This window comes from Pseudomonas sp. GD03858 (assembly GCF_029840925.1).
Lineage (GTDB): Bacteria > Pseudomonadota > Gammaproteobacteria > Pseudomonadales > Pseudomonadaceae > Aquipseudomonas.
Window position 1 is genome coordinate 57,672 of sequence record NZ_JAOCDM010000002.1, and the last position, 57,671, is coordinate 115,342.

The 57,671-nt window shown below is 65.7% G+C and carries 47 protein-coding genes (1 of these 47 only partly in view); 35 read left to right on the plus strand and 12 right to left on the minus strand.

What is annotated here, in order from left to right; genetic code table 11:
• Positions 1-676 carry the 3' end of a nitrogen regulation protein NR(I) gene (ntrC, locus tag N5D48_RS01275; RefSeq protein WP_279880231.1) on the plus strand. It extends 761 nt beyond the left edge of the window, so only the last 676 of its 1,437 coding nucleotides appear in the window; its start codon lies beyond the left edge, outside the window; the stop codon is at positions 674-676.
• A 290-nt stretch (positions 677-966) separates the two neighbouring features.
• On the opposite strand, the gene N5D48_RS01280 is transcribed toward ntrC, so the two are convergent.
• Positions 967-1,404 (minus strand): hypothetical protein, encoded by a 438-nt coding sequence (locus N5D48_RS01280; RefSeq protein ID WP_279880235.1) that lies wholly within the window; start codon positions 1,402-1,404, stop codon positions 967-969.
• Between N5D48_RS01280 and trmL the strand changes: the two genes are divergently transcribed.
• Complete coding sequence (gene trmL, locus N5D48_RS01285; RefSeq protein WP_279880238.1) at positions 1,403-1,864, plus strand: tRNA (uridine(34)/cytosine(34)/5-carboxymethylaminomethyluridine(34)-2'-O)-methyltransferase TrmL; 462 nt, start codon at positions 1,403-1,405, stop codon at positions 1,862-1,864. The genes N5D48_RS01280 and trmL overlap by 2 nt on opposite strands.
• A gap of 171 nt (positions 1,865-2,035) precedes the next feature.
• Here trmL and secB read toward each other — a convergent pair whose 3' ends face one another.
• From secB to N5D48_RS01300, 3 genes are read right to left on the minus strand one after another with little or no spacing between them, the layout of a single operon-like run.
• Positions 2,036-2,518, minus strand: a complete 483-nt coding sequence (gene secB / locus N5D48_RS01290) for a protein-export chaperone SecB (RefSeq protein WP_279880240.1) — start codon at positions 2,516-2,518, stop codon at positions 2,036-2,038.
• Between the two features lie 39 nt (positions 2,519-2,557).
• Positions 2,558-2,812 (minus strand): glutaredoxin 3, encoded by a 255-nt coding sequence (grxC, locus tag N5D48_RS01295; protein ID WP_258703394.1) that lies wholly within the window; start codon positions 2,810-2,812, stop codon positions 2,558-2,560.
• 1 nt (position 2,813) lies between these two features.
• Positions 2,814-3,227 (minus strand): rhodanese-like domain-containing protein, encoded by a 414-nt coding sequence (locus tag N5D48_RS01300; RefSeq protein ID WP_279880247.1) that lies wholly within the window; start codon positions 3,225-3,227, stop codon positions 2,814-2,816.
• Positions 3,228-3,433: 206 nt separating this feature from the next.
• Between N5D48_RS01300 and gpmI the strand changes: the two genes are divergently transcribed.
• From gpmI to N5D48_RS01320, 4 genes are all read left to right on the plus strand, one after another.
• Positions 3,434-4,969: a 2,3-bisphosphoglycerate-independent phosphoglycerate mutase gene (gene gpmI / locus N5D48_RS01305; RefSeq protein WP_279880249.1), complete on the plus strand. Its 1,536-nt coding sequence runs from the start codon at positions 3,434-3,436 to the stop codon at positions 4,967-4,969.
• A gap of 176 nt (positions 4,970-5,145) precedes the next feature.
• A complete protein-coding gene (locus tag N5D48_RS01310; protein ID WP_279880251.1) occupies positions 5,146-6,441 on the plus strand; it encodes a murein hydrolase activator EnvC in 1,296 nt (431 codons plus the stop codon).
• A gap of 88 nt (positions 6,442-6,529) precedes the next feature.
• Entirely contained in the window at positions 6,530-7,849 is a 1,320-nt protein-coding gene (locus tag N5D48_RS01315) for a S41 family peptidase (protein ID WP_279880253.1), read from the plus strand.
• Between the two features lie 9 nt (positions 7,850-7,858).
• Entirely contained in the window at positions 7,859-8,623 is a 765-nt protein-coding gene (locus tag N5D48_RS01320) for a divergent polysaccharide deacetylase family protein (RefSeq protein ID WP_279880255.1), read from the plus strand.
• Between the two features lie 46 nt (positions 8,624-8,669).
• On the opposite strand, the gene N5D48_RS01325 is transcribed toward N5D48_RS01320, so the two are convergent.
• The 3 genes from N5D48_RS01325 to N5D48_RS01335 form a co-directional block, all read right to left on the minus strand.
• Positions 8,670-13,199: a DUF6543 domain-containing protein gene (locus N5D48_RS01325; protein WP_279880258.1), complete on the minus strand. Its 4,530-nt coding sequence runs from the start codon at positions 13,197-13,199 to the stop codon at positions 8,670-8,672.
• A 250-nt stretch (positions 13,200-13,449) separates the two neighbouring features.
• On the minus strand, positions 13,450-18,294 hold the full coding sequence (locus N5D48_RS01330; protein WP_279880260.1) for a DUF6543 domain-containing protein: 4,845 nt from the start codon (positions 18,292-18,294) through the stop codon (positions 13,450-13,452).
• A gap of 141 nt (positions 18,295-18,435) precedes the next feature.
• A complete protein-coding gene (locus N5D48_RS01335) occupies positions 18,436-20,382 on the minus strand; it encodes a BCCT family transporter (RefSeq protein WP_279880366.1) in 1,947 nt (648 codons plus the stop codon).
• 536 nt (positions 20,383-20,918) lie between these two features.
• Here N5D48_RS01335 and betI point away from each other — a divergent pair.
• From betI to trxC, 7 genes are all read left to right on the plus strand, one after another.
• Positions 20,919-21,575, plus strand: a complete 657-nt coding sequence (betI, locus tag N5D48_RS01340; protein ID WP_279808280.1) for a transcriptional regulator BetI — start codon at positions 20,919-20,921, stop codon at positions 21,573-21,575.
• A 38-nt stretch (positions 21,576-21,613) separates the two neighbouring features.
• Positions 21,614-23,086 carry a betaine-aldehyde dehydrogenase gene (gene betB, locus N5D48_RS01345; RefSeq protein WP_279880263.1) on the plus strand — a complete coding sequence of 491 codons (1,473 nt, stop codon included), beginning with the start codon at positions 21,614-21,616 and terminating at the stop codon, positions 23,084-23,086.
• Between the two features lie 147 nt (positions 23,087-23,233).
• Positions 23,234-24,925: a choline dehydrogenase gene (gene betA / locus N5D48_RS01350; protein ID WP_279880266.1), complete on the plus strand. Its 1,692-nt coding sequence runs from the start codon at positions 23,234-23,236 to the stop codon at positions 24,923-24,925.
• A 261-nt stretch (positions 24,926-25,186) separates the two neighbouring features.
• Entirely contained in the window at positions 25,187-26,929 is a 1,743-nt protein-coding gene (locus N5D48_RS01355) for a potassium/proton antiporter (RefSeq protein ID WP_279880269.1), read from the plus strand.
• A gap of 35 nt (positions 26,930-26,964) precedes the next feature.
• Positions 26,965-30,270, plus strand: coding sequence for a mechanosensitive channel MscK (mscK, locus tag N5D48_RS01360; protein WP_279880272.1), 3,306 nt, complete (start codon positions 26,965-26,967; stop codon positions 30,268-30,270).
• A gap of 162 nt (positions 30,271-30,432) precedes the next feature.
• Complete coding sequence (gene selO, locus N5D48_RS01365; RefSeq protein ID WP_279880275.1) at positions 30,433-31,893, plus strand: protein adenylyltransferase SelO; 1,461 nt, start codon at positions 30,433-30,435, stop codon at positions 31,891-31,893.
• A 59-nt stretch (positions 31,894-31,952) separates the two neighbouring features.
• Positions 31,953-32,387 (plus strand): thioredoxin TrxC, encoded by a 435-nt coding sequence (trxC, locus tag N5D48_RS01370; RefSeq protein WP_279880278.1) that lies wholly within the window; start codon positions 31,953-31,955, stop codon positions 32,385-32,387.
• 345 nt (positions 32,388-32,732) lie between these two features.
• Here the strand turns inward: trxC and N5D48_RS01375 are convergent, their stop codons facing one another.
• The gene (locus N5D48_RS01375; RefSeq protein ID WP_028688427.1) at positions 32,733-33,506 is read right to left on the minus strand and encodes a ParA family protein; all 774 of its coding nucleotides are present in this window, start codon (positions 33,504-33,506) and stop codon (positions 32,733-32,735) included.
• A gap of 325 nt (positions 33,507-33,831) precedes the next feature.
• Between N5D48_RS01375 and N5D48_RS01380 the strand changes: the two genes are divergently transcribed.
• The 21 genes from N5D48_RS01380 to N5D48_RS01480 all read left to right on the plus strand — a co-directional run bounded on the left by N5D48_RS01380 (position 33,832) and on the right by N5D48_RS01480 (position 52,323).
• Positions 33,832-34,548 carry a beta-ketoacyl synthase chain length factor gene (locus N5D48_RS01380; RefSeq protein WP_279880283.1) on the plus strand — a complete coding sequence of 239 codons (717 nt, stop codon included), beginning with the start codon at positions 33,832-33,834 and terminating at the stop codon, positions 34,546-34,548.
• Positions 34,524-35,342: a lysophospholipid acyltransferase family protein gene (locus N5D48_RS01385; protein ID WP_279880286.1), complete on the plus strand. Its 819-nt coding sequence runs from the start codon at positions 34,524-34,526 to the stop codon at positions 35,340-35,342. Before N5D48_RS01380 ends, N5D48_RS01385 begins: the two co-directional genes overlap by 25 nt.
• Positions 35,311-35,583 carry a phosphopantetheine-binding protein gene (locus N5D48_RS01390; RefSeq protein WP_279880289.1) on the plus strand — a complete coding sequence of 91 codons (273 nt, stop codon included), beginning with the start codon at positions 35,311-35,313 and terminating at the stop codon, positions 35,581-35,583. The genes N5D48_RS01385 and N5D48_RS01390 overlap by 32 nt, the downstream gene beginning before the upstream one ends.
• A gap of 9 nt (positions 35,584-35,592) precedes the next feature.
• Positions 35,593-35,847: an acyl carrier protein gene (locus N5D48_RS01395; protein ID WP_279880292.1), complete on the plus strand. Its 255-nt coding sequence runs from the start codon at positions 35,593-35,595 to the stop codon at positions 35,845-35,847.
• Entirely contained in the window at positions 35,844-36,389 is a 546-nt protein-coding gene (locus N5D48_RS01400) for a hypothetical protein (protein ID WP_279880295.1), read from the plus strand. Before N5D48_RS01395 ends, N5D48_RS01400 begins: the two co-directional genes overlap by 4 nt.
• Entirely contained in the window at positions 36,386-38,065 is a 1,680-nt protein-coding gene (locus N5D48_RS01405; protein ID WP_279880297.1) for an AMP-binding protein, read from the plus strand. The genes N5D48_RS01400 and N5D48_RS01405 overlap by 4 nt, the downstream gene beginning before the upstream one ends.
• Positions 38,058-38,792 carry a glycosyltransferase family 2 protein gene (locus tag N5D48_RS01410; RefSeq protein WP_279880299.1) on the plus strand — a complete coding sequence of 245 codons (735 nt, stop codon included), beginning with the start codon at positions 38,058-38,060 and terminating at the stop codon, positions 38,790-38,792. The genes N5D48_RS01405 and N5D48_RS01410 overlap by 8 nt, the downstream gene beginning before the upstream one ends.
• A complete protein-coding gene (locus tag N5D48_RS01415) occupies positions 38,789-39,727 on the plus strand; it encodes a glycosyl transferase (protein ID WP_279880302.1) in 939 nt (312 codons plus the stop codon). The genes N5D48_RS01410 and N5D48_RS01415 overlap by 4 nt, the downstream gene beginning before the upstream one ends.
• Complete coding sequence (locus tag N5D48_RS01420; RefSeq protein WP_279880305.1) at positions 39,708-41,252, plus strand: aromatic amino acid ammonia-lyase; 1,545 nt, start codon at positions 39,708-39,710, stop codon at positions 41,250-41,252. The genes N5D48_RS01415 and N5D48_RS01420 overlap by 20 nt, the downstream gene beginning before the upstream one ends.
• Positions 41,245-41,670, plus strand: a complete 426-nt coding sequence (locus N5D48_RS01425) for an acyl-CoA thioesterase (protein ID WP_279880307.1) — start codon at positions 41,245-41,247, stop codon at positions 41,668-41,670. Before N5D48_RS01420 ends, N5D48_RS01425 begins: the two co-directional genes overlap by 8 nt.
• 104 nt (positions 41,671-41,774) lie before the next feature.
• Complete coding sequence (locus N5D48_RS01430) at positions 41,775-42,356, plus strand: outer membrane lipoprotein carrier protein LolA (protein WP_347881604.1); 582 nt, start codon at positions 41,775-41,777, stop codon at positions 42,354-42,356.
• Positions 42,328-44,667, plus strand: coding sequence for a hypothetical protein (locus N5D48_RS01435; RefSeq protein ID WP_279880309.1), 2,340 nt, complete (start codon positions 42,328-42,330; stop codon positions 44,665-44,667). Before N5D48_RS01430 ends, N5D48_RS01435 begins: the two co-directional genes overlap by 29 nt.
• Positions 44,664-45,821, plus strand: coding sequence for a sodium:proton antiporter (locus N5D48_RS01440; protein ID WP_279880311.1), 1,158 nt, complete (start codon positions 44,664-44,666; stop codon positions 45,819-45,821). Before N5D48_RS01435 ends, N5D48_RS01440 begins: the two co-directional genes overlap by 4 nt.
• On the plus strand, positions 45,808-47,055 hold the full coding sequence (locus tag N5D48_RS01445; protein WP_279880314.1) for an NAD(P)/FAD-dependent oxidoreductase: 1,248 nt from the start codon (positions 45,808-45,810) through the stop codon (positions 47,053-47,055). The genes N5D48_RS01440 and N5D48_RS01445 overlap by 14 nt, the downstream gene beginning before the upstream one ends.
• Positions 47,052-47,783: a class I SAM-dependent methyltransferase gene (locus N5D48_RS01450; RefSeq protein WP_279880317.1), complete on the plus strand. Its 732-nt coding sequence runs from the start codon at positions 47,052-47,054 to the stop codon at positions 47,781-47,783. Before N5D48_RS01445 ends, N5D48_RS01450 begins: the two co-directional genes overlap by 4 nt.
• On the plus strand, positions 47,780-48,265 hold the full coding sequence (locus tag N5D48_RS01455; protein WP_279880319.1) for a hypothetical protein: 486 nt from the start codon (positions 47,780-47,782) through the stop codon (positions 48,263-48,265). Before N5D48_RS01450 ends, N5D48_RS01455 begins: the two co-directional genes overlap by 4 nt.
• On the plus strand, positions 48,262-49,455 hold the full coding sequence (locus tag N5D48_RS01460; RefSeq protein ID WP_279880322.1) for a beta-ketoacyl-[acyl-carrier-protein] synthase family protein: 1,194 nt from the start codon (positions 48,262-48,264) through the stop codon (positions 49,453-49,455). Before N5D48_RS01455 ends, N5D48_RS01460 begins: the two co-directional genes overlap by 4 nt.
• Positions 49,452-49,922 (plus strand): hotdog family protein, encoded by a 471-nt coding sequence (locus N5D48_RS01465; protein ID WP_279880324.1) that lies wholly within the window; start codon positions 49,452-49,454, stop codon positions 49,920-49,922. The genes N5D48_RS01460 and N5D48_RS01465 overlap by 4 nt, the downstream gene beginning before the upstream one ends.
• Positions 49,915-50,643 (plus strand): 3-oxoacyl-ACP reductase FabG, encoded by a 729-nt coding sequence (gene fabG, locus N5D48_RS01470; protein ID WP_279880325.1) that lies wholly within the window; start codon positions 49,915-49,917, stop codon positions 50,641-50,643. Before N5D48_RS01465 ends, fabG begins: the two co-directional genes overlap by 8 nt.
• On the plus strand, positions 50,643-51,869 hold the full coding sequence (locus tag N5D48_RS01475; RefSeq protein WP_279880328.1) for a beta-ketoacyl-ACP synthase: 1,227 nt from the start codon (positions 50,643-50,645) through the stop codon (positions 51,867-51,869). The genes fabG and N5D48_RS01475 overlap by 1 nt, the downstream gene beginning before the upstream one ends.
• A gap of 28 nt (positions 51,870-51,897) precedes the next feature.
• A complete protein-coding gene (locus N5D48_RS01480) occupies positions 51,898-52,323 on the plus strand; it encodes a hypothetical protein (RefSeq protein WP_279880330.1) in 426 nt (141 codons plus the stop codon).
• 154 nt (positions 52,324-52,477) lie between these two features.
• On the opposite strand, the gene N5D48_RS01485 is transcribed toward N5D48_RS01480, so the two are convergent.
• Positions 52,478-53,377: a LysR family transcriptional regulator gene (locus N5D48_RS01485; protein WP_279880332.1), complete on the minus strand. Its 900-nt coding sequence runs from the start codon at positions 53,375-53,377 to the stop codon at positions 52,478-52,480.
• Positions 53,378-53,500: 123 nt separating this feature from the next.
• On the opposite strand from N5D48_RS01485, the gene N5D48_RS01490 reads away from it, so the two are divergent.
• A complete protein-coding gene (locus N5D48_RS01490) occupies positions 53,501-54,742 on the plus strand; it encodes an MFS transporter (RefSeq protein ID WP_279880334.1) in 1,242 nt (413 codons plus the stop codon).
• Between the two features lie 4 nt (positions 54,743-54,746).
• Here N5D48_RS01490 and creC read toward each other — a convergent pair whose 3' ends face one another.
• The 3 genes from creC to N5D48_RS01505 all read right to left on the minus strand — a co-directional run bounded on the left by creC (position 54,747) and on the right by N5D48_RS01505 (position 57,515).
• Positions 54,747-56,180, minus strand: coding sequence for a two-component system sensor histidine kinase CreC (gene creC, locus N5D48_RS01495; protein ID WP_279880336.1), 1,434 nt, complete (start codon positions 56,178-56,180; stop codon positions 54,747-54,749).
• Positions 56,180-56,857: a two-component system response regulator CreB gene (gene creB, locus N5D48_RS01500; RefSeq protein ID WP_279880338.1), complete on the minus strand. Its 678-nt coding sequence runs from the start codon at positions 56,855-56,857 to the stop codon at positions 56,180-56,182. The genes creC and creB overlap by 1 nt, the downstream gene beginning before the upstream one ends.
• Positions 56,858-57,014: 157 nt before the next feature.
• Positions 57,015-57,515: an ATP-dependent zinc protease gene (locus N5D48_RS01505; protein WP_279880340.1), complete on the minus strand. Its 501-nt coding sequence runs from the start codon at positions 57,513-57,515 to the stop codon at positions 57,015-57,017.
• Between the last annotated feature and the right edge of the window lie 156 nt (positions 57,516-57,671).

Here is a 57,671-nt window from a genome sequence, read left to right on the forward strand (position 1 = left end):
GCGGGTGCTGGCCGACGGCGAGTTCTACCGGGTCGGTGGCCATGTGCCGGTCAAGGTGGACGTGCGCATCATCGCCGCCACCCACCAGAACCTCGAATCACTGGTGCAGGCCGGCAAGTTCCGCGAAGACCTGTTCCACCGCCTCAATGTGATCCGCATCCACATCCCGCGCCTGGCGGATCGACGCGAGGACATCCCGGCCCTGGCCCGTCACTTCCTGGGCCGCGCCGCCCAGGAGCTGGCGGTCGAGCCCAAGCTGCTCAAGCCGGAGACCGAAGAGTTCATGCGCAACCTGCCCTGGCCGGGCAACGTGCGCCAGCTGGAGAACACCTGCCGCTGGATCACCGTGATGGCGTCCAGCCGCGAGGTGCTGATCGGCGACCTGCCGCCGGAGCTGCTCAACCTGCCCCAGGATGCCGCGCCGGTGACCAACTGGGAGCAGGCCCTGCGCCAATGGGCCGACCAGGCCCTGGCCCGTGGCCAGTCGAGCCTGCTCGACAGCGCCGTGCCGAGTTTCGAACGCATCATGATCGAGACCGCGCTCAAGCACACCGCCGGTCGCCGCCGTGACGCGGCAGTGCTGCTGGGCTGGGGGCGCAATACCCTGACGCGCAAGATCAAAGAGCTGGGGATGAAGGTCGATGGCGGGGATGAGGATGATGGTGAGGAACACTGACGCCTGACCACCTGTACCGACGCATTCGCGGGCAAGCCCGCTCCCACAGGATCATCTAGGCCCTGTGGGAGCGGGCTTGCCCACGAATGCGTTTGCGACATCTCCAGCTTGCCCTGCACCGAAGCTGTGCCACTTGCACCGTATGAAGGCAAAAATCCCATCAAATTCTGACCAGGAAGCCCTCAACACTAGTATTTCCGGGCATCTAAAACCTGGCACGCCACCTGCAATAGCCAGCGTACCCACAGTTTCGGGGACCCTGGTACAGGCAGGCCGGGATATCCCCTCTTTTATTCGTGCAGCCTGACCTGCACCCGCCAACGCCCATCGTCCTCTGCGCCGGTCCACTCGCCGCGCAGGGGACGAGCGGCCACCACGGTCAGCAGCAACCCCTGATCGCTCTTCTGCAGGCGCCAGCCCACCGGCTTGCCCTGCAGCATCAGCTGGCCACGCTGGACCTTGCCTTGGGCCTCGAACACCACGGCCACGGTGCCCTCGACATTCTCACCATGCAGCTGGGGCTCTTCGTTGAACCACAGGTCGAGCCCATCCTGCACCACCGCCACCTGTTCCAGCACCCGCTCCTCGGGCGCGGTAAGGCGGCCGATCATCATGCCCACCATCAGTCCGACGATGGCCAGCGACAGGATCACTCGCGGGAAGGCCTTCGAACGCAGGTCCGGTTCGAGGGTAGAATGCTCGTCATCTTCACGCCTGGAGCCGTGCATGTTTCACGTCATCCTTTTTCAACCAGAAATTCCGCCGAATACCGGCAATATCATCCGCCTGTGCGCCAACAGCGGCTGCGACCTGCATCTGATCGAGCCGATAAGCTTCGAACTCGATGACAAGCGCCTGCGCCGGGCCGGGCTGGATTACCACGAGTATGCCACGCTAAAGCGCCATGCCAGCTTGGCCGCGTGCCTGGAGAGCCTGGGCAATCCGCGGCTGTTCGCCTTCACCACCAAGGGCTCGCATCCGTTCCACGAGGTCGAGTACCAGCCGGGTGACGCCTTCCTGTTCGGCCCAGAAAGCCGTGGCCTGCCAGCGGACGTGCTGGACAGCTTGCCGGCGGAGCAACGCCTGCGTCTGCCGATGCGGCCAGGGTGCCGGAGCCTGAACCTGTCCAATACCGTGGCGGTGACGGTATATGAGGCGTGGCGGCAACAGGGGTTCGCCGGGAGCTGATGTGTTGAATGCACCGGCCTCTTCGCGGGCAAGCCCGCTCCCACAGGGACTGTGCTGCGTTCAGGGCCCACACAATACCTGTGGGAGCGGGCTTGCCCGCGAAGAGGCCGGCACAGATGACACATGAAAAAGGCGACCACGAAGGTCGCCTTTTTCATTACCGGCAAAAAATCACTGCACGGTCGGCACTTCACCGGCTTCCTGCATGCGCTGCATCTCTTGCGCGTACAGGGCGTCGAAGTTGACCGGCGACAGCATCAGGGCCGGGAACGAGCCACGGGTCACCAGGCTGTCCAGGGTCTCGCGAGCGTACGGGAACAGGATGTTCGGGCAGAACGCGCCGAGGGTGTGGCTCATCGAGGCCGCATCGAGGCCCGCGATCAGGAAGATGCCGGCCTGCTGCACTTCAGCGATGAAGGCGACTTCGTCACCGTTCTTGACGGTCACCGACAGGGTCAGCACCACCTCGTGGAAGTCACCTTCCAGGGCCTTCTGGCGGGTGTTCAGGTCCAGCCCGACACTCGGCTCCCACTGCTGGCGGAAGATCTGCGGGCTTTTCGGCGCCTCGAACGACAGATCGCGCACGTAGATGCGCTGCAGGGAGAATTGCGGGGCGTTGGCTTCGGCAGCGCCGTTGTTCTGTTGGTCAGTCATTGCAGATCCTTTTCCTAATGTTCTTGAATGCAGTGCGAATCAGGCCGCCAGCAGCGCGTCGAGCTTGCCCGCGCGCTCCAGGGCGTAGAGGTCATCGCATCCACCGACGTGCGTGCCGCCGATCCAGATCTGCGGCACCGAGGTACGGCCGGCCTTCTGGCTCATTTCGGCGCGAACCTGGGGCTTGCCGTCGACCTTGATCTCCTCGAACGCCACGCCCTTGCTCTCGAGCAGGTACTTGGCGCGCATGCAGTAGGGGCAGTAGTCGCTGGAGTAGACGATGACGGGCTTCATATCACTTCACCAGGGGCAGGTTATCGGCTTTCCAGCTGGAAACGCCACCGCTGAGCTTGGCAGCGGTGTAGCCAGCCTTGAGCAGTTCGCGGCAGATGGTGCCGGACTGCTGGCCCATCGCGTCGACGACGATCAGGGTCTTCTCTTTGTGTTTTTCCAGCTCGGTCATGCGGCCGGCCACCTTGTCCTGCGGGATGTTCAGCGCGCCGACGATGTGGCCCGCGGAGTATTCCTTGGCCGGACGGATGTCGATCACCAGCGCCTTCTCGGCGTTGACCAGCGCGGTCAGCTGGCCATTGCTCAGGCTCTGGCCGCCGCGACGGACTTCGTTGACCAGCAGCAGGACCAGCAGTACAACGAAGATCGCTACCAGGATGAAGTGGTTTGTCGCAAATTGGATCAGGTTAGCAACCATCAGGGGTGTTCCAGGCGATTGAAAATGGCGGCCAGTATACACAGCCCCCCATGACCGCCAAAGCCCACCGGGCCGGCAAGGAAACAGCCTTCATGTTGCATATCCGACCGCGCTTGTCGGGCACGGGGAGGAATATTCGCCGTCGCTGGCGGATTTGCCCTAAAATGCGTGTCTTTATCATCTTTGAACAACCGTGAGTTTGATTGATGACGAGCACGCCTAAACCCCTGGTCCTGATCATCCTGGATGGCTTCGGTCACAGCGAAAGCCCCGAATACAACGCCATCTTCGCTGCTAACACGCCGGTCTACGACCGCCTGCGCGCCACCCAGCCGCATGGTCTGATCTCCGGTTCCGGCATGGACGTGGGGCTGCCCGACGGGCAGATGGGCAACTCCGAAGTCGGTCACATGAACCTCGGCGCCGGCCGCGTGGTGTACCAGGACTTCACCCGCGTCACCAAGGCCATCCGTGACGGCGAGTTCTTCGAGAACCCGGTACTCGGTGGCGCGGTGGACAAGGCGGTCGGCGCCGGCAAGGCGGTGCATATCCTCGGCCTGCTCTCCGACGGCGGCGTGCACAGCCACCAGGACCACCTGATCGCCATGGCCGAACTGGCCGCGCAGCGTGGCGCCGAGAAGATCTACCTGCACGCCTTCCTCGATGGCCGCGACACCCCGCCGCGCAGCGCCCAGTCGTCCATCGAGCTGCTCGACGCAACCTTCGCCCGCCTGGGCAAGGGCCGCATCGCCAGCCTGATCGGCCGCTACTACGCCATGGACCGCGACAACCGCTGGGACCGTGTCAGCGCCGCCTACAACCTGATCGTCGACAGCGCCGCCGAATACAGCGCGCCGACCGCCGTGGCCGGCCTCGAGGCCGCCTACGCCCGCGATGAGAGCGACGAGTTCGTCAAGGCCACGCGCATCGGCGAAGCGGTCAAGGTCGAGGACGGCGACGCCGTGATCTTCATGAACTTCCGCGCCGACCGCGCCCGCGAGCTGTCGCGCGTGTTCGTCGAACCGGACTTCAACGAATTCCCCCGCGCCCGCCTGCCAAAACTGGCGGCTTACATCGGCCTGACCCAGTACTCGGCGAAGATCCCGGCTCCCGCGGCGTTCGCCCCGGCCAGCCTGAACAACGTGCTGGGCGAGTACCTGGCGAAGAACGGCAAGACCCAGCTGCGCATCGCCGAGACCGAGAAGTACGCCCACGTCACCTTCTTCTTCTCCGGTGGCCGCGAAGAGCCGTTCGAGGGCGAAGAGCGCATCCTTATCCCGTCGCCGAAGGTCGCCACCTACGACCTGCAGCCGGAAATGAGCGCCCCCGAGGTCACCGACCGCATCGTCGAGGCCATCGAGCAGCAGCGCTATGACGTGATCGTGGTCAACTACGCCAACGGCGACATGGTCGGCCACACCGGCGTGTTCGACGCTGCGGTCAAGGCCGTCGAGGCCCTGGATGGCTGCGTCGGGCGGATCGTCGAGGCCCTGGACAAGGTCGGCGGCGAAGCGCTGATCACCGCCGACCACGGTAACGTCGAGCAGATGGAGGACGAGTGCACCGGCCAGGCGCACACCGCCCACACCACCGAGCCGGTGCCGTTCATCTATGTCGGCAAGCGCAGCGTCAAGGTTCGCGAAGGCGGCGTGCTGGCCGACGTGGCGCCGACCATGCTCAAGCTGCTGGGGCTGGAAAAGCCGGCCGAGATGACCGGCACCTCGATCCTGGTCGACGCTTAAAGCTCCAAGCTTCAAGCTTCAAGCTTCAAGCTTCAAGCGACAAGAAAAAGCAGCCCCGTACGCGCTTATTCTTGCCGCTTGTAGCTTGAAGCTTGCCGCTGATACCGCGAGGCGTTTTTTTTGCAGCCCCACGCGGGCATACTAGGCCAGTCTCCATCCCTGGTACGCCCAACCTCATGCTCCGCGCCCTCTTCCTACTAGCCCTGTCATGCCTGCTCACCCCGGCCTTCGCCGACGAGCGCGCACAGACCCAGCAACAGCTGGACGCCACCCGCCAGGACATCGCCGAGCTGAAGAAAATGCTGGGCAAGCTCCAGGAGGAAAAAGCCGGCGTGCAGAAAGACCTCAAAGCCACCGAGACCGATATCGGCAAGCTCGAAAAACAGGTGGAGGCACTGCAGCAAGAACTAAAAAAGACCGAGGGCGAGCTGGAGCGCCTTGATCACGAGAAAAAAAAACTCCAGAGCGCCCGCGTTGAACAGCAACGCCTGATCGCCATCCAGGCCCGTTCGGCCTACCAGAACAATGGCCGCGAGGAATATCTCAAGCTGCTGCTCAACCAGCAGAACCCGGAGAAGTTCGCCCGCACCCTGGCCTACTACGACTACCTGAGCAAGGCGCGCATGGAGCAACTGCGCGCCTTCAACGAAACCCTGCGCCAGCTGGCTGGCGTCGAGCAGGACATCGCCCGCCAACAGGAACAGCTGCTGACCCAGCGCGCCGACCTCGACAGCCGCCGTCAGGCCCTGGTCGCCGAGCGCGACAAGCGCCAGCAGGTGCTGGCCAAGCTCAACGGCGACCTCAAGGCCCGCGACCAGAAGCTGCAAAGCCGTGAACAGGACCAGGCCGACCTGAGCAAGGTGCTCAAGACCATCGAGGAAACCCTCGCCCGCCAGGCGCGCGAGGCCGAAGAGGCACGCCAGCGCGCCCTGCTGGCCAAGCAGGAAGAAGAAAAACGCCGCAAGGAGCAGGCCCTGGCCGCCGCCCGCGCGCCGGAGCCGGAGGAAGCGCCGAAAAAGGCCCGCACCACCCTCGGCCCGGTGGTTTCCAGCGACGGCGCCAACTACGGCGGCGCATTTTCCGCGGCCCGGGGAAAACTTCCATGGCCGGTCAATGGTCGATTGCTGGCGCGCTTCGGCGATACCCGAGGCGGCGACGTTCGGGCCAAGTGGGATGGCGTGATGATCGGCGCCAACGCCGGCACCCAGGTGCGCGCCGTACACGGCGGGCGCGTGGTGTTCGCCGACTGGTTGCGCGGCGCCGGACTTCTGGTCATCCTCGACCACGGAAACGGTTACCTGAGCCTGTACGGCCACAACCAGAGCCTGCTCAAGCGCGCCGGCGACATCGTCAAGGCCGGCGAAGCCATCTCCACCGTCGGCGACAGTGGCGGCCAGGACAGCGCCGGGCTGTACTTCGCGATTCGCCAGCAGGGCCGCCCGACCGACCCTGCGCAATGGTGCCGCGGCTAGGCACCGACTACTTTTACGGCGCAGCCCTTGAAACGGCCGCACCGATGCTCCCGCCGGGAGCGCCAACAGGATCAGGAGTTCGTTCGACATGCTGCACTCGCCTCGTCTCACCCAGCTGGCCCTGACCATCGCCCTGGTCATTGGCGCGCCCTTGGCCCAAGCCGCCGAGCCGGCCAAGCCCGTCGCCGCCAAGCCAGTCACCGAGGTGACCGCCAAGGCGCCGCTGCCGCTGGAAGAGCTGCGCACCTTCGCCGAGGTCATGGACCGCATCAAGGCCGCCTATGTCGAGCCGGTGGATGACAAGACCCTGCTGGAGAACGCCATCAAGGGCATGCTCAGCAACCTCGACCCGCATTCGGCCTACCTTGGCCCCGAGGACTTCCAGGAGCTGCAGGAAAGCACCAGCGGCGAGTTCGGCGGCCTGGGCATCGAAGTGGGCATGGAAGACGGCTTCGTCAAGGTGGTCTCGCCCATCGACGATACCCCGGCCTCGCGCGCCGGCATCGAGGCGGGCGATCTGATCGTCAAGATCAATGGCGCGCCGACCCGTGGCCAGACCATGACCGAGGCCGTGGACAAGATGCGCGGCAAGATCGGCGAGAAAATTACCCTGACCCTGGTGCGCGATGGTGGCACGCCGTTCGACGTGACGCTGGCCCGCGCGGTGATCCAGGTCAAGAGCGTCAAGAGCCAGTTGCTGGAGAACGACTACGGCTACATCCGTATCACCCAGTTCCAGGTCAAGACCGGCGAAGAAGTGGGCAAGGCCCTGGCCAAACTGCGCAAGGACAACGGCAAGAAGCTGCGCGGCGTGGTCCTCGACCTGCGCAACAACCCCGGCGGCGTGCTGCAATCGGCGGTGGAAGTGGCCGATCACTTCCTCACCAAGGGCCTGATCGTCTACACCAAGGGCCGCATCGCCAACTCCGAGCTGCGCTACTCCGCCGACCCGGCCGACGCCAGCGAAGGCGTGCCGCTGGTGGTGCTGATCAACGGCGGCAGCGCCTCGGCCTCGGAAATCGTCGCCGGCGCCCTGCAGGACCAGAAACGCGCCGTGCTGATGGGCACCGACAGCTTCGGCAAGGGCTCGGTGCAGACCGTGCTGCCGCTGGCCAACGACCGTGCGCTGAAGCTCACCACCGCGCTGTACTTCACCCCCAACGGCCGCTCGATCCAGGCACAGGGCATCGTCCCGGACATCGAGGTACGTCCGGCCAAGCTTACCGCCGAGGCCGACAACGACAACTTCAAGGAAGCCGACCTGCAGGGTCACCTGGGCAATGGCAACGGTGGTGCCGACCGCCCGAGCGGCAGCAGCAAGCGCAAGGATCGCCCGCAGGACAACGACTTCCAGCTCAGCCAGGCCCTCAGCCTGCTCAAGGGTCTGAATATCACCAAGGGCGACTGACCGCTTCCCATGCGTTATCTGCTATTCACGCTGTTCTGGCTCCTGGCTGGCGTTGCCCAGGCGGCGCCGGTCAAGGCCTACATGGCCATCATCATCGACGACCTGGGCCAGAGCGCCGAGCGCGACAGCCGTACCCTCGCTCTGCCCGGGCCGGTGACGATGGCGATCATGCCCGACACCCCGCATGCCAACGACTTCGCCCGCCAAGCGCACAAGGCGGGCAAGACGGTGATCCTGCACATGCCCATGGATCCGGCCACCGGCCCCTACGCCTGGCACCCCGGCACACCGATCGAAGAGCTGGCCCGACGCCTGAACGCGGCGTTGGCCAAGGTGCCCTACGCCGCCGGCCTCAACAACCACATGGGCAGCCGCATGACCGCCCAGCGCGAGCCGATGCACTGGTTGATGGAGGAACTGCAGCGCCGCCACCTGTTCTTCGTCGACAGCCGCACCAGCGCCGCCACGGTAGCCGCCGCCGAGGCGCAGGCCGTCGGTCTGGCCCATGTCTCGCGCGATGTGTTTCTTGACGACGAGCGCACCGTGCAAGCGATCAGCGCACAGCTGCAACAGGGTGTCACCTTGGCACGCAAGCAAGGCTCGGCGGTGCTGATCGGCCACCCCTACCCGCAGACACTCGAGGTGCTGGAAAAACAAATGCCCCGGCTCAAGAGCCAGGGCATCGAACTGGTCGGCCTGCGCCAGATGATCGCCGAACGCGGCAACCAGGCCATGCCAGGCCACGGCCACCAAGGGCGCTACAACAATCGCTGAACATCACCTCGATGGGCTGATGTCGACGATTGCGCCCCCCAGCCCGCTAGGCCTTCGTGCTTTCTGCCCAGCCGATGATCGTTTTCCCTTGCTCGGCCGTCAGCAGCTCACGGTGAATCCGATCGCCTTGGGCAGCCAGGCGCTTGGCGTCCTTGCTACCGTACAAGCGCTGCTCCCAGGTTTTGATGTGAGCCTGGAAGAATTCGTTCGCCGGATCGGCCTGCCCGACATAGTGGTAGTGCACCGCCCAGAGGTTTTTCCCAGGCTTTCCGTCCTTGCCCTGACGCAGCCGGACAGCGTACTCGTCCAGTGCCCCTCCATCGCTGAGCACCTTGCGATTGCGCTGGTACTGCACTTGAATGAGGTTGTGCTTCTGGAGAAAGCGCATGCCTGCAAAATCAGGGAAGCGCGTTGTCTTGTACAGCTCCGTCAACAAGAACTCCCGCCTGGCCGGCCATTGGGCAAGCTGTTCCTTGACCTGCAATGCGACGGTTCCCGAGTTGTCGCCAAACGCATCAGCCAGATGCTGCAGCTCGCTAATTTGCTCATCTATCGCCCGTACCAGCAGACCGGGTTTGAGCTTCTGGTCGACAGGCGTTCGAAACAATTGGTCTCTGGCAAGTACCTCTGAGCCCTGCGCAAGCAGCTCGCTCTCGCTCACCGTCGGCGAAGGCGCAGGGGGCTCCACCACCTCGACCCACTCCTGCCCCTTGAGCTCGAAGTGGGCGATCACCTGATTGCTCCCCGGGTCGCGGACTTCCAGCACCGGCTTACCATCCACCTCGATCCGCTCGCCCACCATGATCTGACCATCGGCTCTGTGCGCCACCGCGCGAACGCGCCCACTCGGATCGTATGCGCCAACAGCCGGGACTGAATCGCCATCCGAGGCACTGATCGCCTCGACCAGACGATCGCCCGCATCCTTCTTGAGCAACTCGATCACCTCGATATATTGATCGAGCCTGCTCATGTCCAACAACGCACTACCCTCACGCCTGATGTCCATCGCACCGACGATCGCCGAGGTGTATTCGTCCCAGGCGCTTTGCAGGGCCTCGACCTGATCGGAGGCTGTCAGGCTGCCGAACTGCGCCTCGCCATGGGCATAGGCCGCGGCGCGCAAATGCAAGCTCATCAATGTCTGGCGATAGCGCATGAGCTTGCGCGTCGGATCCGCCATTTCATAGTGGATCGTCAGTTCGCAATAGTGCACCGCTTGCTGGAACTGGATGTCCACGGTCGTCAGGGTACGCTGCTTCATCAGCTCACCGACCCGCAGCACAACACGGTCTTCGGCATCCCTGACCAGCTCTCCCTGCGGATCGAGGTAAGGCAATTGCTGGTCGAGCTGGCTGCTAAGCTTGATCTGGCGCTCTTGCAACAGCGTCGTTTCGCTTATGCGCTGGCGGAACGTCTGGTAAAGCTCGGGGACCTCGGTGACGATTCGGCCATGCAACATACTCCCCAATTTGCTGAGACCGGGGTAGTCGATCATGTCACTCAGGCGCGGCGTAGCCCCCCAAATGCTTCTCACGATGGTCTCGCGGGAGAAGATGATCTGCGCCTCAAGAGTGATACGGTCGAGTACTTTGGCGATGCCGGGACGCCGCTGCATGTCGATCAGTTTCTCTGCACCGGAGATGACCTGGAGATCGTTTTCGACCATTTTCTCCATATGAACGACATAATCGCTGCGCGCTTTTTCGAACGCGGCTTTCGTATCGCTTAGTTTCTTCTCGCTCAGAGACAGCAATAGATCGCGCTTGTCTTTTTCGAGCCCGCTGCTGCTTTGCTCGATATTGCTCTTGAAGGTTTGAGCTTTATCCCAGTCGACTCGACAGCCCGTTTCGATTTCGCTCAACTTGAACGCATCAGCCTTGAACGTGTCGTAGTTATTGATCAGCGTCTTGAGTGCGCTCGCCTGGCTCTTGACCTGTGCTTGAGTGACCCGCGCGCCTCCTGTGCGCTTCGGGGCACCACCCAAGGCAAAACCATCGATTCGTACCCGCCAGCCACCGTCGTGAAACAGCCAAGGGCCAGGCTCACCGGCCGGGCCAACGATGCGCCGCCCCTCCCCCTCGAGCACCACCTGGTATTTGTCACCCAGCACAGCGACATAGGAGCGCCCGTCATGCTGGTAAACATCGTTGTGGGGCACCACGCCCGCCAGATCGACGACAGCCTTGAAAGGCTTGAGAATCTCACGCTGCGCATAGGGACCAACGCCCCAGCCGTGCCCCAGCGAGACATGCCCGGTCCAATCCTGCAATGCCAGATCCTCCGGTTCATGCCTGACCTGCTGCGCTACCTGCGCCACACGGAACGGTTCACGTAGCGCCGGTCCGGCCAGCCTGGACGGCTCCGACTCAGGTCCGTAGGTTTTTGGCCTGGTTTCAGGAAGGCGTTCATGCAGCAGCGCCATGGACAGGTTGGCCGCCAGGTCGACAGCGAGAATCGTGTCGGCACCTTCGGGCCTTGTACCTTTTTCCGTTTCCAGCAAGGGCGCCAGCAAGCCGGCGACCCAGGCCACCTTGCCCAGCGCCCCCGGCAGCACGGGAGCGACGAGATCGAACAGCAACCACCCAAAGCGCTTGATCGTGGCCCACCTCTGCTGGGTGTTGGAAATGGCGCCACGTCCTGCCAGCAGGATCAACGCTCGGCGCTTGTCGTCATACATCCATGTATCGATGTCCACCAGGAACGGACTCAGGGCCAGCCTCACAGGCTTGACCGGTTCCGGCCAGATCGAGGTATCGAAGATGACTCGCCGCAGGTGCGGCTCCAGGAAACCACCTCGTGCATAAACGTTGAAAACCGTTTCAGGCAGCCATTGCAGAACACTGTCCTGAAGCTCGCCCGCCGCGCTGATCGCGTCCATCAAGGCGGCCTCGTCGGCGTAGCTGAGCAAAGACTGTTGCTGGTAAAGCGGACGATACAGCAATACCGCCGCGGGCTCGCGCAGGCGAATGACGTACATGTACATGGCGGCATCCCGCCGCTGACTGTCCGCATCGGCCTTGAACGCCAGGGGCGCGATATCGATGTTGCCCTTCAGATCCCTTTCGCTGCGGCAGAACTCGGCCAATGCTCGCCAGCACGCGGCGTCCAGCTTACCCTCGACCTTGGCGCGCAAGGCATCGAACAGCAATGCGCAGCGCCACTCGCGACCGAACCGTTCGATCCGAGCGGCCTGCTGGACCGAATCGTCGAGCAGAGTAGCGACGTATGCCGGATAGGTGCCACCGATATCGACCCTCTCGACCAGCTCGACCACCTGAACAGGCGTCATCCAGGCGGCCAGCGGTTTTCCATCGCGATGGCTGATCGAGGAAATCAGCGCGTCCTCCTGGCCGTCCAGACGAGCAATGGAAAACTCGGCCAAGGTCTTGCTGCCCACGGGCTTGAGTTTCACCGGCAGCTCCACGTCGACGATAGGGTCCGGTACCGAGACATGGACCAATACCTCATCTGGCGCCGGGCCTGGCTCATCCGGATGATCCAGAGCCATCTGCTCCTTCAGGCGCCGCACCGCGAAAGCGTGCAGGTCCTCCACCCCGTCGAGCGAGGTCTTTCCTCGGGAAAGCCCCTGGGCAGCGGCCAGGTCCAGCATGGCGACCTGGTATTCGAAACGGTCCGGCTCCGACGCCGCAATCAAGCGCTCGACATCCGCCAGCAGGCTGTCCAGCAATAAGCCCGACTGCTGCAGGAAAGGATCGGCAGTGAACGTACGCCGCTGCCAGGTCAGCTCATCGAAATCCAAGCGCTGCGCCAGCTCGTCGCGCAGGTTGTCGGTGAAGTCCGCCAGTGATTCGAAGCGCTGGATACGCCCACCGGGCTCGCAACGCACGATGAGCGTGCTCGTCTCGCGCTCGGCTTCGATCAGCAGGTCTGGCAGCAACTGTTTGAACGAAGCACCATCAACCGTGAAAGTCAGTTCGATAGCCGAAACCGAGGCACTACTCTTGAGTCCCAGCATCACCGCATAGAGACAGTCCTTCTCCTCATCGCCCCAGTCGGAGCGCACCACGTGGTTCAACTGGATCGATCTCAGCACTTCGCGCATCCAGCCATGCCGGCTGATGTGTGCAATGCTCGCGGTAGCACCGTTGTCCTGATCCCAGAAGTTCGCCTGCGCTTGCTGGAACTTGGCGACCAGAGACTCCAGCAGCTCGTTGAAAGCGTCGTTGAGAGGGGCGAGTGGCAGTTCGATCGAGTCGTCGTCACTGTCGACGCCGGTCACCTGCTCGAAGAAGTCTTCCAGGTAGGAAAACCCAAAAGCCTTCAGGCGTAGCGTATCGCGCACACCAAAGGCGACCCTCTGGCCTTGCACGAACACACCCAGCAACAACGACAGCAACCTTTCAGGTCGCAGCTTGCCGTCCAGGCCGGGACGAACCAGCGTGTAGGGCTCTTCAGAGTGATGGTCGATCGTGGCCGTGACCTTGTCAGGATCATGCTTGAGCAGGAGCTCATGGATTGCCTTGCTCAGGACGTAACGCAGCGAGGGGCGCTGGGCAAACTGAAGCACGACGGCTTCTCTGATGGTAACCGGGGGTGTCGCAGGGGTAGCCATGGGTAGATTCTCCGCTTGGTGATTACGGGCCTACGCTAAGCCGCTGCGGCCATCGCCACGCGCTACTCATGCACTACCATCGATCTTTGCTCGCATGAGCCTGGACAACCGGCCTGCACCGGCGCTCGATCAGTGAAGAAAGATGCCCCGGTTGAAAAACCGGGGCATTGGTTGAGGCGGCTACATCCGCATGGCGATGCTCATGACGGACCAATCCCGCCGCTGCATGGCCAGTTACCGTCGCAGGGCATCACCGGTTGAATGGAATGATGTCCTTGACCTGCTCGTAGGTAATCCGACCGTAGTTGACGCCAGGGCCTTTCTTCATGCGCTGGCTCGCGATCTTGAGATGGCCGCGCGTAAACGCGGTGGCGACATCCCCTTGATGATCGAAATGGAAATGCGCGACCCAAAGCTCGGTGCCTTTCCCCGAACCGTGGGGAGTGTTCAACCAGTGGATCATGTACTCGTCCATGGCCGAGCCATTGGCGATGACCGAGCGCGACCTGTAGGTGATTCTCAACCGGCCATGCTCGAACAGGAATCGCAGGGCCTCGAGGTCTGGATAGGCGGTGCCCTTGTACAACTGGGTCAACCAGTTCTCTTTGTTGGTTTGCCATTGCGCGATACGCGCCTCGATACGTTCTGTCTGCTCTCCCGCACGCTGCAGGGCGCTCCTGGCGTCCTCGAGTTGTTGCAGATGCCCGTTGACCAGTTCGATCAGCGCCTCGGACCCCGCATCGCCATCGAGGTAACCCCGCGCGATCGTCTCCACCCTCGCGCTATCGGCCAGCGCCTGGGTTTCCAGATGCCTGGCGATGTCGATCAGCTGCGCGCCTTTGCCGCCGCCAGCCGCAGCAGAGGCTGTGTCCGAGCTCGAGCTGGATTCAGTGTCCGACTCCGATTCAGCCTCACTCTCGGACACCGGTCTGGAGACGGCCTCCGTTCTGGAAACCGACCCCGATTCGGACCCGGATTCATCGCCAAGCGCGAGATCGGCAGCTCCTCCGGTCTGGACCCAATCCCCGTGTTCATTGGCTTCGAACTGCAACAGCACCCTGTTGCTCAACGGCTCGATCACCTGCAAGACCGTCGTACCGTCCTCTTGAACGACCTCGCTGGCGATGACCAGCATCTGTGCTCGGGTCCGCACGGCGCGGTAGCCGGTTTTCACTGGATAGGGCGAAATCTCGACCGCTACCGGCTCGCCCTCGGCTTGCGCCTGCGCCCGGAGCAAGTCCGCCGCCATGGCGTCCTTGAGCTCGTTCATGCGCGCCTTGTAGCGCCTGATCATTTCCGGGTCGTAGGTCTCGGTGTCTCTGTGCAGGAGTACATCGGCCTTCACGATTGCGTTGCCATATCGACGCCAGGCAGTCTGCAGGATCTCCAGGCGATCATCGATGCTCACATCGCTCATCAGCACATTGCGATGCGCGGCACTGACGACACGCAAGGAGAGACCCGCCAGCTGTCTCGAGACACGTGCAAGCCTATGGACATCGGTGACCCTGGTGACATCGAGCGCCAGGTTGGCGTAGCCCAATGCAGCATGGAAGCGATAGTCGACATAGGTTTGCTGGCGTTGCTCGATCAGTTGCTCCCGGCTGAATGAGTTCTCCAGATAGCTGACCTGCGCCTCCGGCGGCAGCTCGACGACCCGTTTGTCGATGAGCGCCAACGCACGGATCATGAGCTCTTCGTTTTCGACAGCTTCACGCAAAGCGCGTTGGTAGATTGGCCATTCGACCGCCAAGTCACTGTTCTCGGCAAATGCTCGCTCTCGCGCTTCACGCAACTCCGGAGACCTGTTGGCTTTGGTCAGAACGCTCAGCAACGTGAAACCTTCCCCCACCAGCAGCCTGAGAGAAACACCATACCGTTCGTCATGGTTGAGGAAGGGGACTTTTCCCTTCTTGGCTTTATCGAGCAGTGCCAGAAGATCGTCGTTGTGAACCATCATGGAATATCGAATGCCCTCCCGCTTCTGGGCGGTCTCGCGAATCGTCACAAGCTGACTTTTGACACTCGCTTCCAGCACCGCCATTCTCTTGTATGCGGTGCTGCCAGGCACATGCACTGCGGCCCTCTGGAGCTTGAGGTCGGCATTGTCTTTGTTCAGCGTCTCCTGCATCTTGGAGATGTTGTCGTTCATCCCCCGGATCGTAGTGTTGCAAGCACTGATCTTCTTCAGGATCTCTTGCCCTTTGGCCTGATTTCTGCGCGTAGAGCTGGCAGCTCCCGCTGCGCGCCCCCGGCCCGAGCCCCCTCTGAGCCCCAGGTCGAGCTCCCAACCTTCACCGCCTGGACGCAACCAGGGGCCTTCCCGGCCATCGGACGTCACGATTCGCGCGCTGCCCCAATCCACGCGCACTTCGTAGGGCCGTCCGTCGAGCGCCAGGTACAGGTGCCCATCCACCTTCACCAGTCCGCGCATCGGCCATTGCCGCTCGACCAATCGACCACTCAAGGAGATCGACGCCTCGTACGTCGCCAGCTGTGCCCGCAATGACGGTGTCAGAACGTTGAAGCGCTGCTCGTTCCAATCGCAGGCCTGCAAGGCCGCGCGGTCCTCCATCGCCTGCTCGGGGGCAGGCGCCTCTACGACGCGCACTGGCCGCGATGCCTGGACGTCAACGTCTTCACCGGACAAACCGGCCTGCTCCCCAAACACGGAGGCTGGAGCCTCCCAAGGCACCATACGCCGGGGCGGACCTTGCAGGGTGACGGAGTTGTCGTTGACGGCAAGCGTTGCCTGGCCATCCTTGGCCCCCTGCCCGTGAACCAGCAGCATGGCCAGGTTGTTGAGCACGTCGACCAGCGCGAGCGACTTCTGCGCATCGTCGCCGCTGGCCAACGCACGAAAATCATCCGGCAGGCTATGCACCAGCGCCGCCAGCCACGTCACGGCGGCCAGGGGACCTGGCAGCATGGGCGTGACCAGGTTGAACAACAGCCACCCCATCTGGTTGGCGATTGCCCAACGGCGCTGTGCGTTCGACACGGTCTGCCGCGAAGCCAACATCAGCAGCATTTGACCCCGGGCCTGGTACATCCGCGCATCGAGATCGGCCAACCAGAATTTCGGCGTGGCCTTCGCCGGCTCACGCAGGCTCTCCAGATAGGTTGCCACGTTATCGGTTTCCAAGGTCAGCAAGTGCATGATCGACTTCAGCGCATCATGCAGGTGCGGTCGGCTGAAACCACCGTTGTCATAGACCGAACGCACATCGTCAGGCAGCCAGTCCAAGACATTCTGCTGCAGTTCACCCGTCTCGCGCAGCTTCACCATCAAGGCATCCAGGCCGGCAAAGGGCAGGATCGCCTGGGTTTCGTACATGGGGCGGTACAGTATCCATTTGTCCAGCAGATTGAAGCGAATCACGAACATGCCCAAGACCTTGTCCGCTGACTTGGCGCCCGGTGCGCACTTGAAGGCCAATGGCGCGATGCTCAAGTACTCGGCGAAATCCCGGGTACTGCGACAGAAAGCCGCTACGACCTGCCAGCATTCCTCATCCAGGTGCCCTTCGATCTTCGCCCGCAGTGCCTGGAACAACAATGCGCTGCGCCATTCGGTGGCAAACCGAGCGATTCGATCAGCCTGGCCGGCACTGTCATCGAGCAGGCGTCCGGCATAGGCCGGGTAGGTACCGCCGATGTCCGCGCCTGCCACCAATTGGTTCACGTAGGCTGGATTCATCCAACCATTGACGGCTTGGCCATCGGCCCGGCTTACGCCCGTCACCACTTCCAGCGCTTCGACCGACGGCTGGGTATACGCCAGTTCCGTCAGACTGAGGCGCCTTGCAGGCTTCAGGGCTGCTGGCAACTCGACGTCCACCGCCGGATCGGGAACCGCCAGGGTGATCAGCAACTGGTCAGGGTCGTAAGGCGCCCGCTGGGGATGGTCGGCCTGCATCCGCTCGCTCAAGCGGCGCACGGTGTAGGCATGCAAAGTCTCTATACCGTCCAGCGAGGTGACGCCCTTGGAGAGCGCTTGGCGGGCGCCCTGCTCTTGCAACGCCATCTGGTATTCGAAGCGATCGGCACTGCTGGCCTGGCTTAGCCAGGCGGGTAGCTCGACCGTGGGCAGGTCAAGACTCGGCCCCACGGTTTCGGGAAGATCGCGCGATGGATCACTCCATATTTCGAAGCAGGCCTCTAGCGCGTGAATCGTGTCGGCCTGCCACAGCTTCAGCCGCTCGACGCGCTCCAGCGTGCACTGCAGCAACAGCCTCGCCTGCCCGGAAAAGGGGTCTCCCTGCAGCAGGCTGCGCGACCATGACAGCGTGTCGAACCGGTAGCGGGCGGCGAGCGAGTTCCTCAAAGCCTCGGCGAACCCCAGGATATCGTCGAAGACTTGCACGCTTGCGGAAGGCTCGCACCACACCAGCAGACTGCCCTCTTCGGCCTCGCCGCTGATCAGCAGGTTCGGCAACAGCTCCCGGTACTCGCTGCCATCGACCGTCATGCAGCACTCGACAGCATGCACCTGCACCGTGCCGCTGTTCCCCATCAACACCCCATACAGCAACGTCTTGATCGGCTCGCTCAAGCCTTGGTGCTCGACATTGCGTGCCAGGGCTGCCTTGAGCATCTGCATCATCCAGTCGACACGCACGACGCCCACGTCTGCCTCGCTGCCGTTCCAGAAACTGACCTGGGCCTGCTGGAACCGATCGACCAGGCCTGACAGCAGTTGGTCGAGGTCATCATTCAACTGGCTCAGGTGAAGATTGACCGCCGATGGCGACATGTCCCGGGTGATCACCTCGGCAGCACGAAAACGGTGTGGTGGATCGAGGCTCAGGTGATCATCGTCAGTCAGTGCAACCTGGCCCCCCACCAGAAACACCTCGAGCAAGTAATCGAGCAAGGGGGTGTAGCGGACCCATCCGGTCGCATCCCGCGCACGCATCAGGGTAAACCCTGCCAGGCTGTCGAGGTGCGGGTAGCTGCTGATGACCAGCGGATAGTGCCGGACAAGGATCTTGAAACACTCCCTGCCCAGTACCTGGCGCAGCGTGGGTCGATGGGCGAACTGTCGTGCGACAGCGTCCTTGAGGGTGAGTGAAGGTACCGTGATTGTAGCCATGAGAGTACTCCGGTCGAGGATTCGGAGGACCACGCTAAGCCACGGCCAGCACAGCCAGGCGCTACTCTTGCAACACCATCGCCCACAACGACGAAGGGCCCGACGCTTGCGCGCCGGGCCCCTCGCTCATATCAGCCGTGATCAGCTGTACACACGCCCCAGCAGCTGGCGGTGGCTTTCGAACTGATCGAGCACGTCACGCACGATCTGCTCGCGGGTGAAGCCCATCAGGTCGTATTCCTGGCTGCCATCGTGCAGGTACACCTCGGCACGGTAGAAGCGCTGGCGCACTTCCGGCTCGCCTTCGACCGGCGCCTCGCTCGGCGCGGCCAGGTAGCCGTCCAGGCTGGCTTCGTAGACGAACGGGTTGCCCTCTTCCATCATCACCCGCAGGCCCATCATGTTGCGCGACTGGCCGACGCGGGTCTCGACCTCGAAGCCCAGGGTACGCAGCTGCTCGGCGGCCTCTTTCAGCGCCGGGCTGACCTGCTTGTCCATGAAGCGCTGGACCACGGCCTGGGTCGGTTGCAGCTCCAGCTGGCTCAGGCGCTCGCTGAAGCCACGACGACCACGGGCGGCCAGTTCGGCGCGCTCGCTCTCGACCGCGACGTCTTGCTTCATGGCTTTCATCAGGCCGAACATGAACAGCACCAGGACCACCGAGAACGGCAGGCCGGCCAGTACCACCATGGTCTGCATGGCTTCGAAGTTACCGGCGAACAGCAGGCCGATGGTGACCAGGGTGATGACCACCGACCAGAACACCACCATCCAGTGCGGGGCATCCTCGTCGACCTTGCCGCCTTTGCACGACAGGTTGGCCATCATCACCGCGCCGGAGTCGGCCGGGGTCAGGAACAGCACGAAGCCGACGAACACCGCCACACCGATGACGATCTTGGCGGCCGGGAAGAATTCCAGCAGCTGGTAGATCGACATCGACGGCTGTTCGAGCGCGGTCTTGCCCAACTCCACGGCGCCCTGGTTGATCACCAGGTCCAGCGCAGTGTTGCCGAAGATCGACAGCCAGGCCAGGGTGAAGCCCAGCGGGATCAGCAACACGCCGCTGACCAGCTGGCGCACGGTACGGCCCTTGGAGATACGGGCGATGAACATGCCGACGAACGGGCCCCAGGAGATCCACCAGGCCCAGTAGAACACGGTCCACAGGCCCAGCCAGCGCTCGGACTTGTCGCTGTCGCCTTCATAGACGTAGAGGTCGAAGGTCTTGAGCACGACACCGTTGAGGTAGTCGCCGACGTTCTGCACGAAGCCATTGAGCAGGTGCAGGGTGTTGCCGGCCAGCAGCACGAAGATCAGCAGGCCGCTGAACAGCAGGATGTTCAGGTTGGACAGGCGGCGGATGCCGTTCTCCACGCCGGACACGGCCGCCACGGTGGCCACGCCGGCCATGACCAGGATCACCACCAGCAGGTTGGTCTTGCTGTGATCCATGCCGAACAGGTATTCCAGACCGGACGCCACCTGCATCGAGCCGATGCCGAGGTTGGTCACCAGGCCCAGCAGGGTGACGAACATGCCGAAGATGTCCACGGCATGGCCGGCGCCGCCCTTGACCCAACGCTCACCGACCAGCGGGTACAGCGCCGAGCGCAGTGCCAGCGGCTGGTTGTGACGGTAGGCGAAGTAACCCACGGCAAGACCCACCAGGGCGTAGATCGCCCAGCCGTGCAGGCCCCAGTGCAGGAAGGTCAGCTGCAGGCCCTGGCGCGCGGCCTCGAGGCTGGCAGGCGTGCCTTCCGGCGGGTTGAAGTAATGGTCCAGCGGCTCGGAGGCGCCGAAGTACAACAGCGAGATACCGATGCCCGAGGAGAACAGCATGCCGGCCCAGGCGCCGTAGCTGAAATCGGGGGTGTCGTCCTTGCCGCCAAGCTTGAGCTTGCCGAAGTCGGAGAAGGCCAGGTAGACGACGAACAGCAGGTAACCGCAGATGACCAGCATGTAATACCAGCCGAAGGTACGGGTCAGCCATTTCTGGGCGACGCCCAGCACCTGGCCGGCGGTTTCGGGGACAGCGATCAGCAAGGCAGTCAGAACGAGGATCATCATCGCCGAGGTGAAGAACACCACGCGATTGACCCGTACCCGCTCGGCGGGAGGCTTTGTCAGGGAGGCAGAACTCATTGCACGAATGCTCCGGGCAGTGCGGCAGTGGAGGCTATACAGTTATTTCCCGCGCAATTGGTGCAATAGCCCTACTGCGCAAGGTGTTATAAAAGGCACCTGGAAACCGTGATCCCGAATCGAAACGCTGCAAAAAAAACAGACCGGCCGCCTGTCGCCTTGCCACGCACTCAGCAGAAGGTGCGCGCATTCGCCACAGACCACCTGGCCCGCTCCAAGGGCCGCCCGCGCAGTCCATGACCGCTCGGCAGAATCTGTCCTTTGCATCGCTCATGCCCGTCAACGCCTTGTATTCCGGGGGTTACACGATTTCCTGGGGTGTCGATTCGTGCCCTCTTGACCGCCTGAAAAACTGTCAATGGCACAAATTGTCGCAGAGCTTATTCTTTATTGATTGAACGTTCAATCAAAACAAAATAGACTGGCCTTCGCCGAGGCAGCCGCTCGTCGTCTGTCCGCAGGCCTGAGGAGATAGCAAGATGCCCAAGGTCGGTATGCAACCCATCCGCCGCCAGCAGTTGATCGAAGCCACGTTGCAGGCGGTCGATCAGGTCGGACTGGGAGATGCCAGCATTGCGCTGATTGCCCGTTTGGCCGGCGTGTCGAACGGCATCATCAGTCACTACTTTCAGGACAAGAACGGCCTGATCGCAGCGACGATGCGCTACATCATGAACATGCTCAACGAGGGTGTGATCGCGCGTCGTCAGGCACTCACGGACGACAGCCCGCGTGCCCACCTGAAGGTGATCATCGAAGGCAACTTCGATGCGAGCCAGGTGAATGGCCCGGCAATGAAAACCTGGCTGGCCTTCTGGGCCTCCAGCATGCACCAGCCGTCTTTGCACAGGTTGCAGCGGATCAACGATCACCGCCTGTATTCCAACCTGTGCTGCCAGTTCCGCCGCGTCCTGCCGCTCTACCATGCGCGCAAGGCCGCCCGCGGGCTGGCGGCCCTGATCGACGGCCTGTGGCTGCGTGGCGCCCTGTCGGGAGATGCATTCGACACCGACCAGGCGATACGAATTGCTTACGAATACATGGATCTACAACTGGCTAAACAGCAGTCCCTGGGCACAACCGACCAGGCCTCTGAACAGCCGCGCGCAGCGACCAGCCAATCGGCAGGAGCGTGACGCGGCAGCCAACCACACACTGCACTTGCGAGGACACTATGGCCCGTTTCGGAACGCAAAAACTCTACATTGATGGCGCTTACGTCGACGCTGGCAGCGACGCCACCTTCGAAGCCATCAACCCGGCCACCGGCGAAGTCCTCGCCCACGTGCAGCGCGCCACCCAGGCTGACGTCGAGAAGGCTGTCGAGAGCGCCGAGCGCGGCCAGAAAATCTGGGCCGCGATGACCGCCATGCAGCGTTCGCGCATCCTGCGCCGCGCAGTCGACATCCTGCGCGAGCGCAACGACGAGCTGGCCATGCTGGAAACCCTGGACACCGGCAAGTCCTACTCCGAAACCCGTTACGTCGACATCGTCACCGGCGCCGACGTGCTGGAATACTACGCAGGCCTGGTACCGGCCATCGAAGGCGAGCAGATCCCGCTGCGCGAATCGTCCTTCGTCTACACCCGCCGCGAGCCGCTGGGCGTGACCGTCGGTATCGGCGCCTGGAACTACCCGATCCAGATCGCCCTGTGGAAATCCGCCCCGGCCCTGGCCGCTGGCAACGCGATGATCTTCAAGCCGTCGGAAGTCACCTCGCTGACCACCCTGAAACTGGCCGAGATCTTCACCGAAGCTGGCCTGCCGAACGGCGTGTTCAACGTCCTGACCGGCAGCGGCCGCGAAGTCGGCACCTGGCTGACCGAGCACCCGCGCATCGAGAAAGTCTCCTTCACCGGCGGCACCACCACCGGCAAGAAAGTCATGGCCAGCGCCTCCAGCTCCTCGCTCAAGGAAGTGACCATGGAACTGGGCGGCAAGTCGCCGCTGATCATCTGCGACGACGCCGACCTGGACAAGGCCGCCGACATCGCCATGATGGCCAACTTCTACAGCTCCGGTCAGGTCTGCACCAACGGCACCCGCGTGTTCATCCCTGCTGCGATGAAAGCCGCCTTCGAAGCCAAGATCGCCGAGCGCGTCGCCCGCATCCGTGCCGGCAACCCGGAAGACGAGAACACCAACTTCGGCCCGCTGGTCAGCTTCCAGCACATGGAAAGCGTGCTGTCGTACATCGCCAAGGGTAAAGAAGAAGGCGCCCGTGTGCTGTGCGGCGGTGAGCGCCTGCTGGACGGCGACTTCGCCAAGGGCGCGTTCGTGGCCCCGACCGTGTTCACCGACTGCAGCGACGACATGACCATCGTCAAGGAAGAGATCTTCGGCCCAGTGATGAGCATCCTCAGCTACGAGAGCGAGGAAGAAGTCATCCGCCGCGCCAACGACACCGAATACGGTCTGGCCGCTGGCGTGTGCACCAACGACATCAGCCGCGCCCACCGCATCATCCACAAGCTCGAAGCCGGTATCTGCTGGATCAACGCCTGGGGCGAGTCGCCGGCCGAAATGCCGGTTGGCGGCTACAAGCAGTCGGGCGTCGGCCGTGAGAACGGTGTCAGCTCGCTGGCTCAATACACTCGCATCAAGTCGGTCCAGGTCGAGCTGGGCGGCTACAACTCGGTCTTCTAAGGCCAGTTGCAAGCCCCAAGCTTCAAGCTGCAAGAAAGAGCCGGTCGGCGTCATGCCACCGGCCCTTGCAGGCCTCATCCATTCGCGAGCTTCGCACGACTGCTTTTTCTTGCAGCTTGAAGCTTGCCGCTCAAATGGGAGTAACCCATGGAATACGATTACATCATCGTCGGTGCCGGCTCGGCCGGTAACACCCTGGCCACCCGCCTGACCGAAGACGCCAGCGTCTCCGTGCTGCTGCTGGAAGCCGGTGGCCCCGACTACCGCTTCGACTTCCGCACCCAGATGCCGGCCGCACTGGCCTTCCCACTGCAAGGCCGCCGCTACAACTGGGCCTACGAGACCGACCCGGAGCCGTTCATGGACGGCCGCCGCATGGAATGTGGTCGCGGCAAGGGCCTGGGTGGCTCGTCGCTGATCAACGGCATGTGCTACATCCGTGGCAACGCCATGGACTTCGACGGCTGGGCGGAACTGCCAGGCCTCGAGGACTGGACCTACCTGGACTGCCTGCCGTACTTCCGCAAAGCGGAAACCCGCGACATCGGCCCGAACGACTACCACGGCGGCGAAGGCCCGGTCAGCGTGGCCACGCCGAAAGCCGGCAACAACCCGCTGTTCCACGCCATGGTCGAAGCCGGCGTGCAGGCCGGTTACCCGCGCACCGAAGACCTCAACGGCTACCAGCAGGAAGGCTTCGGCCCGATGGACCGTTCGGTGACCAAGAAAGGCCGTCGCTCCAGCACCGCCCGCGGCTACCTGGACCAGGCCAAGAAGCGCCCGAACCTGACCATCGTCACCCATGCCCTGAGCGACCGCGTGCTGTTCGACGGCAAGCGCGCCGTTGGCGTGACCTACCTGGTAGGTGACAGCGAAGAGCGCGTCGAAGCTCGCGCGCGCAAGGAAGTCATCGTTTCCTCCGGCGCCATCGCCTCGCCGCAGCTGCTGCAGCGCTCCGGCGTCGGCCCACGCGCCCTGCTGGAAAGCCTCGACATCCCAGTGGTCCACGACCTGCCGGGCGTCGGCGAGAACCTGCAGGACCACCTGGAACTGTACCTGCAGTACGCCTGCACCCAGCCGGTTTCGCTGTACCCGTCGCTGCTGTGGTGGAACCAGCCGGCCATCGGTGCCGAGTGGCTGTTCAACGGCACCGGCATCGGCGCCAGCAACCAGTTCGAGGCCGGAGGTTTCATCCGTACCCGTCCTGAGTTCAAATGGCCGAACATCCAGTACCACTTCCTGCCGGTGGCCATTAACTACAACGGCTCCAACGGTGTGAAAGAACACGGTTTCCAGGCGCACATGGGCTCCATGCGCTCGCCGGCCCGTGGTCGCATCCAGGCCAAGTCGAAGAACCCACGCCAGCACCCGAGCATCCTGTTCAACTACATGTCCACCGAGCAGGACTGGCAGGAATTCCGCGACGGCATCCGCCTGACCCGCGAAATCATGGCCCAGCCGGCGCTGGACCCGTACCGTGGTCGCGAGATCAGCCCGGGCGCCCACGTGCAAACCGATGAAGAGCTGGACAAGTTCATCCGCGAGCACGCCGAAACCGCCTTCCACCCATCCTGCTCGTGCAAGATGGGCACCGACGACATGGCGGTGGTCGACGGCGAAGGTCGCGTGCACGGCATGCAGGGCCTGCGAGTGGTCGATGCGTCGATCATGCCGCTGATCATCACCGGCAACCTCAACGCCACCACGATCATGATCGCCGAGAAGATCTCGGACAAGATCCGTGGCCGCAAGCCGCTGCCACGCAGCACCGCCAAGTACTACGTGGCGGGCGATGCACCGGTGAAGAGCAAGCCTATGCGTGAAGTGAAGCAGGCGTAAGCCTGCACCGGCCTCTTCGCGGGCAAGCCCGCTTCCACAGGGATATCACTGGCCTCAAGGACAGTGCGGTACCTGTGGGAGCGGGCTTGCCAGCGAAAGGGCCCTCACAGGCAAACAAGAAAAAGGCACCTCGCGAGGTGCCTTTTTTCATCTGCAGAAACGCTTTACAGCCTGCCAATTCATCAGGTTAGAATCGATTGGCACGCGACCTGCTAGTTCATGCGCCAGGTCCTTTTCCCGTGATGTCCCGGAGTACCGCCTTTGGATGCGAGCACCATCAACAGCCTGTTCCTGATCGGCGCTCTGCTGGTCGGGGCCAGTATCCTGGTCAGCTCGCTGTCGTCGCGTCTCGGCATCCCCATCCTGGTCATCATTCTCGCCGTCGGCATGCTCGCCGGGGTCGATGGTGGCGGCATCATCTTCAACAACTACCCGACCGCCTACCTGGTGGGCAACCTGGCGCTCGCCGTAATCCTGCTCGACGGTGGCCTGCGCACGCGGGTGGCGAGTTTCCGCGTGGCGCTGTGGCCGGCGCTATCGCTGGCCACCGTCGGCGTACTGATCACCACCGGCCTGACCGGCATGGTCGCCGCCTGGCTGTTCGACCTGAGCCTGATCCAGGGCCTGCTGATCGGCGCCATCGTCGGTTCCACCGATGCCGCGGCGGTGTTCTCGCTGCTCGGCGGCAAGGGCCTGAACGAGCGGGTCACCGCTACCCTGGAAATCGAGTCGGGCAGCAACGACCCGATGGCGGTGTTTCTCACCGTCACCCTGATCGACATGATCGCCAGTGGCCAGACCGGCCTGCACTGGAGCCTGCTCACTCACCTGCTGCGCGAGTTCGGCATCGGCGGGCTGATGGGCCTGGGCGGTGGCTGGCTGATGCTGCAACTGGTCAACCGCATCAACCTGGCCAGCGGCCTGTATCCGATCCTGGTGGTGGCCGGCGGCCTGGCGGTGTTCTCGCTGACCAACGCCCTGCATGGCAGTGGCTTCCTCGCCGTCTACCTGTGCGGCCTGGTGCTGGGCAACCGGCCGATCCGCAGCCGCCACGGCATCCTGCACATGCTCGACGGCATGGCCTGGCTGGCGCAGATCGGCATGTTCCTGGTGCTGGGCCTGCTGGTCACACCCCACGACCTGCTGCCCATCGCCCTGCCCGCCCTGGGCCTGGCGCTGTGGATGATCCTGGTCGCCCGCCCGCTGTCGGTGGTCGCGGCGCTGCTGCCATTCAAGGCTTTCCATGGTCGCGAGAAGGGCTTCATCAGCTGGGTCGGCCTGCGCGGCGCGGTGCCGATCATCCTGGCGGTGTTCCCGCTGATGGCGGGGCTGCCGCAGGCCCAGCTGTTCTTCAACCTGGCCTTCTTCATCGTGCTGGTGTCGCTGCTGGTGCAAGGCACCAGCCTGCCGTGGATGGCCAAGCTGCTGAAAGTCACCGTGCCGCCGGACCCGGCGCCGATTTCCCGCTCCGCGCTCGAGGTGCATGTCACCAGCGAGTGGGAGCTGTTCGTCTACCGCCTGGGCGCCGAGAAATGGTGCATCGGCGCCGCCCTGCGCGAGCTGAAGATGCCCGAAGGCACGCGCATCGCCGCGCTGTTTCGCAACGAGCAACTGCTGCACCCGTCGGGCAGCACCGTGCTGGAAGTCGGCGACATGCTCTGCGTGATCGGCCACGAACATAACCTGCCGGCCCTGGGCAAGCTGTTCAGCCAGGCGCCGGAGCGTGGCCTGGACCTGCGCTTCTTCGGCGACTTCGTGCTCGAAGGCGACGCCGAGCTGGGCGCGGTGGCCGCGCTTTATGGCCTGAAACTCGACGGTCTGGACGCGAAAATGCCGCTGGCGCAGTTCATCCGACAGAAGGTCGGAGGCGCTCCAGTAGTAGGCGACCAGATCGAATGGCACAGCACGATCTGGACCGTCGCGGTCATGGACGGGAACAAGATCCAGAAAGTGGGCGTCAGATTCCCCGAAGGTACCCGACCCGGACCCGGGTTGTTCCTCTAAACTCCGATTTGCCTCGTTACCCAAGAACTCTGCCTATGTCCCTGCGTGACCACTGCCGCGCAGCCCTGCTGGGGCTGTGCCTGACCCTCTCGTTCGCCGCCGCCGCGGTGGAAGTCCCGACCACCCCGGGCATCCAGAGCAGCCTGAGCAAGATCACCGAGCGCAAGCTGCCCGAAGCCGAGCAGAAAGCCGTGCAACAGGTGCTGGAGCAGACCCTGGCACTGCTCGCCGCCCGCGACGACAGCGAGAAGAAGCTCGAGGCGCTCAAGCAGCAGCTGGCCAGCGCGCCCCAGGAGATCCGCGACAGCCAGCGCGAGCTGATCAAGCTCAAGGCCACCCTCAGCGTGCCAGTGGCGCAGCGCTACGTCAGCCTCAGCGTGCCCCAGCTCGAACAGATGCTCAGCGAGCGCAGCACCCAGCAGGGCGAGCTGCAGAAGGCGCTGTCCGAAGCCAACAGCCTGGTCATCAACTCGCAGACCCGCCCCGAGCGCGCCCAGGCCGAGATCAGCAACAACCAGAACCGCATCCAGCAGATCAACAACAGCCTCAAGAGCGGCAAGGACGGCGGCAAGACGCTCAACGCCGACCAGCGCAACCAGCTCAACGCCGAACTGGCCTCGCTCAATGCCCTCACCCTGCTGCGCCGCCAGGAACTGGCCGGCAACAGTGTGCTGCAAGACCTGGGCAATGCCCGCCATGACCTGCTGATCGAGCGCGCCGCGCGCCTGGAGCAGGAAATCCAGGACCTGCAGACGCTGATCAACGAAAAGCGTCTGGCCCAGTCGCAGCAGACCGTCACCCAGCAGTCGCTCGAGGCGCAGAAGGCCGGTGGCAGCAACCTGCTGGCCACCGAGAGCACCGCCAACCTGCAGCTCTCCGACTACCTGCTGCGCAGCACCGACCGCCTCAACGAGGTGACCCAGCAGAACCTGCGCACCAAGCAGCAGCTCGATACCCTCACCCAGGCCGACCAGGCCCTAGACGAGCAGATCAACGTGCTCAAGGGCAGCCTGCTGCTGTCCAAGATCCTCTACAAGCAGAAGCAGGCGCTGCCGCACCTGAAGGTCGACCGCGACCTGGCCGACCAGATCGCCGATATCCGCCTGTACCAGTTCGAGGTCAACCAGCAGCGCGAGCAGATGAGCAGCCCGTCCAGCTATGTCGACAAGCTGCTGGCCAACCAGCCCCAGGAGGACGTCACCCCACAGCTGCGCAAGGCCCTGCTGGAAGTGGCGATCACCCGCAGCGACCTGCTCGAGCGGCTGAACCGCGAGCTGTCGGCGCTGCTCAACGAGTGCATCACCCTGCAGCTGAACCAGAAGCAGCTGCTGAGCACCGCCCAGAACCTGCGCACCACCCTGGAAGAGCAGATGTTCTGGATCCCCAGCAACAAGCCGCTGGACTGGCAATGGCTGCGCGAGGTGCCCGAGCGCCTGACCTACCAGGTGGCCAGCCTGCCGTGGGGCGCCGGCATCAAGGAACTCGCAGATGGCCTGGTGCAGCAGCCGTTGCTGTTCCTGCCACTGATCCTGGTGATCGGCGCCCTGCTGTGGCGGCGCAAGGCGCTGTACCGGCGCCTGGGCAAGGTCCACCAGGACATCGGCCACTTCAAGCGCGACAGCCAGTGGCACACGCCCCAGGCGATCCTGATCAACATCCTGCTGGCCCTGCCGGTGGCCCTGGCCCTGACCCTGGGCAGCTATGCCCTGCAGCTCGACGCCCGCGGACAGAACGCCAACCTCGGCGCCGCCTTGTGGCAGATCGCCCAGGCCTGGCTGGTGTTCTACACCGCCTACCGCATCCTCGCCCCGGGCGGCGTGGCCGAGATCCATTTCCGTTGGCACAAGCCCCAGGTCGAGTTCCTGCGCGGCTGGGTGCGCCGGCTCGGTACCGTGGTACTGGCCCTGGTCGGCGTGGTGGCGGTGGCCGAGCATCAGCCGTCGGCCCTGGCCGACGACGTGCTGGGCATCGGCGTGGTGCTGACCTGCTATGCGCTGATGGCCTGGTTGCTCAGCCGCCTGCTGCTGAGCAGCCCGGCGCACCAGGACACCTCGCTATTCCGCAAGGCCGTCGGAGTGGCCTTCACCGCCCTGCCCATCGCCCTGTTCGTGGCGGTGTGCTTCGGCTACTACTACACCGCCCTCAAGCTCACCGACCGACTGATCTACACCCTCTACCTGCTGTTGTTCTGGCTGGTGATCGAGGCCGCGTTCGTTCGTGGCCTGTCGGTGGCGGCGCGGCGCCTGGCCTACCAGCGCGCCCTGAGCAAGCGCCAGGCGGCCAAGGAGGGGCTCGACGGCGAAGTGGTGGTCGAGGAGCCGACCCTGGACATCGAGCAGGTCAACCAGCAGTCCCTGCGCCTGATCCGCCTGGCCCTGCTCGGCGGCTTCATCGGTGGGCTGTACTGGGTGTGGGCGGACCTGATCACGGTGTTCTCCTACCTCAACAACATCACCCTCTACGAGTACAGCAGCGGCACGGGCGCTGCGGCCAGCATGGTACCGATCAGCCTCGGCGACCTGCTCGGCGCCATGGTCATCGCCGGCATCGCCGTGGCCCTGGCCAGCAACCTGCCAGGCCTGCTCGAAGTACTGGTGCTGTCGCGCCTGAACCTGGCCCAGGGCAGCGCCTATGCGATCACCACGCTGCTGTCCTATGTGATCGCCGGCGTCGGCATCGTCAGCACCCTGGCCACCCTCGGGGTCAGCTGGGACAAGCTGCAATGGCTGGTGGCGGCGCTGTCGCTGGGCCTGGGCTTCGGCATGCAGGAGATCTTCGCCAACTTCATCTCCGGCATCATGATCCTGTTCGAGCGTCCGGTGCGCATCGGCGACACCATCACCATCGGCAACCTGTCCGGCACGGTGAGCAAGATCCGCATCCGCGCCACCACCATCACCGACTTCGATCGCAAGGACATCATCGTCCCCAACAAGACCTTCATCACCGGACAGTTGATCAACTGGTCGCTGACCGACACGGTCACCCGGGTGACGCTCAAGCTGGGCATCGACTACGGCTCGGACCTGGACCTGGTCCGCGACCTGCTGCTCAAGGGCGCGCACGAGAACCCACGGGTGCTCAAGGATCCCGAGCCGCTGGTGTACTTCCTCAACTTCGGCGAGAGCTCGCTGGACCATGAGCTGCGCATGCACGTACGCGACCTGGGTGACCGCAACCCGACGCTGGACGAGATGAACCGCTATATCAACCGCGAGTTCAAGGCGCACGACATCAAGATCTCGGTGCGCCAGGTAGAGGTGTTCCTGATGGATACCAAAGGCGGCAAGCAGCAGTTGATCCCGATGGAACGCAAGCCGGACAGCACGCCCCCCGTCTGAGTGGACGTCAAAGGGGTAACCGCCCAGAATGCCGGCGAGGGCTTCGCCCTCGTTCGCGGGTAAACCCGCTCCCACAGAGCAAGCGCGATCCCTGTGGGAGCGGGTTTACCCGCGAAGGGCCGCACAGCGGCCCCAATGGCATCGAATCCAGGAGCAGGCCCCGTGAAGTCCCTCGACCAACTCACCTTCGACAACCGCTTCGCCCAACTCGGCGACGCATTTTCCACCCAGGTCCTGCCCGACCCCATTGCCGACCCACGCCTGGTCGTCGCCAGCGAAGCGGCCATGGCCCTGCTCGACCTCGATCCGGCCCAGGCCGACCTGCCGGTGTTCGCCGAGCTGTTCAGCGGCGCCAAGCTGTGGGAAGAGGCCGACCCACGGGCCATGGTCTACTCCGGCCACCAGTTCGGCTCCTACAACCCGCGCCTGGGCGATGGCCGTGGCCTGCTGCTGGGCGAAGTGCTCAACGATACCGGTGAGCACTGGGACCTGCACCTCAAGGGCGCCGGCCAGACCCCCTACTCGCGCATGGGCGATGGCCGCGCCGTGCTGCGCTCGTCGATCCGCGAGTTCCTCGCCTCCGAAGCCCTGCACGCCCTGGGCATCCCCAGCAGCCGCGCGCTGTGCGTGATCGGTTCGAGCACCCCGGTATGGCGCGAAACCCGCGAAAGCGCCGCCATGCTCCTGCGCCTGGCCCAGAGCCACGTGCGCTTCGGCCACTTCGAATACTTCTACTACACGAAACAGCCGGAACAGCAGCGGGAGCTGATCGACCATGTACTGGAGCAGCACTACCCCGAGTGCCGCGACGCCGAACAACCCTACCTGGCCATGTTCCGCAGCATCGTCGAGCGCAACGCCGAGCTGATCGCCCGCTGGCAGGCCTATGGCTTCTGCCATGGGGTGATGAACACCGACAACATGTCGATTCTCGGCATCACCTTCGACTTCGGTCCCTACGCCTTCCTCGACGACTTCGACGCCAACTTCATCTGCAACCACTCCGACGACCGGGGACGCTACAGCTACGCCAACCAGGTGCCGATCGCCCACTGGAACCTCAGCGCCCTGGCCCAGGCGCTGACCACGGTGATCGAGGTCGAGCCGCTGAAGGAGGCGCTGGGGCTGTTCCTGCCCCTGTACCAGGCGCACTACCTGGACCTGATGCGCCGCCGCCTGGGCCTGACCACGGCCGAGGACGACGATATGGCGCTGGTCGAGCGCCTGCTGCAGTGCATGCAGCGCGGCGGCGTGGACTACACCCTGTTCTTCCGTCGCCTGGGCGAGCAACCCGTGGCCCAGGCCCTGCAGGTGATACGCGACGAATTCATCGACCTGGCCGGCTTCGACGCCTGGAGCGCCGAGTACCTGGCACGCTGCGAGCGCGAGCCAGGCAATGCCGAAGGGCGTCGTGAGCGCATGCATGCGGTCAATCCGCTGTACGTGCTGCGCAACTACCTGGCGCAGAAGGCCATCGAAGCCGCCGAGGGCGGCGACTACAGTGAAGTGCGGCGGCTGCATCAGGTGCTGGGCAGGCCGTTCGAGGAACAACCTGGGATGCAGGCGTATGCCGAGCGACCACCGGAGTGGGGCAAGCACCTGGAGATCAGCTGTTCATCATGACCATCCCCTTCTGCGGGAGAGGGCACCGCCTCTCCCACGATGCCCTCTAGGAGAGCTACATGGCTGACCCACTCGTAATCCCCTGCCCCCATTGCAATGGTCTCAACCGCCTGCCCGCCGAGCGCCTGGGCGACAGCCCCAAATGTGGCCGCTGCAAGCAGGACGTGCTGCTCTCTCAGCCCTTCGAACTGAATGAGGGTGCCTACGCCGCCCAGATCAAGGGCGACCTGCCGCTGCTGCTGGATGTCTGGGCCGACTGGTGCGGCCCGTGCAAGAGCTTCGCCCCGGTATTCGAGCAGGCCGCCCGTCAGCTCAGCGGCCGTTGCCGCCTGGCCAAGCTCGACAGCGAGGCCAACCGCAACCTCGCCGGGCAGCTGGGCATCCGCTCGATTCCCAGCCTGATCCTGTTCAGGAATGGCCGTGAAGTGGCGCGCCAGGCTGGGGCGTTTCCGTTGCAGTCGTTGCTGGAATGGTTGCGTGGGCAAGGGGTTTGAGGGGGCGCGTCAGGGCTGACAGGTGCTAGGCGAAAGTTTTGCAGCGCCTAGCAGATCGAGCGCCGCCCGCGCGGCGCATCGCGACGCAAGGCCGCTCCTACATCTGTTTCGGGCCAGTCAATCCTGTGCCATTACCGGGTCCGCCTTGTGGGTACGACGCGGTTTCAGTGTGGGCACCACTGGCGCCTCACCTGTCTCAAGACATGCGCCAAGGCGGGCAACCATGGCCTGACATGTTCGGCACGTTGCAACAAATGTAGGAGCGGCCTTGCGTCGCGATGCGCCGCGCGGGCGGCGCTCGATCTCATGGGCGCTGCAAAACTTTCGCCGAACCCCTGCAAGCCCTCACGCACTACGCTCCAGCAAATCATGCAACTCAACGAACTGCTGGGTCAGCTTGTGCCGTGGCTCCAGGTGGATCAGCGGCAGGCTGGCATGGTGGGATTCACGCATCTTCACCGAACTGCCCAGGTACACCGGCAGCACCGGCAGGCCCTCGGCCAGCAGCTCGTCGAGCATCTGCTGCGGCAGGCTGGCGCGTGACTGGAACTGGTTGACCACGATGCCTTCGACCACCAGCTCGTCGTTGTGATCCTCCTTGAGCTCGTCGATCTCGGCCAGCAGGCCGTACAGGGCCTGGCGCGAGAAGCTGTCGCAATCAAAGGGAATAAGCACGCGATCGGCGGCGATCAGCGCTGAAACCGCATAGAAGTTCAGCGCCGGTGGCGTATCGATGTAGATCCGCTCGTAATCTTCGTCCAGCTCGTCGAGCAGTTTGCGCAGCTTGTTGATCTTGTGCTTGGCCTCGAGCTTGGGCTGCAGGTCGGCCAGCTCCGGGGTGGCGGTGACCACATGGAGGTTGTCGAAGGGGGTTTCGTAGATATCGACCTTGTTCTTCTTGGCGAACGGCCCGCTGGACAGCGACTGCTTGAAGAAGTCGGCGATGCCCATGGGGATGTCGTCGCCGGTCAGCCCGGTCAGGTACTGAGTGGAGTTGGCCTGGGCATCCAGGTCGATCAGCAGGGTCCGATAGCCTTCACTGGCGCTGACCGCCGCGAGATTGCAGGCAATGCTCGACTTGCCCACGCCACCTTTCTGATTGAACACCACGCGCCGCATGTCAGACCTCCGTGTATCAACGAATGCCCGAGTATGTGGCGACCAGGCGTCAATGGCCAGCGTTCTTCGCTCAAGTTGTGGCGATTGCATCCGACACTGTATAGCCAACCGATTGTCGGAAATCACACATATGGATAGCCAGACATGGTGCACATGCGTGCGGCGATTGTCTGATTGCCACCATGCGGATTGATACGCACCCCGGTCACCGGGATAATGCCCGCCACTCGCCCATGCGCTCCCCTGCAAGGCTGGTGGCCAGGGATCATTCCCACGGCAAGGAAATCCTTCAGGGCACACAGCAGACGCGAACGTCATATTCATCATGATCAGCTTCGATATCAGCCAATGGCGCGCCTGGGCCCCCGGCCTGCAAACCTCCGCCCAGTGGCAGGCATGGGCCCACGGCGAGTTGCAGCCGCATCAGGACGGGGCCGCTCCCGATGTCTCGTTCCTGCCCGCCATGCAACGCCGTCGCCTCAGCCACCTGGCGCGCATGGCCTTCGCCGTGGGCTGGCCGCTGGCCGAAGGGCACGAGCGGTTGCCGTTGGTGTTCGTCTCCCGTCACGGCGAGACCCCGCGCACCTTCTCGATCCTCAGCGAGCTGGCCGCCGCGCAACCACTGTCGCCCACCCAGTTCAGCCTGTCGGTGCACAACGCGGTGATCGGCCAGTGGTCGATCCTGCGCGGCTCGACCTGCGAGATGACCGCCCTGGCCGCGGCCGGCGATGGTTTCGAGCATGGCCTGCTCGAAGCGGCGACACTGCTGGGCGAAGGCGCCCCGGCGGTGCTTCTGGTGGTGGCCGAGGAGCTGCCTCCGCAAGCCTACAGCCCCTGGATCGACGACGTGCCCTTCGCCTATGCCCTGGGCCTGCTGCTGACCCCGGGCATGCAATGGCAACTGACCCCTGGCCAGGCGGCCACCTCCGCCACGGCGCCCCTGCCCCACGCCCTGAGCTGGCTGCAGGCCTCGCTGAGCGGCCGAGATTCCTTCACCCACACATGGAAGCGCCGAGCATGGAACTGGCAACGCCAACCGTGAGCCGCACGCGAGACGCCTATTACTGGCGACTGCTGGCGACCGCCGCGAGCTTCGTGCTGTTCGGCCTGGGCGGCCTGGCCCTGCGCGTGCTGGTGTTTCCCCTGCTCGCCTGCTTGCCCGGCGGCGCCGAACGCCACCGCCAGCGCGCCCGCCACACCATCGGCTGGCTGTTCTGGCGCTTCGTGCGCTTCATGCACGCCGTCGGCGTGCTCACCTATCGGATCGAAGGCGCCGAGCGCCTGGGGCGTCCCGGGCAGATGATCATCGCCAATCACCCCTCGCTGATCGACGTGGTGTTTCTCATCGGCCTCGTGCGCCAGGCCAACTGCGTGGTCAAGCAGAGCCTGTTCGACAACCCGTTCACCCGCGGCCCGGTGAGCGAGGCCCAGTACATCGGCAACGACGGCAGCATGGACATGCTCGATGCCGCGGTGGCCTCGCTGCAGCAGGGCCAGCCGCTGATCATCTTCCCCGAAGGCACGCGCACCGCGCCCGGCCAGCCCCCCACCTTTCATCGCGGGGCCGCCGCCATCGCCCTGCGCGGTGCGAAGATCATCACCCCGGTGACCATCCAGGTCAGCCCCACCACCCTGACCAAGCATGAGCCCTGGTACCGCATTCCCGCCCGCCGCGTGCATTTCACCCTGCGGGTCGGCGCCGACATCGACCCCCAGGCCTTCGCGGCACAGGGGCCGGCGCCCCAGGCCTCGCGCAAACTCAACGACCACCTGCACCAGCACTACATCAAGGAGCTCGCCGCCAATGAGCGCGCCACAACAAGACCTCAACCGTGATCTCAAGCAGCTGATCATCGACGCCCTGGGGCTCGAGGACATCGGCGTGGAGGACATCGCCGACGACCAGACCCTGTTCGGCGAAGGCCTGGGCCTGGACTCGGTCGACGCTCTCGAACTCGGCCTGGCGATCCAGAAACGCTACGGCATCAAGATCGACGCCGACGCCAAGGACACCCGCAACCATTTCAGCAACGTGGCCGCCCTGGCCGCGTTCGTCACTGCCCGCAAGGCCGCCTGAGACCGCACCATGCAAACCCGCGAAGACATTTTCAACATCCTGCGCGACGCCCTGGTCGAGCTGTTCGAACTGGAGCCGGCGAGCATCAGCCTGCAGTCCAACCTCTACCAGGACCTGGAAATCGACAGCATCGACGCGGTCGACCTGATCGACCACATCAAGCGCCAGACCGGCAAGAAGATCGCCGCCGATGACTTCAAGTCGGTGCGCACCGTCAATGACGTGGTCGAAGCCGTGTACCGCCTGGTCAATCCCGCGGCATGAAGGGCCTGATCGGCCTCGGCCTGCTGCTGGCCGGGGTGCTGTACCCCTTCGCGGTGCATTTCGGCATGGGCCACTTCGCCCCTTGGCAGTTCGCCCTGCTGCTCGGCGCGCTGTGGCTGGCCCGCGCCCTGAGCGCGCCGCGCCGCCCTGGCAGCCTGTGGATGGCCGTGGCCGCCCTGGCCTTCTGCGCCCTGCTGGGGCTGTCCGACAGCCCGCAGCTGCTGCGCTGGTATCCGGTGCTGATCAGCGCGTTCATGCTCGCCCTGTTCGGCGCCACCCTGCTGCGCGGCATGCCCATGGCCGAACGCCTGGCCCGCCTGCGCGATTCTGAGCTACCGCCCAAGGCCGTGCGCTACACGCGCCGGGTCACCCAGGCGTGGAGCCTGTTCTTCCTGCTCAACGGCCTGATCGCCGCCGGCCTCACCCTGTGGGCGCCGTTGAGCTGGTGGACCCTGTACAACGGCCTGATCGCCTATGTCGCGATGGGCCTGCTGTTCGCCATCGAATGGCTGATACGACAACGTGTGCGAGGACGCCCATGAGCTGGATCAACCTCGAACACCTGCTGCGCCCGCTGGATGCGCCGCGCCAGGTGACCCAGGCACCCGAGCTGGACCACGCCCAGCTGTGCCAGCAGGCCCTGCGCCTGGCCGGCGGCCTGCGCCAGCGCGGCGTGACGCGCCTGGCCATCTACCTGGAGGATGCCGCGCAACTGGCCATCGCCCTGCTCGGCGCCTGGCGCGCCGGGGCCGAGGTGCTGCTGCCGAGCGACCTGCAGCCAGGCACCCGTGAACGCTGGGGCGGCCAGGTCGACCTGTGGCTCAGCGAGCAGCCCGGTGACACCGCCCTGGAGGCCCTGCTGGCCGAACCGCTGCCTGCCGCCGACCTCGACCTGGCGCAGTGCCGCGTCAGCCTGTGCACCTCCGGCTCCAGCGGCGAGCCCAAGCGCATCGACAAGCAGCTGCGCCAGCTGGCCAACGAGGTGAACGCCCTCGAACGCCTGTGGGGCAGCGCCCTGGGCGATGCCTGGATCATTGGCAGCGTCGCCACCCAGCATATCTACGGCCTGCTGTTCCGCGTGCTCTGGCCGCTGTGCGCCGGGCGCGGTTTCGAGCGCCGCCAACTGCCCTTCCCCGAGGACCTGCAACGCGCCAGCCGTGAGCACCCGGTATTCGCCTGGGTGGCCAGCCCGGCGCTGCTCAAGCGCATGGGCGACAACCTCGACTGGCCGGCCCTGCAACCCGTGCGCAAGGTATTCTCCTCCGGCGGCGAACTGCCCGCCGACGCCGCCGAGCGCCTGCACCAGCGCCTTGGCCAGTGGCCCACGGAAATCCTCGGCAGCTCGGAGACCGGGGGCATCGCCTGGCGCCAGGGCGAAGCGCTGTGGCAGCCGTTCGCCGACGTCCGCCTGAGCCTGGACGCACACGGCGCCCTGCGCATCGCCTCGCCCTACCTGCCCGACGGCCATGTCGAGCAGAGCGCCGATGCCGCCGAATTGACCGAGGATGGGCGCTTGCGCCTGCTCGGTCGCCTCGATCGCATCGTCAAGCTGGAGGAAAAACGCGTGTCCCTGCCCATGCTGGAGCACGCCCTGGGTGCTCACGCCTGGGTCGGCGAAGCGCGCCTGGGCATGATCGAGGAAGGCCGCGCCTACCTCGGGGCCGTGCTGGTGCTCTCGCCGAGCGGCCTGCATGCCCTGCGCAACCAGGGACGCCGGGCGCTGGTGCAGGGCCTGCGCGCGCACATGGCCGAACACTGCGAAGCCCTGGCCCTGCCGAGGCGCTGGCGGCTGGTGCGACAAATGCCGCTCAACGCCCAGGGCAAACTGCCCCAGGCCACCCTCCAGGCGCTGCTGCTCGCCCCGCGCAACCTGGCACCGGAGGTGCTGGAGCTGCGGCGCGAACAGGACGAGACGCATCTGCGCCTGGCCGTGCCGGTGGACCTGGCCTGCTTCACCGGCCACTTCCCGCGCACGCCCGTGTTGCCAGGCGTGGTGCAGGTCGACTGGGCCATCGCCCTGGCTGGCGAGCGGCTTGGCATCCAGGGCCGTTTCGCCGGCATGGAAGTGCTCAAGTTCCAGCAGCTGGTGCGCCCCGGCGACGAGCTGACCCTGACCCTGCGCTTCGACCGCGAGCGCGGCAAGCTGTACTTCGCCTACACCTGCGCCGGGCAGCCCTGCTCCAGTGGTCGAATCCTGCTGGAGGTGGCGAGTGCATAAGCCCTGCGCCGTGATCCCGGTGTACAACCACGAACAGGCGCTGCCCGCCGTGGTCGCCGACCTGCGCCGTGCCGGCCTGCCCTGCGTGCTGGTCGACGACGCCAGCCACCCGGCCTGCGCCCTGGTACTGGGGCAGCTGGCGGCACAGGCCGATGTGCATCTGGTCACCCTCGCGGTCAACCAGGGCAAGGGCGGCGCGGTCATGGCCGGGCTGCGCGAAGCCGCGCGCCTGGGCTTCAGCCATGCCCTGCAGGTGGATGCCGATGGCCAGCACGACCTGGCCGACGTCAGCCGCTTCCTGGAACAATCGCAGGCGTCCCCGCAGGCGCTGGTGTGCGGCTATCCGCAGTACGACGCCAGCGTGCCCAAGGGCCGCCTGTATGCACGCTACCTGACCCACGTCTGGGTCTGGATCAACAGCCTGTCGCTGCGCATCCCCGACTCCATGTGCGGCTTCCGGGTCTATCCATTGCCCGCGACCCTGGCGCTGATCGACAGCGTCGCCCTCGGTCGGCGCATGGATTTCGATCCGGAAATCCTCGTGCGCCTGGCCTGGCGCAACCAGCCGATGCACTGGCTGCCGACCCGGGTCCACTACCCGCAGGACGGCCTGTCGCACTTTCGCCTGTTCCACGACAACGCGCTGATCTCCAAGATGCACGCCAAGCTGTTCTTCGGCATGCTCCTGCGCGCGCCGCTGATCCTCTGGCGCAGGTGGCGCGCATGAGCCAGCAGCCCAGGCACTGGGCCGAGCACCAGGAGCGCGGCAGCTTCTGGCTGATGAAGCTGACCGCCACCCTGGTGCGCCTGCTCGGCCGACGCCTGCTCAGCCCGCTGATCCATGCCATCGTCGCCTATTTCTTCCTGTTCGGTCGCCGCGCCCGGCGCAGTGCCTGGCAGTACCAGCAGCGGCTCGCCCAGTGGAATGGCGGACAGACGCCGATGCCTGGCCAGTGGCGGGTGTTCCGCCAGTTCATGGCCTTTGCCGAGGCGCTGCTGGACAAGCTCGACGTGTGGAACGGCAAGCTGCGCCTGGAAGACATCGAGATCGACGACCCGGCGCAACTGCGCCAGCAGCTGCGCGGCGCGCGCGGCCAGATGCTGGTGGGCGCGCACCTGGGCAACCTCGAGGTGTGTCGCGCCCTGGCCGAGCTCGGCGAGCAGGTAACCATGAACGTGCTGGTGCACACCCGCCACGCCGAGCGCTTCAATCGCCTGCTGGGCGAGGCAGGGGCGAGCAACCTGCGCCTGATCCAGGTCAGCGAGCTGGACCCGGCGGTCATGCTGCAGCTGTCCGAGCGCCTGGAGCGCGGCGAGTGGCTGGCCATCGCCGGCGACCGCGTGCCCCTGCACGGCGCGCGCACGGTCGAGGTGGACTTCCTCGGCCACCCGGCCGCCTTCCCGCAAGGCCCGTGGCTGCTGGCCGGCATGCTCGAATGCCCGCTCAACCTGCTGTTCTGCCTCAAGCACCAGGGTCGCTACCGGGTCACCCTCGAGCCCTTCGCCGAGCGCGTGCAGTGGCGGCGCGGCCAGCGCGACCAGGTGATCGCCGAGTGGGCGGCGCGCTATGCCCAGCGCCTGGGCCACTACTGCAGCCAGGCGCCCTTGCAGTGGTTCAATTTCTACCCTTTCTGGAAGACCGATGACGATGCATCCGCATGAGCCTGTAACGTTCGGCGAGTCGCCGCTCGCGATCGAAGACGTCCTCGCCCTGGCCGAGCGCCGGGCCTCGGCACGGCTGGACGGCGACACCGCCTACCGCGAGCGCATCGAACGCGGCGCGCGCTTCCTCGACACCCTGCTCGACAAGGAAGGGGTGATCTACGGCGTGACCACCGGCTACGGCGACTCCTGCGTGGTCGCCGTGCCGCTGGAGCACGTCGAGGCCCTGCCGCGCCACCTCTACACCTTCCATGGCTGCGGCCTGGGCAAGCTGCTCGACGCCGCCGCCACCCGCGCCGTGCTCGCCGCCCGCCTGCGCTCGCTGAGCCACGGCGTGTCGGGGGTGCGCCTGGTGCTGCTGGAGCGCCTGCAGCAGTTCCTCGAACACGACATCCTGCCGCTGATCCCCGAGGAAGGCTCGGTGGGCGCCAGCGGCGACCTGACGCCGCTGTCGTACGTGGCCGCCACGCTGTCCGGCGAGCGCGAGGTGATGTACCGCGGCGAGCGGCGCGGCAGCGCTGACGTACACCGCGAACTGGGCTGGCAACCGCTGGTGCTGCGGCCCAAGGAGGCCCTGGCGCTGATGAACGGTACCGCGGTGATGACCGGCCTGGCCTGCCTGGCCTACGCCCGCGCCGACTACCTGCTCAAGCTGGCGACGCGCATCACCGCGCTCAACGTCATCGCCCTGCAGGGCAACCCGGAGCATTTCGACGAGCGCCTGTTCGCCGCCAAGCCACACCCCGGCCAGACCCAGGTCGCCGCCTGGCTGCGCCAGGACCTGGCCATCGACGCCCCGCTGCCGCCCCTGCACCGCCTGCAGGACCGCTACTCGCTGCGCTGCGCGCCCCATGTGCTGGGCGTGCTGGCCGACAGCCTGGGCTGGCTGCGCGGCTTCATCGAGACCGAACTGAACAGCGCCAACGACAACCCGATCATCGACGGCGACGCCGAGCGCGTGCTGCACGGCGGGCACTTCTACGGCGGACACATCGCCTTCGCCATGGACAGCCTGAAGACCTTGGTGGCCAACGTCGCCGACCTGCTCGATCGCCAGCTCGCGCTGCTGGTGGACGTGCGCTACAACCACGGCCTGCCGAGCAACCTGTCCGGCGCCGCCCCCGAGCGTGCCATGCTCAACCACGGCTTCAAGGCCGTGCAGATCGGCGCCAGCGCCTGGACCGCCGAGGCGCTCAAGCAGACCATGCCAGCCAGCGTGTTCTCCCGCTCCACCGAGTGCCACAACCAGGACAAGGTCAGCATGGGCACCATCGCCGCCCGCGATGCCCTGCGCGTGCTGGAGCTGACCGAACAGGTCGCCGCCGCTACCTTGCTGGCCGCCAACCAGGGTGTCTGGCTGCGCCAGCGCCTGGCCGACGCGCACGCCCTGCCACCGGCCCTGGCGCAGATGCATACGGCCTTGCTGGAGGATTTCGCGCCGGTCACCGAGGACCGCGCCCTGGAACACGACCTGCGCCTGTGCCTGGCACGCATCGGCCAGCGCCACTGGAGGCTGCATGCGTAACCCCGGGGTGTTCCACGTCGACAGCGAGATCGTCGTCCCGTTCTTCGACGTCGACAGCATGCACATCGTCTGGCACGGCCACTACGTCAAGTACCTGGAAGTCGCCCGCTGCGCGCTGCTCGACCGCCTGGAGCACGACTACCGGCGGATGCAGGCCAGCGGCTACGCGTGGCCGGTGATCGACCTGCAGCTGCGCTACATCCGCGGCGCCACCTTTGGCCAGCGCCTGACCGTGCGCGCCAGCCTGGTGGAGTGGGAGAATCGTCTGAAGATCCACTACCTGATCAGCGACGCCACCACCGGTGAACGCATGACCCGCGCCAGCACCGTGCAGGTGGCGGTGCATATCGAAAGCGGAGAGATGCAGCTGGCCTCGCCCCAGGCGATGCTAGATGCCGTCGCCAAGGTGCTGCCATGAGCCGCGGTCTCTGCGTTGGCATTGCCGGCCTCTTCGCGGGTAAACCCGCTCCCACGGGCAGCGCAAAACCTGTGGGAGCGGGTTTACCCGCGAAGGTCCCGGCATTGCTCACCCTGTTGCTGCTGCTCATCAGCCCCCTGGCCCAGGCCTTCACCCTCGACGACCTGCAAAAGCAGCTCAGCGAACCCGCCGTGGTCAAAGGCCCGTTCATCCAGGAGAAACACCTGCGCGCCCTGCCCCAGCCGCTGCTGAGCAAAGGCCGCTTCGTCCTGGCCCGCGACCATGGCTTGCTCTGGCTGCTGCAAACCCCGCTGCGCCAGGACTACCGCATCGCCGCCGACGGCATCGCCCGCCGCGACCCGAGCGGCTGGCAGACCTTGCCCAGCCACAGTGCCGGGGCCCAGCAGAACCGCCTGTTCTTCGCCGTGCTGCAGGGTGACAGCAGCGGCCTGCAACGCGACTTCGAGCTGAACCTGACGGGCGACGCGACGCACTGGCAGTTGCGCCTGACGCCCCGCTCACTGCTGCTCAAGCAAGTGTTCGAGCGCATCGACATCAGTGGCGGGCGCTTCGTCGAACGCATCGAGCTGAGCGAAACCCAGGGCGACAGCACCGTGCTGCGTCTGCCCGAAAGCAGCGGCGCCCCAGCGCTGAGCGATGCGGAGCGCAGCGACTTTGCCGACTGAACGTCTGTTGCCCCGCCTGTTCCTGGCCCTGTTGCTGGTCATGCTCGCCGTCGCCGGCTGGCAATGGCATCGCGGCGCGCCGCTGTCGGCCGACCTGATGACCCTGGTCCCCGGCGCCACCCATGACCCGCTGGTGGAGCGCGCCGAGCAGCGCATGCAGGAACCGCTCAACCGCGAACTGCTGGTACTGGTCGGCCATGCCGATCGCCAGCAGGCCTTGGCTCTGGCCGAGCGGCTGGCCGGCCAGTGGCAGGCCAGCGGGCTGTTCGAAAAAGTCCAGTGGAGCGTGCAGACCGACCTTGGCGCCGTGCGCGAACAGTTGCTCCAGGGGCGTCTGGCAATGCTCTCGACAGCGGATCGCCAGCAGCTGCGCGATCACCCCGACGCGTTCATCGAGCAGCGCGTGCAGAGCCTGTTCGATCCCTTCGCCGGCTTCAGCCTGGTGCCGAGCCAGGACGACTGGCTGGGCCTGACCGGGCGCATCCAGAACAGCCAGCCCAAGCCTGCCAACGTCACCCTGGACACTGCCAGCGGCGCCCTGGTCGCCGAGGCCGACGGTCGCCACTGGGTACTGCTGCGCGCCCGCACGCTGGGCAATGCCTTCGACCTGCAGTTGCCGCTGCAGGTGGCCGGGCTGCTGGCCGATGGCCGCGCGCAGGCCGAACAGCAAGGCGCGCGGCTGCTGGCCGCCAGCGGCCTGCTGCACGCCGCCGCCGGCCAACAGCAGGCCAGCCGCGAGATCACCTGGGTCGGCGGTGGCGCCACCCTGGGCATTCTCCTGCTGTTGCTGCTGGCGTTTCGCCGCTGGCGCGTGCTGCTGGCCTTCGTCCCGGTCCTGGTGGGCATGCTGTTCGGCTCGGTGGTGTGCGTGGCGCTGTTCGGCCAGATGCATGTAATGACCCTGGTCCTGGGTTCCAGCCTGATCGGCGTGGCGGTGGACTATCCCCTGCACTACCTGTCGAAAAGCTGGAGCCTGCGGCCCTGGCGCAGCTGGCCCGCGGTACGCCTGACCCTGCCGGGCATGAGCCTGAGCCTGGCCACCAGCTGCATCGGCTACCTGGCGCTGGCCTTCACGCCGTTCCCGGCGCTGACCCAGATCGCCGCCTTCTCCGCCGCCGGCCTGGTCGGCGCCTACCTGTGCGCGGTGTGCCTGCTGCCGGCGCTGCTGGGCGGCGTCGCACTGCGCCCGGCGCAGTGGCCGCTGCGGGTCGCCGAAATCCTCACCGGCTGGCGCCAGCGCCTGCTGCGCAAGGTGCCGGGTGGCGCGCTGCTGGCGCTGCTGCTGGCGTTCTGCGCGGCGGGCCTGTGGCGCCTCGAGACCCACAACGACATTCGCCAATGGGTCGGTAGCCCGCCTCAGTTGCTCGAAGAGGCGCAGGCGGTGGCGCGCATCACCGGTTACCAGCCCACCAGCCAGTTCTACCTGGTGCGCGGCGCCGACCAGCAACAGCTGCTCGAACGCCTGCAAGGGCTGTCGGTCAAGCTCGGCGAGCTGCGCGACCTGGACAAGCTCAAGGGCTACATGAGCCTCGGCCAGCTCATCGCCAGCCCGGCCGAACAGGCGCGTACGCGCCAGGCGCTGGCCAACCTGCCCGCACACTGGCAACCGCTGCTGGCCCTGGGGGTCCCCCAGGCCGCCCTGGACGAAGAACTCGCGCGGCTGGGGCAGTTGCCCACGCAAACCATCGACCAGGTGCTGGCCGGCCCGCTCGGCGAAGCCTGGCGCCCCTTGTGGCTGGGCCAGGACGGCGATGGCGTGGCGGCGATCGTCAGCCTGCAAGGCCAGGCCGACGCGGCCCTGCTGCGCCTGCAGGTCGATGACCTGGAGGGCGTCCAGCTGGTGGACCGGCTCGGCGAGCTGAACCAGCTGTTCGCCGCCACCCAGGTCAGCGCCGCCGAACTCAAGCTATTGTCCTGCGCGCTGATCCTGGTGCTGCTGGTGCTGCCGTTCGGCCTGCGCGGCTCGCTGCGCATCGTCGCCCTGCCACTGCTGGCGGCGCTGTGCAGCCTGGCCAGCCTAGGCTGGCTCGGTCAGCCACTGACCCTGTTCAGCCTGTTCGGCCTGCTGCTGGTGACCGCCATCAGCGTCGACTACGCGATCCTCATGCACGAGCGCATCGGCGGCGCCGCGGTCAGCCTGCTTGGCACCCTGCTCGCCGCCCTCACCACCTGGCTGTCGTTCGGCCTGCTGGCACTGTCCAGCACCCCGGCGGTGAGCAACTTCGGCCTGGCGGTGAGCCTGGGCCTGGCCTTCAGTTTCCTCCTGGCGCCCTGGGCCGCCTCTGGCGATGGAGCGCACGAGCAACCATGACCGTCCTGTCATTCTGGGCCCTGGCCTTGGCGCTGTATGCGCTGGCCAGCGCCCTGGGCAAGCGCCTGGGGCTGATCCCGATCGTCAGCCAGTTGCTGCTGGCGACCCTGGTGCTGCCGGTGCTCATGCTCCTGTGGATCGAGCCGCACTGGCAAATCGATGGTCCCGCGCTGGTGGCCCCGGCCTGGCTGAAGATCCTCTACGGCTGCAGTTTCGCCCTGCTGCTGGGGCATATCCTCGGCGACGTGGTGGAACTGCGCCCCGACCGCGAGGCGCTGAAGCTCGCCCTGCCCAGCTTCCTGGTGCCGTTCGCCTGCGGCCTGGGCTGCGCGGTGTGGCTGCTCGACCTGGGCGGGGTGAGCGCGCTGGCCCTGGGCCTGGTGTTCGCCATCACCGCGATCCCGGTGCTGTACCTGTACCTGCGCGCCATCGACTACCCGCCCAGCGCCAGCCGCCGTCTGCTGCAGGCGGCGATCCTGATCGACCTGGCGTGCTGGCTGCTGCTGGGCCTTGGCCAGGGCAGCCTGCAGCCCGCCAGCCTGGCGCTGCCACTGCTGGCGGCGCTGCTGCCGTTGCCGCTATACGCCCTCGGCCTGCGCGCGCCGAAGGCCTACGGCCTGCTGTTCCTGCTACTGCTGTTCGGCGCCGAACACTACAAGCTCAATGCCCTGATCTTCGGCATCGGCTACCTGGGGTGCCTGGCGTGGCTCGAAGTGCCGGTGCGCCTGCCACTGTCCGAGGCCTGGAGCCGCCGCCTGCAACAGGGCTTCGCGGTGCCGCTGATCCTCACCTACGGTGTGGTGCAGATCGACGCGCACCATGCCTTGCAGGGCTTCGACGCCTGGCAGCTGGCGGCGCTGCTGGCGCTGCCGATCTTCAGCAAGCTGCTCGGCAACTGGCTCGGCCTGAGCTGGGCGGCGCCGTCGTTCGCCGGCGCCAGCAAATGGCGCGAAAGCCTGCTGCTGAACATCCGCGGCCTCAGCGAAATCGTCTTTCTCAACCTGCTGCTGTCCCAGCAGCTGATCAGTCCGGCGCTGTACTTCGCGCTGATGCTGATGAGCCTGGTCGCCACCCTGATGCCCGCGCTGGCGGGCCTGCACCGTCTACCCCTTACGTCTGTTTCCCCGGCAAGGAGGCCTCATGCCGAACACTGAACTGCAACAACGCCAGGTCCTGGTGATCGGTGCCGGCCCGTCCGGCGCCATCGCCGCCGCGCTGCTCAAGCGCCAGGGCCATGACGTGCTGATCATCGAACGCCAGCGTTTTCCGCGCTTCTCCATCGGCGAGAGCCTGCTGTCGCACTGCCTCGACTTCGTCGAGGAAGCCGGCATGCTCGAGGCCTTGCAGGCCGCGGGCTTCCAGCACAAGAACGGCGCGGCCTTCGCCTGGGGCGACGAATACACGCACTTCGACTTCGGCCAGACCTTCACCCAGGGCAAGCCGAGCACCTTCCAGGTCCAGCGCGCGCGCTTCGACCAGCTGCTGGCCGACCAGGCCGAGGCCCAGGGCGTGGAGATCCGCTACCAGCAGGAGATCGTCAGCGCCGACATGAGCGGCGCGCAGCCCCTGCTGCGCGTGCGCCGCGAAGATGGCAGCGAGTACCAGGTGCAGGCCACCTTCGTGCTCGATGCCAGTGGCTATGGCCGGGTGCTGCCCCGCCTGCTCGACCTGGAGGCGCCGTCGAACTTCCCGGTGCGCCAGGCGGTGTTCACCCATGTCGAGGACCGCATCGACCATCCCGGCTTCGACCGCGACAAGATCCTCATCACCACCCACCCCGCACACCGCGATATCTGGTTCTGGACCATCCCGTTCAGCGATGGCCGCACCTCGCTGGGCGTGGTCGCCGCCGCCGAGCGCTTCGCCGAGGCGCCGTCCGACCTGGACTTGTGCCTGAAACACTTCGTCGCGCAGACCCCGAGCCTGTCCAAGGTCCTGGCCAACGCGGTGTGGGACACCCCGGCGCGCACCATCGGCGGCTACTCGGCCAACGTCAAATGCCTGCATGGCAACGGCTTCGCCCTGCTCGGCAACGCCGCCGAGTTCCTCGATCCGGTGTTCTCCTCGGGCGTGACCATCGCCATGCGCTCGGCGAGCATGGCCGCCGGCGTGCTGCACCGCCAGCTGCTGGGTGAAGCGGTGGACTGGCAGCGCGAGTTCGCCGAACCGCTCAAGCGCGGCGTCGACACCTTCCGGGTATATGTGGAGGGCTGGTACGACGGCGGCTTCCAGGACGTGATCTACCACCCCGGCAGCTCGCCGGAGATCCGCGCCATGATCAGCTCGATCCTCGCCGGCTACGCCTGGGACAACCGCAACCCATTCGTCGCCGAGCCCCGGCGGCGCCTGCGCACCCTGGCCGAACTGTGCGCGAGGGAACCGGCATGAGCCAGCAGCCCTACCTGAGCGACACCTATGTCGAGGAAACCCGTATTGGTTTTCGCTTCCTCAGCAGCCACACCTGGCAGCACCACGTACTGCGCGTGGCCATCGACGACCTGCGTCGCCTGTTCGACGGCGAACCACCCCAGGCCCCGGTGCTGCTCGATGCCGGCTGCGGCCAGGGCAAGTCGTTCAAGCACCTGCACCGGGTGTTCGCCCCGTCGCGCCTGCTCGGCACCGACGCCGACCCGCACAGCCTCGAGCTCAGCGCCGCCGAAGCCGGACGCCTGGGCATCGAGGTGGAGTTGCACGGCAGTGACTGCGCCCACTTGCAGTACCCGGATGCCAGCGTCGACATCCTGTTCTGCCACCAGACCTTCCACCACCTGGTCGAGCAGGAAAAGGCCCTGGCCGAGTTCCATCGCGTGCTCAAGCCCGGTGGCTACCTGCTGTTCGCCGAGTCCACCGAGGCCTACATCGACACCTGGGTGATCCGCTGGTTCTTCCGCCACCCCATGCACGTGCAGAAGAGCGCCGAAGGCTACTTGCAGATGCTCCGCGAGCAAGGCTTCGAGTTCGGCCCGCAAAACGTCTCGTACCCCTACCTGTGGTGGAGCCGGGCCAAGGATTTCGGCCTGCTCGAACGTCTCGGCCTGCGCAAGCCGCCAGCGGTCGGCCAGCGTGAGGAGACGCTGGTCAACGTGGTGGCGCGCAAGCCCCTGGAGCGCGCATGAAAGCACTGCTGGCGATGACCCTGTGCCTGCTGCTCGGCGCCTGCGCCGCGCGCACGCCGCTGCCCGCGCAACTGCCGGCACTGACCCTGCCGCAGCAACTGCATGTGGCCCGCGAGCAGGCCGGGCAGCGCCAGGACTGGCTGCTGGTGATCCAGCGTGAAGAGGACCGCCTGCGCTGGTCGCTGCTGGACCTGCTGGGCATCCCCCAGGCCCGCCAGTTGCTCGATGGCCAGCGCTGGCAGGCCGACGGCCTGCTGCCGCCCAACCCCGAGGCCCGCGAGCTGTTCGCCGCCATCTTGTTCGCCCTGACCCCGGCCAGGCAATTGCCACAGCTGTATCCCCAGGCCCGCCAGCAAGGCGAGCGGCGCTGGCTCGACGACCGTTGGCAGGTCACCTATCGGGCCAGCGACCGCTTCGACTTGAACCTGGGCCAGGGCCTGCGCTATGTAATCGACCCACTGCCCAGCGAGACCACGCCATGACCGCCTATCTCAATGCCCTGGGCCTGGTCTGCGCCCTCGGCCGCAGCCAGGCCGAAGTGGCTGCCCGCCTGTTCGCCGGCGATTGCTCCGGCATGCGCCACCAGGCTGGCTGGATCCCCGGACGCCAACCCCCGGTCGGCGCAGTGAGCGGCGAGCTGCCGACGCTGCCGCTGGCCGACTGGCAAAGCCGCAACAACCAGCTGCTGTACAGCGCCGCGCTGCAGATCGAGCCGGCCATTCGCCAGGCCATCGCCGAGCATGGCCCACAGCGCATCGCGGTCATTCTCGGCACCAGCACCTCTGGAATCGCCGAAGCCAGCGCGGGCATCGCCCATTACCTGCAGGTCGGGCAGTTCCCCGAGCACTATCGCTACGATCAGCAGGAGCTGAGCGCACCGGCCAATTTCCTCGCCGACTGGCTGCAACTGAGCGGCCCGGCCTATGTGATCTCCACCGCCTGCACCTCCAGCGGCCGGGCCCTGCTCAGCGCCCGCCGCCTGCTGGAACAAGGGCTGTGCGACGCGGTGCTGTGCGGCGGCGTGGATAGCCTGTGCGGCCTGACCCTGAACGGCTTCAGTGCCCTGGAAGCGGTGAGCGAGCAACGCTGCAACCCGTTCTCGGTCAATCGCGACGGCATCAACATCGGTGAGGCCGCGGCGCTGTTCCTGATGACCCGCGAACGCAACCGCCAAGGCCCCTCCATCGCCCTGCTCGGCGCCGGCGCCAGCTCCGATGCGCACCATATTTCCGCGCCGGACCCGACCGGCGCCGGCGCCTTGCAGTGCATGGGCAAAGCACTGGACAATGCCGGCCTCGCGCCGACGCAGATCGACTACCTGAACCTGCACGGCACCGCCACGCCGCACAACGACGCCATGGAGAGCCTGGCCGTGCACAGCCTGTTCGGCAGCACGCTGCCCTGCTCGTCGAGCAAGCCGATGACCGGCCACACCCTCGGCGCCGCCGGCGCCCTGGAAGCGGCCTTCTGCTGGCTGAGCCTGAGCGGGCACAACCCACAGGGCCTGCTGCCACCGCACATCTGGGACGGCCAGCGCGATCCGCAGCTGCCGGCCCTGGCCCTGGTCGACGGCAACCAGCGCCTCGACCCGCGGCGGCCACGCCGATTGATGAGCAATTCGTTCGCCTTCGGCGGCAACAACGTCAGCCTGATTCTCGGAGACACCCCATGATCCCCTGGCCATTGGCCGAACTGCTGCCCCACGCCGGCGACATGATCCTGATCGAGCGGATCGACAGTTGCGATCAGGAGCAGATCCACACCCGTGCCACGGTGCGCCCTGGCGGCCTGTTCAATCGCGCCGACGGCAGCCTGCCGGCCTGGCTGGGCGTCGAGCTGATGGCCCAGAGCGTGGCCGCCTATGCCGGCTGCCGCGCCCGTCGCAACGGCCAACCGGTGGAGCTGGGCTTCCTGCTGGGTACCCGCAAGTACGAATGCGATGTCGAGCACTTCCCGGTCGGCAGCGAACTGCACATCCACGCCCTGCGCTCGCTCGAAGACGAGAACGGCATGGGCGTGTTCGAATGCCACCTGCGCGGCCCCGGCATCCATGCCAGCGCCCGCCTGAATGTCTACCGCCCACCGCAAGTGGCCAGCTACCTGGCCGAGGCGGACCCAGAGGAGCCCTCCCATGACTGACACCATCCTGGTCACCGGCTCGAGCCGAGGCATCGGCCGGGCCATTGCCCTGCGCCTGGCCCGCGCCGGTTTCGACCTGGTGCTGCATTGCCGCAGCGGCCGCGCCGAGGCCGATGCCGTGGCCGTCGAAATCCGGGCGCTGGGCCGCCAGGCACGGGTACTGCAGTTCGACGTGGCCGACCGCGCCGCCTGCCGGGCCGTGCTCGAAGCCGATGTCGAGACCCACGGCGCCTACTACGGCGTGGTGTGCAACGCCGGCCTGACTCGCGATGGCGCCTTCCCGGCGCTCAGCGACGAAGACTGGGACCAGGTCATGCGCACCAACCTCGACGGTTTCTACAACGTGCTGCAGCCACTGAGCATGCCGATGATCCGCCGCCGCGCACCGGGGCGCATCGTCTGCATCACCTCGGTGTCGGGGCTGATCGGCAACCGTGGCCAGGTCAACTACAGCGCCTCCAAGGCCGGCCTGATTGGCGCCGCCAAGGCCCTGGCCATCGAGCTGGGCAAGCGCCGCATCACCGTCAACTGCGTGGCTCCCGGGCTGATCGACACCGCCATGCTCGACGAGCATGTGCCGGTCGACGAGCTGCTGAAGATGATCCCGGCCGGACGCATGGGCACGCCCGAAGAAGTGGCGGGCGCGGTGAATTTCCTGATGTCGCCCGAGGCGGCCTATATCACCCGCCAGGTGCTGGCGGTCAACGGAGGGCTGTGCTGATGCGTCGCGTCGTGGTTACCGGCATGGCCGGCCTCACCGCCCTGGGCAACGACTGGGCGACCATCGCCGGGCATTTCGCCGGCCAGCGCAGCGGCATCCGCCGCATGCACGAGTGGGACCGGTTCGAGGAACTGAACACACGCCTGGCCGGGCCGATCGATGACTTCCAGGTGCCCGGCCACTGGACCCGCAAGCAGCTGCGCAGCATGGGCCGGGTATCGCGCCTGGCCGTGGCCGCCGCCGAGCGCGCCCTGGCCGACGCCGGCCTGCTCGACGACCCGAGCATTCGCGACGGGCGCATGGGCGTGGCCTGTGGCTCCTCCACCGGTAGCACCGACGAGATCAAGGCGTTCGGCAACATGCTGCTCAACTCGGTGGCCGACGGCCTCAACGCCAACTCCTACGTGCGCATGATGCCGCACACCACCGCCGCCAACATCAGTATCTTCTTCGGCCTGACCGGGCGCCTGATCCCCACCTCCAGCGCCTGCACCAGCGGCAGCCAGGGCATCGGCTACGCCTACGAGGCGATCAAGTACGGCCGCCTGCCGCTGATGCTCGCCGGCGGCGCCGAAGAACTGTGCCCCACCGAGGCGATGGTGTTCGACGCGCTGTACGCCACCAGCCTGAAAAACGACACCCCGCACCTGAGCCCCCGCCCGTACGACAGTGGCCGGGACGGGCTGGTGATCGGCGAGGGTGGCGGCATGCTGGTGCTCGAGGAGCTGGAACACGCGCTGGCGCGCGGCGCGCGAATCCACGCCGAGATCGTCGGTTTCGGCAGCAACGCCGATGGCCAGCACACCACCCGTCCCGAACAGGCCACCATGCGCCGGGCCATGGAGCTGGCGCTGGAGGATGCCGCCCTGCCGCCCGAAGCGATCGGCTACGTCAACGGCCACGGCACCGCCACCGAGCAGGGCGACATCGCCGAGACCCAGGCCACCAGCAGCCTGTTCGGGCCGGGCATGCCGATCAGCTCGCAGAAGAGCTTCCTCGGCCATACCCTGGGCGCCTGCGGCGCGCTGGAGTCGTGGTTCAGCATCGAGATGATGAACAGCGACCGCTACGCGCACACCCTCAACCTCGATGACATCGACCCACGCTGTGGCGAGCTGGACTACCTGCGCGGCGAATTCCGCGGCATGAGCCACGAGCATGTGATGAACAACAACTTCGCCTTCGGCGGCGTCAACACTTCGCTGATCTTCCGCCGCTGGCCCTGACACCCCCACCCTGACTGGAGAGCAAGGAATGTCCCCATTGATTCGCGCCGCGGCCCTGGGCCTGGCACTGACCGGCCTGGCCGGCTGCACCTCGAAGCCGGTACTCAACCCGGCCGAGCAGCTGACCGCCAACCACAACTACAGCCAGGCGCAGGTACAGCAGGCGATCCTCAAGGCCATCGCCGAGCGCGGCTGGACCGCGCGCAATGTCGGCCCAAGCCTGATCCAGGCCGACATCACCGTGCGCAACACCTTCTACGCCGCCGTGGACATCCACTACAGCCCGAGCCAGTTCCGCATCGCCTACCGCGACAGCCGCGAGCTGGGCTACAAGGACGGCAAGATCCACCGCAACTACAACCGCTGGGTGTACAACCTGGATCGCGCCATCGTGCAGCAGCTGAACAACGCCTATACGCAGAACCTCACGCAGCAGGGCACTGCCTTCAAGTGAGCCATCTTGCTTCACGGGTGAACCCGTGAAGCAAGATGCGCGGTGCCTGGCACCGGCTACGCCGGTGTTCGCGGGTAAACCCGCTCCTACAGCGAGCGCGCTGACCTTGAGCCACACGCGCCACCCTGTGGGAGCGGGTTTACCCGCGAAAGCGTCAGCACTGGCCGCCCACCTGCCCCGTCAGCAATTCGGCGAAAGCCTTGGCCATCGCCGAACCGCCACGTTCGCGCTGCACCAGCCACACCGCCGTGACCGCCGCCTCATCCAGCAGCGTGCGGTACACCACGCCCTCGATGCGCATGCGCTGGAACGACGCCGGCAGCACCGAGACCCCAAGCCCCGCCGACACCAGGCCGATGATGGTCATCGCCTCGCCCGCCTCCTGGGCGAAATGCGGGCTGAACCCGGCCGCGCGCGCCAGGCTCAGCAACTGCGCATGCAGGCCGCTGCCGTAGCTGCGCGGGAAGAACACGAACGGCTCGTCGGCCAACGCCTGCATGTACAGGCCCTGTTCGCTGCCTTGCGCCAACGGGTGCGAGGCGTTGATCACCGCCACCAGCGGCTCGCGCAACAGCTCGGTGACCAGCAGCCCCTCCGGCAGCGGCATGGGCCGCATCAGCCCCACTTCGATAGACTCGTCGAGCACCGCCTCGGCCACCTCGCGGCTGCTCATTTCCCGCAGGTTCAGATGCACCGCCGGGAAGCGCTGGCGAAACGCGTGCAACGCCTTGGGAATCTTCGAGGTGAACGGCGCCGACGAGGTGAAGCCGATCTTCATCTCGCCCAGCTCGCCCAGTTGCGCGCGGCGCGCCACGTCGGCGGCCTTGTCCACCTGCGCCAGCACCAGGCGCGCTTCGTCGAGGAACAGCCGTCCGGCTTCGCTGAGCTCCACGCGACGGTTGGTGCGCTCGAACAGGCGCGCCCCCAGCTCCTGCTCAAGCGCCTGGATCTGCTGGCTCAAGGGTGGTTGTGAAATGCCCAGTTGCTGGGCGGCCCGACCGAAATGCAACTCCTCGGCCACGGCGATGAAATAGCGCAGGTGACGCAGCTCCATGATGGGCTCCAATCAAGTCGTAAAACCTATCAAACAGGTCGAACAATATATTGGATCTAATTATTAGCCAGCTATATGCTTTTTCCCATCGCAGCACCGGCCCCGTGCCCGAGGTACCCTTCCGTGAGATCCGCCGTAGCCCCCCTGCCCGCCGAACCCGAGCCCATCCTGGGCGACATCTGGATCGAAAAGGGCAGCCCCGCCTTCATCAAGACCGTGCTGGCCCTGTTCAGCGGCGGCTTCGCCACCTTCGCCCTGCTGTACTGCGTGCAGCCGATGATGCCGCTGCTGTCCCAGGAGTTCGCCATCAATGCCGCGCAGAGCAGCCTGGTGCTGTCGGTCTCGACCGCCATGCTCGCCTTCGGCCTGCTGGTCACCGGGCCGATCTCCGATCGCATCGGGCGCAAGCCGGTGATGGTCTTCGCCTTGCTTTGCGCCGCCCTGGCCACCCTGGCCAGCGCCGTGATGCCGACCTGGCAACTGGTGCTGGCCAGCCGCGCGCTGGTCGGCCTGTCGTTGAGCGGCCTGGCGGCGGTGGCGATGACCTACCTCAGCGAGGAAATCCATCCGCAGCACATCGGCCTGGCCATGGGCCTGTACATCGGCGGCAATGCCATCGGCGGCATGAGCGGCCGGCTGATCACCGGGGTGCTGATCGACTTCGTCAGCTGGCACACGGCGATGCTGGTCATTGGCGCGCTAGCCCTGGTGGCGGCCCTGGTGTTCTGGAAGGTACTGCCCGAGTCGCGCAACTTCCGCCCCCAGCCACTGAACCCGCGCAGCCTGCTCGACGGTTTCGTCATGCACTTCAGGGATGCCGGGCTGCCCTGGCTGTTCCTCGAGGCCTTCTTGCTGATGGGCGCCTTCGTCACCCTGTTCAACTACATCGGCTACCGCCTGCTGGCCGAGCCGTACCACATGAACCAGGCACTGGTCGGGTTGCTGTCGGTGGTGTATCTCTCGGGCATCTACAGCTCGGCGCAGGTCGGTGCCCTGGCCGACAAGCTGGGCCGGCGCAAGGTGTTCTGGGCCAGCATCCTGGTGATGGCCGCGGGCCTGCTGCTGACCCTTGCCAGCCCGCTGGCGCTGGTCATCGTCGGCATGCTGGTATTCACCTTCGGCTTCTTCGGCGCGCATTCGGTGGCCAGCAGCTGGATCGGCCGCCGCGCGCTCAAGGCCAAGGGCCAGGCGTCATCGCTGTACCTGTTCTGCTACTACGCAGGTTCGAGCGTCGCCGGCACGGCGGGCGGCGTGTTCTGGCACCAGGCCGGCTGGAACGGTATCGGCCTGTTCATCGGCAGCCTGCTGGCGCTGGCCTTGCTGGTGGCCCTGCACCTGAGCCGACTGCCCGCCAAGGCCGCCTGAGCGCTCAGCCGAAGCGCCGCGCCGGCAGCCACAGCCTGACCCGCACGCCACCGTCGACGTTGTCGACCGCCAGCGCCCCGCCGTGCAGTTGCATGACTTCGGCGACGAAGTTCAGCCCCAGGCCCGTGCTCTTGCGTCCGGAGCCTGGCCTTGGCAAGGAGTAGAAACGTTCGGCGACCCGGCCGATGGCATAGCCGGGAATGGCCTGCCCTTCGTTGAACAGGCTCAGCGCCACCCGCTCCCCCGCCCGCTCCAGTTCGAACAGCAGCGCGCCACCGGGTGGCGTGAAATCCAGGGCGTTGTCCAGCAGGTTGGCCAGCGCCTGACGCATCAGGAACGGGTCGCACAGCAGTCGTGTCCCCTCCGGCAGCCGCTGGCGCACTCGCAAGCCGCTGCTTTCTATCCGTGCCGCATGGCCCAGCAGCAGCTCGTCGACCAACGCTGCCAACGCCACCTGTTGCTCATCCTCCAGTGCCTGCATCTGTTCGACACGGGCCAGGTTGAGCAGGCGCTCGATCATCTGCTGCAAACGCTCGCTCTCGCGCTCGATGTTGCCGGCGAAGCGCGCCCGCTGCTCGGCGGGCATCTCGCCCTGGAGCAGCTCCGAGGCGCCGCGGATCGCCGCCAGCGGGCTCTTCAGTTCGTGGGTCAAGGTATGCACGTAGCGTTCGACGTAGGCCTTGCCCTCCAGTTGCGTGCGCATGCGCTCCACCGCCGTGGCCAGTTGCAGCAGCTCGCCGCCCTTGTAGTGCGGCAAGGCGGCGCGCTCGCCGGCGCTGACGGCCTCGGCGTAGTGGGTCAGGCGCCGCAACGACCGGGTCAGCCACCACGACAAAGCCGCGCCGACCAGCAGGCCGAGCACGATCAGCCCCACCCCGAGCGTCAGCAGGCGCTGCTCGGAACGGTCGATGTACGGCTGCAGCGAGCTGTTGGGCTTGGCCACGGTGACCACGCCGATGACCTTGCCGGCGTCGAGGATCGGCGCCGCCACGTGCATGACCGAGGTGTTTTCATCCTCCGGATCGCTGCGCGTCGAGCGCGCGCCGTACTGGCCGCGCAGGGTGAGGTAGACATCGTTCCAGCGCGAGTAGTCCTTGCCCAGGTCCTGGCCGGTGGAGTCGAGCAGCACGATGCCCTTGGCATCGGTCACGTAGATGCGGTGGCTGACCTGGGTCTTGGCCAGGCCCCAGATCTGTGCGCTCGGTCGGCGCTCGCCGTAGGACTGCAGGACGTGCGACAGCCGGCTCTGGTTCAAGGTGCCGTGCCTGAGATCGTCGCGCAGGATCTCCGCCAGCAGGTTGGCGGTGTCCACCAGCGTCTCTTCCGAAGCCTGGCGCACCACCGGGCGAATCTGCTCGCGCACGGTATTGAGCAAAAAATACCCGGCCAGCCCGACGAACAGGAAGTACACCAGGAAGATGCGAATGCCCAGGCGCATCAGGCGTGATCCGGGCTGTAGCTGTAGCCCAGGCCGCGGTGGGTCTGGATCGGCTCGGCGTCGGTCGCGACCTGACGCAGCTTGGCGCGCAGGCTCTTGATATGGCTGTCGATGGTGCGCTCGTAGCCCACGTCCGAGGCCACGCCCAGGCCATCGAGCAATTGCTCGCGGCTGAACACCCGGCGCGGTTGCTCGAGCAGACATTGCAGCAGGCGGAACTCATGGCGGGTCAGCGCCAGCGGCTGACCGCGATAGACGATGCGCATGGCCAGGGTGTCGACCTGGAACGCCAGCGGTTCGGCGGGCTCGGCGCGCGGCGCCATGCGCTTGAGGATCGCCCGCACCCGCGCCGCCACTTCGCGCGGGCTGAAGGGCTTGACCACATAGTCGTCGGCGCCGATTTCCAGGCCCAGCACGCGATCGATCTCGGCGTCACGGGCGCTGAGGAACATCACCGGCACCTCGCTGAAGCGGCGCAGTTGGCGGCAGGTTTCGAAACCGCTGATATCGGGCAGGCCGATGTCGAGGATCACCAGGTCAGCCGGGCACAGACGCTGCTGCTCGACGGCGGCGCTGCCGAGGGTCACCCAGTCGGTGCTGTGGCCGTCGGCCTGCAGGGCGTAGACCAGGGTGTCGGCGATGGCGGCTTCGTCTTCGACGATGAGGATGTGGGGCATCTGAGCGGCAAGCCTCAAGCTGCAAGCTGCAAGCTGCAAGCTGCAAGTGAAAACGGATCGTGGCAACTTACACCGATCCGCTGTTTCTTGCAGCTTGCAGCTTGCAGCTTGCAGCTTGCAGCTTGCAGCTTGCAGCTTGCAGCTTGTAGCTGGCGAATCAGCAGTCAGGCTTGCCCGCGGTGAACTTCTTCGCCGGATTCACCGCCGCCTTGAACTCGCGCAGGGCCTTGGCGCCCACCAGCAACGGGTAGTTGAAGCTGCTGCGGTCCACCAGGTTGACCTCCACGGTACGCTTCACATCGCCCAGGCACAGCTCCAGGTCCACTACCGGGCGCCGCGACAGCTCGGGTACATCGCCTTCGTCTTCCTCGTCGGCGCGATTCTTGATCTTGCTGATGCGCGCCAGCTTGTGCTCGTAGACCTTGCCGTCGGCAGCCTTGGTCGCCAGGCGGAAACGCACCCAGTCCTCGCCATCACGGCTGAACAGCTCGATATCCTTGGCCGACAGCGACGCGGTATAGGCACCGGTGTCCATCTTGGCCTTGAGGGTTTCACCGATCTCCGGCAGCGCGATGTTCTCGTAACGGCCATAAAGCGTCGGTTCCGCGGCCATCACCGGCAGCGCCAGAAGGGACAGCAGGGCAAGCAGGGGTTTCACAATGCGGGCTTCCTTGAGAGGGGTCAGTGCTTAGACCAGACAGGCAGGATAGGTTCGTTGTCACAGGGTAAACAACACAATGTGAAACATTTGTCCCAGTTAATGGACGTACGACGTTTGGCGTAGGCCGTCGCCCTGCTTATCATTGCCAACCGT

Bases quoted from the DNA above. Each gene is read 5' to 3' on its own strand.
- trmL (WP_279880238.1), top strand. From the start codon at position 1,403: ATGTTTCACGTCATCCTTTTTCAACCAGAAATTCCGCCGAATACCGGC.
- N5D48_RS01280 (WP_279880235.1), bottom strand. From the start codon at position 1,404: ATGCACGGCTCCAGGCGTGAAGATGACGAGCATTCTACCCTCGAACCG.
- secB (WP_279880240.1), bottom strand. From the start codon at position 2,518: ATGACTGACCAACAGAACAACGGCGCTGCCGAAGCCAACGCCCCGCAA.
- grxC (WP_258703394.1), bottom strand. From the start codon at position 2,812: ATGAAGCCCGTCATCGTCTACTCCAGCGACTACTGCCCCTACTGCATG.
- N5D48_RS01300 (WP_279880247.1), bottom strand. From the start codon at position 3,227: ATGGTTGCTAACCTGATCCAATTTGCGACAAACCACTTCATCCTGGTA.
- gpmI (WP_279880249.1), top strand. From the start codon at position 3,434: ATGACGAGCACGCCTAAACCCCTGGTCCTGATCATCCTGGATGGCTTC.
- N5D48_RS01310 (WP_279880251.1), top strand. From the start codon at position 5,146: ATGCTCCGCGCCCTCTTCCTACTAGCCCTGTCATGCCTGCTCACCCCG.
- N5D48_RS01315 (WP_279880253.1), top strand. From the start codon at position 6,530: ATGCTGCACTCGCCTCGTCTCACCCAGCTGGCCCTGACCATCGCCCTG.
- N5D48_RS01320 (WP_279880255.1), top strand. From the start codon at position 7,859: ATGCGTTATCTGCTATTCACGCTGTTCTGGCTCCTGGCTGGCGTTGCC.
- N5D48_RS01325 (WP_279880258.1), bottom strand. From the start codon at position 13,199: ATGGCTACCCCTGCGACACCCCCGGTTACCATCAGAGAAGCCGTCGTG.
- N5D48_RS01330 (WP_279880260.1), bottom strand. From the start codon at position 18,294: ATGGCTACAATCACGGTACCTTCACTCACCCTCAAGGACGCTGTCGCA.
- betI (WP_279808280.1), top strand. From the start codon at position 20,919: ATGCCCAAGGTCGGTATGCAACCCATCCGCCGCCAGCAGTTGATCGAA.
- betB (WP_279880263.1), top strand. From the start codon at position 21,614: ATGGCCCGTTTCGGAACGCAAAAACTCTACATTGATGGCGCTTACGTC.
- betA (WP_279880266.1), top strand. From the start codon at position 23,234: ATGGAATACGATTACATCATCGTCGGTGCCGGCTCGGCCGGTAACACC.
- mscK (WP_279880272.1), top strand. From the start codon at position 26,965: ATGTCCCTGCGTGACCACTGCCGCGCAGCCCTGCTGGGGCTGTGCCTG.
- trxC (WP_279880278.1), top strand. From the start codon at position 31,953: ATGGCTGACCCACTCGTAATCCCCTGCCCCCATTGCAATGGTCTCAAC.
- N5D48_RS01375 (WP_028688427.1), bottom strand. From the start codon at position 33,506: ATGCGGCGCGTGGTGTTCAATCAGAAAGGTGGCGTGGGCAAGTCGAGC.
- N5D48_RS01380 (WP_279880283.1), top strand. From the start codon at position 33,832: ATGATCAGCTTCGATATCAGCCAATGGCGCGCCTGGGCCCCCGGCCTG.
- N5D48_RS01385 (WP_279880286.1), top strand. From the start codon at position 34,524: ATGGAACTGGCAACGCCAACCGTGAGCCGCACGCGAGACGCCTATTAC.
- N5D48_RS01390 (WP_279880289.1), top strand. From the start codon at position 35,311: ATGAGCGCGCCACAACAAGACCTCAACCGTGATCTCAAGCAGCTGATC.
- N5D48_RS01395 (WP_279880292.1), top strand. From the start codon at position 35,593: ATGCAAACCCGCGAAGACATTTTCAACATCCTGCGCGACGCCCTGGTC.
- N5D48_RS01400 (WP_279880295.1), top strand. From the start codon at position 35,844: ATGAAGGGCCTGATCGGCCTCGGCCTGCTGCTGGCCGGGGTGCTGTAC.
- N5D48_RS01405 (WP_279880297.1), top strand. From the start codon at position 36,386: ATGAGCTGGATCAACCTCGAACACCTGCTGCGCCCGCTGGATGCGCCG.
- N5D48_RS01415 (WP_279880302.1), top strand. From the start codon at position 38,789: ATGAGCCAGCAGCCCAGGCACTGGGCCGAGCACCAGGAGCGCGGCAGC.
- N5D48_RS01420 (WP_279880305.1), top strand. From the start codon at position 39,708: ATGACGATGCATCCGCATGAGCCTGTAACGTTCGGCGAGTCGCCGCTC.
- N5D48_RS01425 (WP_279880307.1), top strand. From the start codon at position 41,245: ATGCGTAACCCCGGGGTGTTCCACGTCGACAGCGAGATCGTCGTCCCG.
- N5D48_RS01435 (WP_279880309.1), top strand. From the start codon at position 42,328: ATGCGGAGCGCAGCGACTTTGCCGACTGAACGTCTGTTGCCCCGCCTG.
- N5D48_RS01440 (WP_279880311.1), top strand. From the start codon at position 44,664: ATGACCGTCCTGTCATTCTGGGCCCTGGCCTTGGCGCTGTATGCGCTG.
- N5D48_RS01445 (WP_279880314.1), top strand. From the start codon at position 45,808: ATGCCGAACACTGAACTGCAACAACGCCAGGTCCTGGTGATCGGTGCC.
- N5D48_RS01450 (WP_279880317.1), top strand. From the start codon at position 47,052: ATGAGCCAGCAGCCCTACCTGAGCGACACCTATGTCGAGGAAACCCGT.
- N5D48_RS01455 (WP_279880319.1), top strand. From the start codon at position 47,780: ATGAAAGCACTGCTGGCGATGACCCTGTGCCTGCTGCTCGGCGCCTGC.
- N5D48_RS01460 (WP_279880322.1), top strand. From the start codon at position 48,262: ATGACCGCCTATCTCAATGCCCTGGGCCTGGTCTGCGCCCTCGGCCGC.
- N5D48_RS01465 (WP_279880324.1), top strand. From the start codon at position 49,452: ATGATCCCCTGGCCATTGGCCGAACTGCTGCCCCACGCCGGCGACATG.
- fabG (WP_279880325.1), top strand. From the start codon at position 49,915: ATGACTGACACCATCCTGGTCACCGGCTCGAGCCGAGGCATCGGCCGG.
- N5D48_RS01475 (WP_279880328.1), top strand. From the start codon at position 50,643: ATGCGTCGCGTCGTGGTTACCGGCATGGCCGGCCTCACCGCCCTGGGC.
- N5D48_RS01480 (WP_279880330.1), top strand. From the start codon at position 51,898: ATGTCCCCATTGATTCGCGCCGCGGCCCTGGGCCTGGCACTGACCGGC.
- N5D48_RS01485 (WP_279880332.1), bottom strand. From the start codon at position 53,377: ATGGAGCTGCGTCACCTGCGCTATTTCATCGCCGTGGCCGAGGAGTTG.
- creC (WP_279880336.1), bottom strand. From the start codon at position 56,180: ATGCGCCTGGGCATTCGCATCTTCCTGGTGTACTTCCTGTTCGTCGGG.
- creB (WP_279880338.1), bottom strand. From the start codon at position 56,857: ATGCCCCACATCCTCATCGTCGAAGACGAAGCCGCCATCGCCGACACC.